Raw genomic sequence first — 57,282 nt, 5'->3', positions numbered from 1 at the left:
CAGGTCGCGCTGGGCCACCTGTTCCGCCGCCGCGGTGAAGTCGACCGCGCCATCCGCCTGCACCAGGGGCTGGTCAACCGCACCGACCTGAGTGACGCCCAGCGCGTCCAGGCCCTGCTGGCGCTGGGCGAGGACTACATGAAGTCCGGCCTGCTTGACCGCGCCGAAACCGTGTTCACCGAGCTGGCCCAGATCGACCAGCGTGCCCCGCAGGCGCTCAAGCACCTGATCGGCATCTACCAGGCCGAACGCGACTGGGAAAAGGCGATCGACAATGCCACCCGTTACGAGGAAGTCACCGGCGAGCCGATGGGCAAGCTGGTCGGGCAGTTCGAGTGCGAGCTGGCCGAGCGCTACCGCGGTGCAGGCAAGATCGACGAGGCGAGGGCAGCCATCGCCCGTGCCTACCAGGCCGACGCCATGTCGGTGCGCGCGGGCATCATTGAAGGCCGCCTGGAAACCGACTCCGGCAATGCCGAAGCCGCCGTGCGCGCCTTCGAGCGCGCCGCCCGCAACGACCCCGAGTATCTGCCCGAAGTGCTGCAGCCGTTGATGCAGAACTACCGGAAGGTCGGGGATCTGGGCGGCGCGCGCGCATTCCTGTCGGAAATGACCGAACACTACCGCGGCATTGCCCCGGTGCTGGCCCTGACCCAGCTGATGGAAGAGCAGGAGGGTGTCGCGCCGGCGCGCGCCTACCTGGGCCGCCAGCTGAAGGACCGTCCTTCGGTCCGTGGCGAGTCCGCCCTGATCGACCTGACCCTGGCCGAAGGGGCTGACTCGACCGCCACCCTGCACGACCTCAAGCACATCACCGACCAGTTGCTGGTGCGCAATCCCGCCTACCGCTGCACCCGCTGTGGTTTCGGCGCACGCACCCACCACTGGCAGTGCCCGAGCTGCAAGGAGTGGGGTACGGTCAAGCCGCTGCTGAACTACGCGGTGCTCTGAAACATGGCCCTGATCGGGGGACTGGGGTTGCTGGCGGTGCTGGCAACCTCGGCGGCGCTCACCTGGGGAGCGCGCCATTACGCGCTGCGGCGCAACCTGATGGACCAGCCCGGCGAGCGCCGCAGCCACGTCGTGGCGACCCCGCGCGGCGGCGGCATTGCCATTGTGCTGACCCTGCTGTTGTCGGCGCTGGTCGCCGCGCTGTGCTGGCCTGACGCCTGGGTCACCCTGGCCGTGTTCAGCGTGGGCCTGGTGCTGGTGGCCGGGATTGGCTGGTGGGACGACCATCGGCCATTACCCGCCGTTCGTCGGCTGCTCGTTCATGTCGTGGCGGCCGCGTTGGTGGCCGGCCTGGTCTGGCAGGCCACCCACAATCCGCTGCAGGCCCTGCTGGCACTGCTGTTCACGACGTCCCTGATCAACATCTGGAACTTCATGGATGGGATCAACGGGATTGCGACCACCCAGGCGGTGCTGGCCGGGATTGCCTTTGCCTGCGTGCTGCCGGGCCCGCTGGCCCTGGCCGGGGCGGTGCTGGCTGCGGCCTGCCTGGGTTTCCTGCCGTTCAACTTCCCCCGGGCGCGGATCTTCATGGGCGACGTGGGCAGCGGGGCGCTGGGCTATGCGATTGCGACACTGGTATGCCTGGGCAGCGTGGCGACCGATATCTCCTGGCTGCTGCTGCTGGTCCCGCTGACCGCCTTCCTTGTGGACGCAGGCTTCACACTCTTGTCCCGCATGCTTTCGGGACAACGCTGGACCGAGCCCCACACCCAGCATGTCTATCAACGCGCGATCAAAAGTGGCAAAAGCCACACTTTTGTGACCGGGATGTACTTTGTTTTTGGTCTGTTCAGTATTACAGTGTTTAATGCTTGCACGAATTTGCAGCCGAGGTGGGAGGCTGCCGTGGCCCTCGCGTGGTTGACCCTCGCGACCGGTCTTTGGCTACTCCTGCGCAAAGGAATGCGCCACTAACAGGATTCCTCGATTTTATGACGCCTTGGCAGGACCGCTTCACCAGTCTGCTTCCACGCGCCGCCATTGTGGTCCACGACCTGTTCATGGTCTGGGCCTGCTGGCAGCTGCTGCACGCCGGCCGCTACTCGATGCTGGCCGAGGCACCGTCGTTGCCGCTCTGGAACGTGGACACCTCCCTGGTGCTGGTCATCCAGGCCATCGTGTTCTGGCGCGTGGGTCTTTATCGCGGCCTATGGCGGTTCGCCAGCGTGGCCGACCTGCTGCACATCTTCAAAGCCAGCTTCATTGGCCTGCTCGCCATCGTGGTGGTGCTGGCCTACAAGCGTTTTGCCGGCGTCCCGATGTCGGTGCTGGTGATCTACCCGTTCGCGCTGTCGGCCCTACTGGGCGCGCCGCGCCTGCTGTACCGCGCGTGGAAGGACTACCAGTCGCTGCAGACCGACGCCAGCGCCCGCCGCGTGCTGATTCTCGGTGCCGGCCAGGCGGCCGAGGCGCTGGTCCGTGACCTGCGCCGCTCGGGCGATTTCGAGCCCGTGGGCCTGCTGGACGATGCGCCGCACCTGCAGGGGGCCAAGCTGCAGGGCCTGCCGATCCTCGGGACCCTCGACGATGCGCCCTCGATCGTCCGCGAAACCGCCGCCAAGCTGCTGGTGATCGCCATTCCCTCGCTGGATGCCGCGGGCATGCAGCGCGTGGTGGCCATCTGCGAAAGCACCGGCGTGCCGTTCCGCACCGTGCCCAAGATCAACGACGTGCTGCTGGGTCACTCGCTGCCCGGCGAGCTCAAGGAAGTCGCCATTGAAGATCTGCTGGGCCGCAAGCCGATCCTGCCGGACTGGTCGCTGATCCGCGGCTGGCTGGGCGGGCGCACGGTGCTGGTGACCGGTGCCGGCGGTTCGATCGGTTCGGAGCTGTGCCGCCAGTGCGCGCGCCACGGGGCAGGGCGGATCGTGCTGCTGGAAATGAGCGAGCTGCTGCTGTTGACCATTGAGGCGGAGCTCAAGCGCAGCTTCCCGGAGCTGGAGGTCGAGGCGGTGCTGGGCGACTGTGGCGACCCGGCGGTGATCCGCCATGCGCTGTCGCTGTCGCCGGTCGATGCAGTGTTCCATGCCGCCGCCTACAAGCAGGTGCCGGTGCTGGAGCGCCAGCTGCGCGAAGCGGTGCGCAACAACATCCTGTCCACCGAGACGGTGGCGCGGGCCTGCGTGGAGGCGCGCATTGAGCACTTTGTGTTCATTTCCACCGACAAGGCGGTCGATCCGGTCAATGCGCTCGGTGCCAGCAAGCGCTACGCGGAAATGATCTGCCAGAGCCTGGACCAGAAGACCTCCACGACCCGTTTCGTCACCGTGCGCTTCGGCAACGTGCTGGCGTCGGCCGGCAGCGTGGTGCCGCTGTTCCGCGAGCAGATCCTGAAGGGCGGCCCGGTCACCGTGACCGACCCGGAAGTCACCCGTTACTTCATGACCATTCCCGAGGCCTGCCAATTGATCCTGCAGGCCGCCGCGTCGGCATCGCACGGCGCGATCTACACCCTGGACATGGGCGAGCCGGTGCCGATCCGGGTGCTGGCCGAGCAGATGATCCGCCTGGCCGGCAAGCAGCCCTACAAAGACATCGCCATCATCTATACCGGGCTGCGCCCGGGTGAGAAGCTGCACGAAACCCTGTTCTATTCCGACGAAGACTACCGCCCCACCGCGCATCCGAAGATCCTGGAAGCGGGGGTACGTACCTTCGCGCGCGACCAGGTGCTGGGCAACGTGCCGCGCCTGCGCGAAGCCATTGCCAACTACGACACCGATGCGATCAACAGCATTCTGTTCGCGACGATGCCGGAGTTCTCGCCGCTGCAACAAGAAAATCACGTCGAGTCGGCTAATGTGGTGCCCTTTCCGGCACGAGAGGCCAACAGGCAGTGACCCAAAAGCGTATCCGCAAGGCGGTGTTCCCGGTCGCAGGACTGGGGACGCGCTTTCTTCCCGCGACCAAGACCGTTCCCAAGGAAATGCTGCCGATCATTGATCGGCCGTTGATCCAGTACGCCGTCGATGAAGCCATCGAAGCAGGGTGCGACACCCTGATCTTCATCACCAACCGCTACAAGCACGCGGTCGCCGACTACTTCGACAAAGCCTACGAGCTGGAGCAGAAGCTCGAGCGCGCCGGCAAGAAGGAGCAGCTTGAGCTGGTCCGGCACGTGCTGCCGAACGGCGTGCGCGCGGTGTTCGTGACCCAGGCCGAAGCGCTGGGGCTCGGGCATGCCGTGCTGTGTGCCAAGGCCGTGGTTGGCGACGAACCGTTCGCGGTGCTGCTGCCCGACGATTTGATCTGGAACCGTGGCGATGGCGCGCTGAAGCAGATGGCGGACCTCAACGAGGCCACCGGTGCCAGCGTCATTGCGGTGGAAGATGTACCGCACGAAAACACCGCCAGCTACGGCATTGTCGCCACTGAAGCCTTCGATGGCCGCAAGGGGCGCATCTCGCAGATCGTGGAAAAGCCCAAGCCGGAAGACGCCCCCAGCGACCTGGCCGTGGTCGGCCGCTACGTGCTCAGCCCGAAGATCTTCGAGTTGCTGGAAGCGACCGGCACCGGTGCCGGTGGTGAGATCCAGCTGACCGATGCGATCGCCACGCTGCTGCAGACTGAAGAAGTGGATGCCTATCGTTTCGAAGGCACCCGTTTTGACTGCGGCACCCATCTGGGCCTGGTAGAGGCGACCATTCGTTTCGCCTTAGAAAGCCATAAGCTCGGCAAGCCGGCGCGCGAGAAGCTGGCGCAGATGCTGGCGGAAGACGAAGGTTGAGGTAGTGCCGGCCGCTGGCCGGCAACCACGCACAAATGAAAACGGGCGGCCCGCAGGCCGCCCGTTCTTGTTGCAGGCATTGGTAGGTACCGACCGTTGGTGGTACCCACGTATCAATCACAGCGCTTCAAACACACCCGCAGCGCCCATACCCGTACCGATACACATCGTCACCATGCCGTACTTCTGCTGGCGGCGACGCAGGCCGTGCACCAGGGTGGCGGTACGGATCGCGCCGGTGGCACCCAGCGGGTGGCCCAGGGCGATGGCACCGCCCAGCGGGTTGATCTTCGACGGGTCCAGGCCGCAATCACGAATGACCGCCAGCGACTGCGCGGCAAACGCTTCGTTGAGCTCGATCCAGTCCAGCTGGTCCTGGGTCAGGCCGGCCTGCTTCAGTGCCTTCGGAATCGCGGCAATCGGGCCGATGCCCATCACTTCCGGGCGCACGCCGGCGACCGAGAAGCTGACGAAGCGGGCCAGCGGCTTCAGGCCGTAGTCCTTCACCGCCTGCTCCGACGCCAGCAGCACCGCAGCGGCACCGTCGCTCATCTGCGAGGAGTTGCCGGCGGTGACCGTGCCACCGAACTGACCGTTGCGGAACACCGGGCGCAGCTTGGCCAGACCTTCGGCGGACGAATCCAGGCGCGGGCCTTCGTCGGTGTCGACGATGCGGTCGCGGGTAATGATGCGGCGGCCGTCGGCCAGGTCCGGGGTGCGGGTACGCACGTCGTACGGGCTGATCTCGTCCTTGAACTCACCGGCCTGGATGGCGGCGATGGCCTTCTGGTGCGAGGCGAGGGCGAAGGCGTCCTGCTCCTCGCGCGACACCTTCCACTCTTCGGCCACCTTTTCAGCGGTGATGCCCATGCCGTAGGCGATGGCGACGTGGTCGTTGTCGAACACGCTCGGGGCCATGGCGATCTTGTTGCCCATCATCGGCACCATCGACATCGACTCGGTGCCGCCGGCCAGCATCAGGTCGGCGTTGCCCAGGCGGATCTGGTCGGCGGCCATGGCCACGGCCTGCAGGCCCGACGAACAGAAGCGGTTCACCGTCTGCGCGGCGATGGTATTGGGCAGGCCGGCCAGCAGCACGCCGATGCGGGCCACGTTCATGCCTTGCTCGGCTTCGGGCATGGCGCAGCCGATGATGGCGTCATCAATGCGGTTCACGTCCACGCCCGGAGCCTGGGCGACCACGCTCTTGAGCACGTGGGCGAGCATGTCGTCGGGACGGGTGTTGCGGAATACGCCCTTGGGTGCCTTGCCGACCGGGGTGCGGGTGGCGGCGACGATGTAGGCGTCCTGGATCTGCTTGGTCATTGCGGTGATCTCTCTATTAGTTACGCAGCGGCTTGCCGGTCTTGAGCATGTGCGCGATGCGGGCCTGGGTCTTTTCCTGCTGGGCCAGTTCGACGAAGTGCTTGCGCTCCAGGGTCAGCAGCCACTCTTCGTCGACCAGGGTGCCGCGATCCACCTCGCCACCACACAGCACGGTGGCGATGCGCACGGCGATTTCGTAGTCGTACGGACTGATGAAACGGCCTTCCAGCATGTTGACCAGCATCATCTTGAAGGTCGCGATGCCGACGTCGCCGGCGACCTGGATGCGACGTGCCGGCAGCGGCGGACGGTAGCCACCTTCGGCCAGCGCACGCACTTCGGCCTTGGCGATGTACAGCGCTTCATAGCTGTTGAACACCACCTTGTCGGTCGGGCGCATCAGGCCCAGTTCCTGGGCGTTGACCGCCGAGTTGGAGACCTTGGCCATGGCCACGGTTTCGAAGGTCTTCTTCAGTTCGGCGAACACGTCGCCGCCCGGGCCGGCGGCCTGCGAGGCGCGCACCGCCAGTTCCTTCAGGCCGCCACCGGCCGGCAGCAGGCCGACGCCGGCTTCGACCAGACCGATGTAGCTTTCCAGCGCGGCCACGCTCTTGGCGCTGTGCATCTGGAATTCGCAGCCACCGCCCAGGGCCAGGCCGCGCACGGCGGTTACCACCGGCACCAGCGAATACTTGATCGCCTGGCTGGTGCGCTGGAAGTTGTGCACCATCTCTTCGAACTGGTCGACCTTGCCGGCCTGCAGCAGGCCCAGCGCGCCGGCCAGGTCGGCACCGGCGGAGAAGGGTTCCTTCTGCTGCCAGATCACCAGGCCCTGGAAGCCCTGCTCGGCGCGCTTGATCGCTTCCTGCAGGCCGTTGAGCACGTGGTCGGACACGGTGTTCATCTTGGTCTTGAAGCTGACCACGGCAATGCCGTCGCCGTCGTGCCACATGCGCACGCCGTCATTTTCGAACACGGTTTCGCCCGGGCTGAAGGTTTCGCCCAGCACCGGATCGGGGAAGCGCTGGCGCTGGTACACCGGCAGCGACGAGCGCGGCAGCTTGGCGTTGCGCGACGGGCTGAAGCTGCCCTCGGCGGCATGCACGCCGTCGCGGCCGTCGAACACCCAGTCCGGCAGCGGGGCGTTGCTCATGCTCTTGCCGGCCACGATGTCGTCGGCGATCCACTGCGCCACCTGCTTCCAGCCGGCGGCCTGCCAGGTTTCGAACGGGCCCAGCGACCAGCCGTAACCCCAGCGGATGGCCAGGTCGACGTCACGCGCGGTTTCAGCGATGTCGGCCAGGTGATAGGCGCTGTAGTGGAACAGGTCGCGGAAGGTCGCCCACAGGAACTGCGCCTGCGGGTGCTGGCTTTCGCGCAGCTTGGCGAACTTCTCGGCCGGGTTCTTGATCTTCAGGATCTCGACCACTTCCGGTGCGGCGGTGCGGTCAGCGGCGCGGTAGTCCTGCTTTTCCAGGTCCAGCACGACGATGTCCTTGCCGACCTTGCGGAAGATGCCGGCACCGGTCTTCTGGCCCAGCGCGCCCTTCGAAATCAGCGCGTCCAGCCACTTCGGTGATTTGAAGTACTCATGCCACGGGTCGTTGGGCAGGGTGTCGCCCATGGTCTTGATGACGTGCGCCATGGTGTCCAGGCCGACCACGTCGGAGGTGCGATAGGTGGCCGACTTCGGGCGCCCCACCAGCGGGCCGGTCAGGCCGTCCACTTCGTCAAAGCCCAGGCCGAACTGCTGGGTGTGGTGGATGGTGGAGAGGATCGAGAACACGCCGATGCGGTTGCCGATGAAGTTCGGGGTGTCCTTGGCGTACACCACGCCCTTGCCCAGGGTGGTGACCAGGAAGCTTTCCAGGCCTTCCAGCACGGCGGCGTCGGTGGTGCTGGCCGGAATCAGCTCGGCCAGGTGCATGTAGCGCGGCGGGTTGAAGAAGTGCACGCCGCAGAAGCGGTGGCGCAGCTGCTCGGGCAGCACGTCGGCCAGCTTGTTGATGCCCAGGCCCGAGGTGTTGGAGGCCAGCACCGCGTGGTCGGCGACGAACGGGGCGATCTTCTTGTACAGGTCCTGCTTCCAGTCCATGCGCTCGGCGATGGCCTCGATGATCAGGTCGCAGTCCTTCAGCTGCTCCAGCCCAGTCTCGTAGTTGGCCGGGGTGATCGCCTCGGCGTAGGACTTGCTGGCCAGCGGGGCCGGGCTCAGCTTGCCCAGATTGGCAATCGCCTTCAGCACGATGCCGTCGGCCGGACCTTCCTTGGCGGGCAGGTCGAACAGCACGGTGTCGACGCCGGCGTTGGTCAGGTGGGCGGCGATCTGGGCACCCATGACGCCGGCACCCAGCACGGCGGCGCGGCGGACTAGCAGGGAATTGGACATGTCGATAAGCCTTTGGTGGTCGGTTCAGCCGGGCAAGCCCGGCTCTACGGGGGAACGGGCGCGGGCCCGGCGTTACGGGGTGGGAGCGGGGGAGGCGGCTGCGCTGGCGCGGAAGCCGGCCTCGGCGAAATGGATCAGTTCGTGGGCAGCATGGGCACGATGCGCCGCTTCGGTGACACCTGCGGGTCGCTTGATCAGCCCGAAGTCGGCCATGGCATAGGTCAGCGACCCGGCCAGGAAATCCAGCCGCCAGTACAGCTCTTCCTTGCTCAGCTCCGGCACGCAGGCGGCGATGGCCTTGCCGAAGTCGCGCAGCACGTGGCCGTAGTGGTCGGACAGGAACTTGCGCAGGTTGTCATTCTTTTCCGCATAGGCGCGGGCGATGACCCGCACGAAGGCACCGCCGCTCTGGCGATCCTGGGCCATGGCCAGCGCCGGCTCCACGAAGGCGGCCAGCACCGGGCGCAGCTGGCCGGGGTGATCGCGGTGGGCAGCGTCCAGCTGGGCCAGGCGGGCGGTGGTCATCTCGTCCATGCGGCGACGGAACACCTCGTTGACCAGGTTTTCCTTGGAGCCGAAGTGGTAGTTCACCGCCGCGATGTTGACGTCGGCCTGGCTGGTCACCTGGCGCAGCGAGGTGCCGGCAAAGCCGTGCTGGGCGAACAGCTCCTCGGCGGCCCCGAGAATGCGGTCCTTGGTGGAGAAGTGGGCGGGCTTGGCCATGGGTCGGGCAGGGTTCAATCAAACGATTGTTTGATATTAGACCCGGGCGGGCGCGCTGGCATGCTGCGGCGCAGCAGGATCTCGCTGGCGTTCAGGGTCTGTCCCGCTGTTCAGGTTTCCAGCGGTTGCCACGCATGGCGTGGCACCACGGCGTAGCGCCAGGCCAGAGGACGTTGTAGAATTGCGCTACGTATATAGGCTAAGCCCGCGTTTTGACGCGGGTTTTTTTCATGTTACTCTCGGGTCGATCAGTGGCCCGCCCAACGGAGAACCTCCCATGGCGCTGGAGCGCACCCTTTCCATCATCAAGCCCGACGCGGTTGCCAAGAACGTCATCGGCGAAATCTACGCCCGCTTTGAAAAGGCTGGCCTGAAGGTCGTGGCTGCCAAGTACAAGCAGCTGTCGCGCCGCGAAGCCGAAGGCTTCTACGCCGTGCACAAGGAGCGTCCGTTCTTCAACGCGCTGGTCGAGTTCATGATCTCCGGCCCGGTGATGATCCAGGCGCTGGAAGGCGAGAACGCCGTGCTGGCCCACCGCGACCTGCTGGGTGCCACCAATCCGAAGGACGCTGCGCCGGGCACCATCCGCGCCGACTTCGCCGATTCCATCGATGCCAATGCTGCCCACGGCTCGGACTCGGTCGAGAATGCCGCGATTGAAATCGCGTACTTCTTCGCCGCGACCGAAGTGGTCTCGCGCTGAGAGTAATGCCGTGAACGAGGTCGTACAGTCCCCCGCCATCCAGCCGCTGCCGAAAACCGCACCGACTGCTGGCAAACAGAACCTGCTCGACCTCGATCGCGAGGGCCTGGAGCGCTTCTTCGCCGAAACCCTCGGCGAAGCGCGCTACCGTGCCCACCAGGTCATGAAGTGGATCCATCATCACTACGTGACCGACTTCGACCAGATGACCGATCTGGGCAAGGCGTTGCGTGCCAAGCTGCACGCACACGCCGAAGTGGTCGTTCCCAACATCTTGTTCGAGAAGCCCTCCAATGACGGCACCCACAAATGGCTGCTCGCCATGGGCACCGACGGCAAGAATGCGATCGAAGCGGTCTACATCCCGGATAAAACCCGCGGCACGCTGTGCGTGTCCTCGCAGGTGGGCTGCGCGCTGAACTGCACGTTCTGCTCGACCGCCACCCAGGGCTTCAACCGCAACCTGTCCACCGCCGAAATCATCGGCCAGGTGTGGGTGGCGGCACGCCATCTGGGCAATATTCCGCACAAGCAGCGCCGCCTGACCAACGTGGTCATGATGGGCATGGGCGAGCCGCTGATGAATTTCGACAACGTCGTGCGCGCCATGAGCGTGATGCGCGACGATCTGGGCTACGGCCTGGCCAACAAGCGCGTGACCCTCTCGACCTCCGGCCTGGTGCCGCAGATCGACCGCCTCTCCGCCGAAAGCGATGTCTCGCTGGCGGTGTCGCTGCATGCGCCCAATGATGAGCTGCGCGAAACGCTGGTGCCGCTCAACAAGAAGTACCCGATCGCCGAGCTGATGGCTTCGTGTGCCCGTTACCTGCGCGCCAACAAGCGCCGCGAATCGGTCACCTTCGAATACACCCTGATGCGCGGCATCAATGACACCCCCGAGCACGCCCGCCAGCTGGCGCGGCTGATGCGCCAGTTCGACAACGCCGTGCAGACGTCGAATGCGGGCAAGGTCAACCTGATTCCGTTCAATCCATTCCCGGGCACCCGCTACGAGCGCTCGGACGACACCCAGATCCGCGCCTTCCAGAAGATCCTGCTGGACTCGAAGGTGCTGACCATGGTGCGGCGCACCCGTGGCGACGACATCGACGCCGCCTGTGGCCAGCTCAAGGGCCAGGTGATGGACCGCACGCGCCGACAGGCCGAATTCAACAAGACCCTGCAGGGCGGGAAAAACCGGAATGCCGCTGCCTGACCTTCGATTGCCAGCCGTTGTCTTCGTCGCGCTGGCACTCGCCGGCTGTGGCAAGCAGGGAATGACCATTCCTGATGACATCCGGGGCGTGGCTCCGGAATACACCGCCCGTGATGACGCCGACACGCGTCGCCGGGTGGCCTATGACAACAACGTCACCCTGGCCGCCGAAGCGGTGCGCCTGGGTGACCTGCCGCTGGCAGAGAAGCGTGGCCGGGCCGCGCTGAAGCTGGATGGCAGCCGTCCCGAGGTCTATCTGCTGCTTGCCCAGGTGGCCGGTGCGCAGGGGCGCGACGCCGACGTGGGCGAACTGCTGCGCAAGGCGGTCGAGGTCGCGCCGCAGCGGGGCGATGCGCTCAACAATTATGGTGCGTGGCTGTGTGGGCGAGGTCGCCCCGCCGAAGCGCTGCCCTATTTCGACAAGGCCCTGGCGTCACCCGGCTATCCCACCCCGTCGGCGGCCCTGGCCAATGCCGGGAGCTGTGCATTGAGCGCCGGGCAACCCGAACGCGCGGTACGTGACCTGCGCAAGGCGCTGGCGCTGGCCCCGGACAATGCCTTTGCCCTGGAGACGATGGCCCGCAACGAGTACACCCAGGGGCGCTTTTTCGAGGCCCGGGCCTTCGTGCAACGTCGTCTGTCGGCTGCACCGGCCACACGTTCCGTGTTACAACTTGCCTCTGATATCGAGGCGCAGCTGGGCGACGCAGTGGCATCGGGTCGCTATCTGCAGCGAATTCGCGACGAATTTCCGCACGACGCGGCTCCTAATTCCCGGGGTTGAAGCATTGTGATTGACGACCAGACTGTGAACGCTTTTGACGCTGCGGCCGGATGCGGAGCACGACTCCGTCAGGCGCGCGAAGCGGCCGGACTGTCCCTCGAAGCGGTGGGGAAAGACCTGCGCATGCCGGTCCAGGTGGTGAAGTCGCTCGAAGCCGAGCAGTGGGATCGCCTGGGGGCTCCGGTCTTCGTGCGCGGCCAGCTGCGCAGTTACGCGCGCCTGCTCAAGATCGATCTCGGCGACGCACTGGAACAGGCCCACATTGGTCCGGTCGTGCCACCGCAGCTGGTCAGCCACACCCACACCCCGCGCGCGCGCCGCATTGCCGAAAGTCTGGGTCGCCGCGCCCTCTACGTCGGGATCACCGCCGTGCTGGCAGTGCCGGTGTGGTTCGCCACCCGTGGCCACTTCGACACCGGCAGCAGCACCCCCAATACCGCGTCGCTGGATGTCATTCCGGCGGCGGTTCCCGTGACCGGTGGTGACCAGCCGGCCACACCGGCAGCCGCTGCTCCGGCCGCGGCGGCCCCGGCGTCGCAGCCGTCTGCGCCGTACCTGGCCTCGCTGACTCCGGTGCCGCGTCCGGCCGCCAGTGCCGCCACGCCTGCCGCCACCGGCGGCACCCTCAGCCTGCAGTTCAAGGGCGACAGCTGGGTGGACATTTCCGGTCCGGACGGTGCCACGGTGGAAAAGGCGCTGATCAAATCCGGCGAGTCGCGCAGCTTCAGTCCCGGCCAGGTGGCACGCATGGTGCTGGGCAACGCGTCGGCGGTCGAGGTTCAGCAGGGCGGCGCTATCGTCGACCTTTCGCCGTACCAGCGAGCCAACGTGGCACGCTTTACGGTATCCTCTGACGGCTCCGTGGCTCCAGTTTCACACTGAGCTGCGATTTCCAATTCAATTCAAATGGTCCCTCCTGACGGGCAGGGGCGAGAGTACGCATGGCGATCGACGACCTGCTCGACGAGCACGAACAAAGTGAACGCGTCCGCGGCTGGCTGCGGAAGAATGGTGTGAGCATCATTGCCGGTGTGGCCATTGCCATTGGCGGCATTGCCGGCTGGCAGTGGTGGCAGAAGCAGCAGGGCAACGAACTGGCCAACGCCAATGTGCAGTACCAGGTGGTGCTCAAGCAGCTGCAGGACAAGAAGCTGGACGAAGCAGCCAAAGGCGTGAAGGCGCTGGAAGGCGGCAAGTCCTCGCTGTATGCGGACCTGGCGGCAATGCAGCTGGCCAAGGCCCAGGTCGATTCCGGCAAGAATGACGAGGCGCTGGCCACCCTGCGCGGCATCCAGGCCGAGCCGGAATTCAAGACCGCCATCGACCAGCGCATTGCCCGCCTGCTCATCGCCGGCGGCAAGTCTGACGAGGCGATCAAGCAGCTGGGTTCGGCCAGCGACAGTGCCAGCCTGGAAATCCATGGCGACGCCCTGATGGCGGCCGGCAAGCGCGACGAAGCGCGCGGTCAGTATGAGAAGGCGCTCAAGACGCTGGACGTGGCGGCGCCGCAGCGGCGACTGCTGGAAATCAAGGTGATGGATGCCGGTGGCACGGTCACCGATCCTGCGGAGTCGGCGTAATGAAGCAGATGGTCATGATCAAGCGCGTTGCCACCCTGGTGTTGATGGGTGTGGCGCTGTCCGGTTGCAGCACTGTCAAGGGCTGGTTCGCGGGCAAGGACGCAGAAGCCAAGAAGGCACAGGAACCGGCTGAGCTGGTCAAGTTCGAGCCGACCCTCAAGGTCGACAAGATCTGGAGCACCGGCGTCGGCAAGGGCGAAAAGCGCATCGGCGTGCGCCAGGGCCCGGTGGTGGCCGATGGCCGCGTCTACGCCGCCGCCATCTATGGTGGCGTGCAGGCGCTGGACCTGCAGACCGGCAAGACCGTCTGGACCTACGAACCGGCCAAGGTCAAGAAGCAGCCCAAGCTGCGTCTGTCCGGTGGTCCGGGCGTGGGCGAAGGCCTGGTGGTGATCGGTACGCTCAATGGCGAGGTCATTGCGCTGGATGCCAACGACGGCACTGAAAAGTGGCGCGCCAAGGTCCCGGGTGAAGTGATCTCGGCCCCGGCCATTGCCCAGGGCATCGTGTTCGTGCGCAGCAACGACGGTCGCGTCACCGGCTTCGATGCCTCCAACGGCACCCAGAAGTGGTTCAACCCGCGTGAGCTGCCCGCCCTGACCGTGCGCGGCAACGCGCCGGTGGTGGCCGGCCCGGGCGTGCTGTTCATCGGCAACGATGACGGCAGCGTGGCCGCGCTGGGCATGCAGGACGGCCGCACCGTGTGGGACCAGATGGTCGCCAACGGCGAAGGCCGCACCGAACTGGAGCGCATGTCCGACGTGGACGGTGCGCCGGTGCTGGAAGGCAATACGCTTTATGTGAGCAGCTTCAAGAACCAGACCATGGCCATTGAAGGCCCGACCGGTCGCCCGCTGTGGGCGCGCGACCACGGCGGTGCCGGCGGCGTGGCCCTGACCTCGGGCAACGTGATCGTCACCGACGCCAAGGGCGGCGTGTTCAGCCTGGACAAGACCAGCGGCACCGCGATGTGGTCGCAGACCGGGCTGGCCCGGCGCACCCTGACCGGTCCGGTCATCCAGGGCGATTACGTTGTGGTCGCTGACTACAAGGGCTACGTACACTGGCTGCGCACCGACGACGGTCAGTTCGCCGCCCGGGCCAAGTCCGGCGGTGACCCGGTTCGGGGCGCGCTGGTGGTGGCCGATGGGATTCTGCTGGTGCAGAACGTTGATGGAAAGCTGACCGCCTTCCGGTTGGCAAACTAAGGAGTTACCGCGATGCTGCCTTTGGTCGCCCTGGTTGGACGGCCGAATGTCGGCAAGTCCACCATTTTCAATGCGCTGACCCGTACCCGTGACGCCCTGGTCCATGACCAGCCCGGCGTCACCCGGGACCGCAACTATGGTGTGTGTCGCCTGGACGAGGACAATCATTTCCTCGTGGTCGACACCGGCGGTATCGCCGAGGACGAAGAAGGCCTGGCCGGTGCGACTGCACGCCAGGCCCGCGCGGCCGCCGGTGAAGCCGACCTCATTCTGTTCGTGGTCGACGCCCGTGAGGGCACCTCGGCGCTCGATGACGAGATCCTGAGCTGGCTGCGCAAGTTGTCGCGCCCCACGTTGCTGTTGATCAACAAGATCGATGGCACCGATGAAGACGCGGTGCGCTCGGAGTTCTCGCGTTATGGCTTCAGCGAGATGCTCACGGTTTCGGCCGCGCATCGCCAGGGCCTGGACGATCTGCTCGACGAAGTCGTGCAGCGCCTGCCGGAAGAGGGCAGCGGCGAAGAGCTGGACAACGATCCCGCGCGCATCCGCATTGCCTTCGTCGGCCGCCCGAACGTGGGCAAGTCGACCCTGGTCAACCGCATCCTTGGCGAAGAACGCATGATCGCCTCGGAAGTGCCGGGCACCACGCGCGATTCCATCGCCGTGGACCTGGAGCGCGACGGTCGCCAGTACCGCCTGATCGACACCGCCGGTCTGCGCCGCAAATCGCGCGTGGATGAAGTGGTCGAGAAGTTCAGCGTGGTCAAGACCCTGCAGGCCATCGAGCAGTGCCAGGTGGCCGTGCTGATGCTGGACGCCAGCGAAGGCGTCACCGACCAGGACGCCAGCGTGCTGGGCGCGGTGCTCGATGCCGGCCGTGCGCTGGTGGTGGCGATCAACAAGTGGGATGGCCTGACCGATTACCAGCGCGAGCAGGCGGAAACGCTGGTCTCGCGCAAGCTCGGCTTCGTGCCGTGGGCGGAGAACGTGCGCATTTCGGCCAAACATGGCTCCGGCCTGCGCGAGCTGTTCCGCGCCATCCACCAGGCACACGCCTCGGCCACGCACGAGTTCAGCACCAGCGAGGTCAACAAGGCGCTGGAAATGGCGTACGAGTCGAACCCGCCGCCGGCCATTCGCGGCCACGTGTCCAAGCTGCGTTACGTGCACCCGGGCGGCTCCAACCCGCCGACCTTCATCGTGCACGGCACCCGCCTGAAGGACCTGCCTGAGTCGTACAAGCGCTACCTGGAAAACTTCTTCCGCAAGCGCTTCAAGCTGATCGGCACCCCGGTGCAGTTCATCTTCCGCGAGGGTACCAACCCGTACGAAGGCAAGAAGAACGTACTGACCGAACGCCAGATCGCGCGCAAGCGCCGCCTGATGAAGCACGTCAAGGGCAAATAATCCCGGGCGTGCGACCGGCGGTGGGAACCACGCGTAGGGACACGCCATGCGTGTCCGCGTACTGTCTGATCCAGACGTAGAGCCACGCCCTGCGTGGCTGAACGTGGCACGGGGTTCCCAAGGACACGCATGGCGTGTCCCTACGGATTTCCCCCATGTGTCCCGACGGCCGATAATGCCGCAATGACCGCCCCCGAAATCCCGCCCGACCAGGCCCGCGCCCGTCACACCCAAGGCGCGCTCCTGATCGACATCCGCGAAACCCACGAACGCGCCACCGGCATGGCCGAGGGCGCTGTCGGTATCGCCAAGAGCGATCTCGAAACCAACCCAGCAGCCCACCTGCCAGTCAACGACCGCGAAATTCTGCTCATCTGCCAGAGCGGCCGACGCTCACTGGCCGCCGCCGAGCACCTGCTCGCCCTGGGTTACCCCAACGTCACCTCCGTCGCCGGCGGCACCACCGCCTGGCGCACCGCCGGCCTGCCCATGGTGCAGCCGCTGCAGTCCGACGCCGAACGTGACTTCAACGAACGCTACTCCCGCCACCTGCTGCTGCCGCAGGTCGGCGCGGAAGGCCAGCGCCGCCTGCAGCAGGCGCGCGTGCTGGTGCTCGGGGCTGGCGGCCTCGGCTCGCCCGCCGCCTTCTATCTGGCCGCTGCCGGGGTAGGGCACCTGCGTCTGGTCGACGACGATGTCGTTGACCGCAGCAACCTGCAGCGGCAGATTCTGCACACCGAGGCCAGCGTCGGCCAGCCCAAGGTCGGTTCCGCGCGCGAGCGTCTGCTGGCCCTGAATCCGCACCTTGACGTGGAAGTGGTGCAGGCGCGGGCGACCTCGCAGAACATCGACGCGTTGCTGGAAGCCGTGGACGTGGTGCTGGATGGCTCCGACAACTTCCCGTTGCGCTACCTGCTCAACGACGCCTGCATCAAGCACGCACTGCCGCTGGTGTATGGCGCGGTGGAGCGCTTTACCGGCCAGGTCAGCGTATTCGACGCCGGTCGCCAGCGCGGGCACGCACCCTGTTATCGCTGCCTGTTCCCCGAGCCGCCGCCGGCGGAGTTCGCGCCGAACTGTGCCGAGGCCGGAGTGCTGGGTGTACTGCCGGGCATGGTCGGCCTGCTGCAGGCGACCGAGGTGCTGAAGCTGTTGCTGGGAATCGGTGAGCCGCTGGTGGGCCGGTTGTTGAGCTTTGATGCGCTGGGCATGCGCTTCCGGGAAGTGCGGCTGCGTCCGGACCCGGGATGTCCGTTGTGTGCGCCGGACGCCGTGTTTCCCGGGTATATCGATTACGCCGCGTTCTGTGCAGGCTGAGGTGGTGTAGGGACACGCCATGCGTGTCCATGGGAATCCGGGCCACGTTCGGACACGCATGGCGTGTCCCTACGCAACAACCAGCCTTCAAGAATTACTATCGTTCCATTTCTGGCACAAACAACCCCTCGATAGTTGCTATGTCCCTGCGTCAATCTGTCCTATCGTGACGGCTGATCGGGGATTCAAGGAATACACCGCATGGCGGTCGAAGCAGGTGCCAGCAGTGAACTGGTGAAAGTTGTCGCGCTGCTGGGTGCGGCCGTGGTGATGGTGCCAGTGTTCCGGCGCCTGGGGCTGGGCTCGGTGCTGGGTTATTTCGCCGCCGGCCTGGCCATCGGCCCCTTCGGCTTCGGCTGGTTCTCCGACCCGCAGGCCATCCTGCATACCGCCGAACTGGGCGTGGTGATGTTCCTGTTCGTGATCGGCCTGGAAATGCGGCCCTCGCACCTGTGGAGCCTGCGCAAGGAGATCTTCGGCCTGGGCACGCTGCAGATCGTGGTCTGCGGCGCGGTGCTCACCGGTGTATGCATGCTGTTCGGCTTCCCGCTGCCGGTGGCCTTCATCGGTGCCGCCGGTTTCGTGCTTACGTCCACTGCCGTGGTGATGCAGCTGCTGGCCGAGCGCGGTGACATCGCGTTGCCCTCGGGGCAGAAGATCGTCTCCATCCTGCTGTTTGAAGATCTGCTGATCGTGCCGCTGCTGGCCGTGGTCGCACTGATGGCACCGGTGCACGCCGAGCCCGGCGAAGGCTCGCGCTGGATCAGCATCGCCATCGGCGCAGGCTCCATCGTCGGCCTGGTGCTGGTCGGCAAGTTCCTGCTCAATCCGCTGTTCCGCATTCTGGCCGCCGCCAAGGCACGCGAGGTGATGACCGCCGCCGCGCTGCTGGTCGTGTTGGGTGCGGCGCTGCTGATGCAGCTCGGCGGTCTTTCCATGGCAATGGGCGCCTTCCTGGCCGGCGTGCTGCTCAGCGAATCCACGTTCCGCCACCAGATTGAAGCGGACATCGAGCCGTTCCGCGGCATTCTGCTCGGTCTGTTCTTCCTCAGCGTCGGCATGGCGCAGGACCTCACTGTGGTCGCCAACAACTGGCCGCTGATCGTCTCCGGCGTGCTCGCGCTGATGCTGGCCAAGGCCGTGTGCATCTACGTGGTCGCGCGCCTGCTCGGCAGCGACCACCGCCAGGCGCTGGATCGCGGCGTGGTGATGGCGCAGGGCGGCGAGTTCGCCTTCGTGCTGTTCTCTGCCGCAGCCGCCGCCGGCGTGATCGGGGTGGAGGTCAATGCCAACTTCACCGCGATCGTGGTGCTGTCGATGGCACTCACGCCGCTGTTCGTGCTGCTGCACGACAAGCTGATGCCCGCACGCGAAGTGTCGCTGGATGGCGTGGACACCGCCGAAGGCATGTCGGGCAGCGTGCTGATGATCGGCTTCGGCCGTTTCGGCCAGGTCGCCAGCCAGTCGCTGCTGGCCCGCGACGTGGACGTGACCATCATCGACAACGACGTCGACATGATCCACAACGCCGAGCGTTTCGGCTTCAAGATCTACTACGGTGACGGTACCCGCCTGGACGTGCTGCATGCCTCCGGCGCCGCCAGTGCGCGTGCGATCGCCGTGTGCGTGAACAACGCAGAGGATGCCGACCGCATCGTTGAACTGGTGTCGCACGAATTCCCGCAGGCCAAGCTGCTGGTGCGCTCCTTCGACCGCGAACATTCACTGCGCCTGATCCATGCAGGCGTGGATTACCAGATCCGTGAAACCTTCGAGAGCGCATTGATGTTTGGCCAGGCCGCGCTTATGGAACTGGGCGCGGATGAGGACGACGCACGCGACATCGCCGAGCAGATCCGCGAGCGCGACGCCGAGCGTTTCGAGCTGGAAATGGCCGGTGGCGACCTTCGCGCCGGCGCGCACATGGTGTTCGGCAGCGCGCTGCCCGGCGTGCCCACGCCGACCCCGTTCACCGCACCCAAGCGCAAGGCGCGGACGTTGAACGCCGACGAGGTCCCCGAAGAGGAGGAATGACCGGTGTTCCGCACCGCCCTAATCGGGGACAATACGCTCCCCGCCGCTTCACGCCCCCGCATTCGATGAACGAGTCCGTCGCCCCCCATTCCGCCCGCATCCTGGACGGCCGCCGCATCGCCGAAGACCTGCTGGACAGCCTGAAGGTCCGCGTGGACGCCCGTCTGGCCGCCGGTGGCAGCCGCCCGGGGCTGGCCGTGGTGCTGGTGGGCGGCGATCCGGCCTCGACCGTGTACGTGCGCAACAAGCGCCGCGCGGCGGAAAAGGTGGGCATCGAAGCGTTCGACTACGACCTGCCCGCCGGCACCACCGAAGCCCAGCTGCTGACCTTGATCGACCAGCTCAATGCCGACCCCAAGATCCACGGCATCCTGGTCCAGCTGCCGCTGCCGGGCATTCCCGACGCCAGCCGCCTGATCCATCGCATCGACCCGCGCAAGGACGTGGACGGCTTCCACCCGGAGAACGTGGGCCATCTGGCCCTGCGTGAATTCGGCCTGCGCCCGTGCACCCCGCGTGGCATCACCACGCTGCTGGGCCACACCGACCAGCCGGTGCGTGGCCGCAACGCCACCATTGTGGGCGTCAGCAACCACGTGGGCCGCCCGATGGGCCTGGAACTGCTGATCGCCGGCTGCACCGTGACCAGCTGCCACAAGTTCACCCCCAAGGACGTGCTGGAGCAGGCCGTGCGCAACGCCGACATCCTGGTGGTGGCCGTGGGCCGCCCGGGCATCGTGCCGGGTGAATGGGTCAAGCCGGGCGCGGTCGTGATTGATGTCGGCATCAACCGCCTGGACGACGGCCGCCTGGTCGGCGACGTCGGCTTCGAGGCCGCCGCCGAGCGCGCCAGCTGGATCACCCCGGTGCCGGGCGGGGTAGGGCCGATGACCGTGGCCACCCTGATGCAGAACACCATCGAGGCTGCCGAAGCGGCCGCCTGAACCGTGTGGGCGGACGCGACACAGCGTCGCATCCGCCCCCTGCCCATCGGGCGCAAATCAGGGTAAAATGTCGCGCTTCCCCACATCTCGGGTATGCCGATGCTGCGCATCCAGGCTGAAGCACTCACTTACGACGACGTCTCGCTCGTCCCCGCTCATTCCACGATCCTGCCCAAGGACGTCAGCCTGGAAACGCGCCTGACGCGCGACCTGAAGCTGAAACTGCCGATTCTTTCGGCTGCCATGGACACCGTCACCGAAGCGCGCCTGGCCATCGCCATGGCCCAGCTTGGCGGCATGGGCATCATCCATAAGAACCTCACGCTTGAACAGCAGGCCGCCGAAGTGGCCAAGGTCAAGAAGTTCGAGGCCGGTGTCATCCGCGACCCGATCACGGTCGGCCCGGAAACCACCATCCGTGATGTGCTGGCGCTGACCCGCGCACACAACATCTCCGGCGTGCCGGTGGTGGGCAGCGACGGCCTGCTGGCCGGCATCGTCACTCACCGCGACATGCGCTTTGAAACCGAGCTGGACGATCCGGTCCGCCACATCATGACCAAGAAGGACCGCCTGGTCACGGTCAAGGAAGGCGCGGCCTCGGACGAAGTGCTGCAGCTGCTGCACCGCAACCGCATCGAAAAGGTGCTGGTGGTCAACGATGCCTTCGAACTGCGTGGCCTGATCACGGTCAAGGACATCCAGAAGAACACCGACTATCCGAATGCCGCCAAGGACATCGCGACCCGCCTGCTGGTCGGCGCGGCCGTCGGCGTGGGCGGTGACACCGATCGCCGCGTCGAAGCGCTGGTGGCTGCCGGCGTTGACGTGATCGTGGTCGATACCGCGCACGGCCATTCGCAGGGTGTGCTCGACCGCGTCAGCTGGGTCAAGAAGAACTTCCCGCAGGTGCAGGTCATCGGCGGCAACATCTGCACCGGCGAAGCCGCGCTGGCACTGCTGGACAGCGGCGCTGACGCAGTGAAGGTCGGCATTGGCCCCGGTTCGATCTGCACCACCCGCGTCGTCGCCGGCGTCGGCGTGCCGCAGGTCACCGCCATCGACCTCGTTGCTGAAGCCCTGCAGGACCGCATTCCGCTCATCGCCGACGGTGGCATCCGCTACTCCGGCGACATCGGCAAGGCGCTCGCCGCCGGTGCCTCCACCATCATGGTCGGCGGCCTGCTGGCCGGCACCGAGGAATCGCCGGGCGAAACCGAACTGTTCCAGGGCCGTTCGTACAAGAGCTACCGTGGCATGGGTTCGCTGGCCGCGATGGAAAAGGGTTCGAAGGACCGTTACTTCCAGGATTCGTCCAGCGCCGACAAGCTGGTGCCGGAAGGCATCGAAGGTCGCGTGCCGTACCGTGGTCCGGTCGGCGGCATCATCCACCAGCTGATGGGCGGCCTGCGCGCCACCATGGGTTATGTGGGGTGTGCCACCGTCGACGAAATGCGCACCCAGCCCAAGTTCGTCAAGATCAGCGGGGCAGGGCAGCGTGAGAGCCACGTCCACGACGTGCAGATCACCAAAGAACCGCCGAACTACCGCGCCTGATGCGCCGGTGAGCAAAGAGGAACGAGGAAGCCACTTCCCGTTCCTCTTTCTCTATCCGCCATCGGTTGCACACATCGCTTTTCGTATTCACCACTGCATTGCCGGGCGTCATGACCAACATTCACAACGACAAGATCCTCATTCTCGATTTCGGCGCGCAGTACACCCAGCTGATCGCCCGCCGCATCCGCGAGATCGGCGTGTACTGCGAAATCTGGGCGTGGGACCACGACCCGGCCGAGATCGCCGCGTTCGGTGCCAAGGGCATCATTCTTTCCGGTGGCCCGGAATCGACCACCCTGCCGGGCGCGCCCGCCGCGCCGCAGGAAGTGTTCGACAGCGGCCTGCCGATCTTCGGCATCTGCTACGGCATGCAGACCCTGGCTGCGCAGCTGGGCGGTGCAACCGAAGCCGCTGACCAGCGCGAATTCGGTCATGCCGAAGTCAACGTCATCAACCCCGATGCGCTGTTCTCCGGCCTCAGCGATCACGGCGGTGAGCCGCGTCTGAATGTGTGGATGAGCCACGGCGACCACGTCTCCCAGGCACCCCCGGGCTTCACCATCACCGCCACCACCGACCGCATTCCCGTTGCCGCCATGGCCAACGAAGAGAAGCGCTGGTACGGCGTGCAGTTCCACCCGGAAGTGACCCACACCCTGCAGGGCCAGACCCTGCTGCGTCGTTTCGTGGTCGACGTGTGCGGCTGCCAGACCCTGTGGACCGCCGCCAACATCATCGAAGACCAGATCGCCCGCGTGCGCGAACAGGTCGGCGATGACGAAGTGATCCTCGGCCTGTCCGGTGGCGTCGATTCGTCGGTTGTTGCCGCGCTGCTGCACAAGGCGATTGGTGACAAGCTCACCTGCGTGTTCGTCGACACCGGCCTGCTGCGCTGGCAGGAAGGCGACCAGGTGATGGCGATGTTCGCCGAGCACATGGGCGTCAAGGTGATCCGCGTCAACGCGGCTGATCGTTACTTCGCCAAGCTGGAAGGCGTCAGCGATCCGGAAGCCAAGCGCAAGATCATCGGCAACCTGTTCGTGGACATCTTCGACGAAGAGTCGAACAAGCTCAGCAACGCGAAGTGGCTGGCGCAGGGCACCATCTACCCGGACGTGATCGAGTCGGCCGGCAGCAAGACCGGCAAGGCCCATGTCATCAAGAGCCACCACAACGTGGGCGGGCTGCCGGAACACATGAAGCTGGGCCTGGTGGAGCCGCTGCGCGAGCTGTTCAAGGACGAAGTGCGTCGCCTCGGCGTCGAGCTCGGCCTGCCGCGCAGCATGGTCTACCGCCACCCGTTCCCGGGCCCGGGCCTGGGCGTGCGTATCCTTGGCGAAGTGAAGCGTGAGTACGCCGAACTGCTGGCCAAGGCCGATGCCATCTTCATCGACGAACTGCGCAAGGCCGATCTGTACGACAAGACCAGCCAGGCCTTCGCCGTGTTCCTGCCGGTGAAGTCAGTCGGCGTGGTCGGCGACGCCCGTGCGTACGAGTGGGTGATCGCGCTGCGTGCAGTGGAAACCATCGACTTCATGACCGCGCACTGGGCCCACCTGCCGTACGACTTCCTCGGCACCGTGAGCAACCGCATCATCAACGAACTGCGCGGTGTCTCCCGCGTGGTGTACGACATCTCCGGCAAGCCGCCAGCGACGATCGAGTGGGAATAAACCTGCTGTTGAATGACAAGGGCACCGAAAGGTGCCCTTGTTGTTTCGGAGGGGTAGGGTCGGTCGACAGACGACCGCCGTGAACCTCTCAACGTTCTGTAACGCATGACCTGAAACGAAACGGTACCGACGGTCAGCGTCCAACCCAATGACCGGCAACGTCGAACGACAGCTTCTTATGATGACGAATGGAAAGAAGCTGCACCTCACCATGCATACAGGCATACAGCATCACGTAGTCCGCCATCAGGTACTCGCGAACTGAGCCGTGTTCCAATACCGGGGTCGCGCGCCCTCTCAATCGAGACGCTGCCTGTACTGCCTCTACCGAGCGGGCAGGGACATCCAGCAAGGGGCGTCCCATGGCAGGGAAAAGGCGAAGATTCGGTATGACAGTAGTGGTGAGTTCTTCAAGCAATGCGTCGAACCCAGCCAACGCTTCATTCGCGTCAAGAAAGTCCTCGATGCCACGAAGATTTCGCTTGAAGTTGGCCGTGATCCTGACGATGCATCCGTCTTTCGCAACGTTCAACGCCGGTCACCTCTTGGATTCAGCGCGCCGCCGCTTGATGGCCTCAAGGGCGGGGAGGGCATCTTCCACATTGCCTGCCGCCACATCGTCCAGACCTCTGCTTGCGTCTTCGAGCAGCAGGAGATGGATGCGTTCCCGCTCCAATTGGTGGTAATAGTCGAGGCGCTGCGCATCGATGATGGCCACGTAGCTTTCTCCATTCTTGGTCACAATTTTTTCTGCGCCGGCCTTCACTTGTTCAGCCAGCTCCGAGAGATTCGCCCGGGCCTGGGATAACGAGACGACGTCACGTGCTGAGATGGCCATACCGCTCACCGACTGGAATGTGTGCGGAATTGTGTACGCAATAAACGCAGTGCGTCGAGTGCGAGTGTCGGGGTTGACCTTAAATCTACCTACTAGTAGAGTGGCAACTATGCAGCCCGAACTCTCCCCCAAAGCCACAGAAATCGTCAGCCACGCCCGGGCCCTGCTCGAGTCCGGCGGCTACAACGGCTTCAGCTACGCCGACATCGCCGAGCGGGTCGCCATCAGCAAGGCCAGCATTCACCACCACTTCCCCAGCAAGGCCGAACTGGTGCGCACGGTCGTGGTGCTCTACCGCGCTGAGGCCCGGAATGGCCTGGCCCTGTTGGATCGGCAGTTGGGCGATCCCCTCCGTGAACTGCAGGCGTATGTGGACTACTGGTCGGCCTGTATCGCGGGAGGCACGTCATCGTTCTGCATCTGCGCGATGCTGGCTGCGGAACTTCCGCTGATTCCACCGGAAATCGCCACCGAGGTACGCGGGCATTTCGAGGACCTGACCGGGTGGCTGGCACTGACCCTGGAGAAGGGCGCTACGCAGGGCCAACTTCGGTTGCAGGGCAGTGCGGAGGACGAGGCCAAGGCGTTCATGGCCGCCGTCCATGGTGCCATGCTCGCGGCACGTGGCTTTGGCGACGCCGACACCTTTGCAGCGCTGGCAAAGCTCCAGATCGCGCGTTTGACTCCGGCAAATTAAAGCCACGACGGGCCTGCCATTGGCGGGCCTTTTCTTCGAATGATCACCCTACCTACTAGTAGGTATAGATCAACCCAGCTGGAGATTCCAATGAGCCATGCACTTTCCACGCTCGGCACACTACACACCGCGCTCAGCCTGATCCCCCTGGTGGCCGGCGCGTACGGATTCGTCCGCCACCGCGCGATCGATCCAGCGACCAGGTCGGGCAGGATCTACCTCGTCGGCCTCGTACTGTCTGTGCTGTCATCCTTCACCGTTTCGAGTACCGGAGGACTCAATCCTGGTCACGCGTTCGGTGTGGTGGTGCTGCTGATCGCTTTCGGCGGCGTACTCGCCACGCGGATGCGCTGGCTGGGCAGACTCGCGCCTTACCTGTCCACGTTTGCGTTGTCTTTCAGCTTCCTGTTGTCACTGGTGCCGGGCACCAATGAAACTCTGACCCGCCTGCCGGTATCGCATCCCATTGCAGCTGCACCGATGGCACCGGTAGTGCTGCAAACATTGCTCGGATGCTTCGCGGTGTTCGTCCTGGGCTACGCCGCGCAATGCTGGCGCATCCATTCTCGAAATGGAGCGCGATGAATGAAGTGCGGTAGGGACGGTCGACAGACGACCGCAATGAACCCCTCAACGTTCTTTAACGCATGACCTGAACCGAAACGGCAACGCCGGCCAGCGGCCGGCGCTACCGGTACCTCACATCGACATCGCCGCAGATTTGCTGGCCGACCGGTGCTGCTCCTCACTCTGCTGCCGCTGCTGATCCAGCGACTGCTGCTGGTTCTGCGTCTGCAACTGCTCCACACCGCGCTGCAACTCCGGTTGCGGCTGCGACACATCGGTCATTGCCCTGAACCCAGGTGTGTTGCCGACCACAAACAATCGATTCCCATCCATCGCTACCGCGCTGATCTTGTCGGCCTGATCAATCCCGCGCTGCTTGCTGGCGGTCACCGCACTGACCACAGCCTCGTCGGCCACCGAAGCAGGTGTGCCGGTCCGAATCCGCTCAAACATCGCCTTGTCCGAAGAGGCCATGCGCTGCAACGCCAGCTCCTGCTCCACGGTCCGTGCAGCAGCCGGCGGATTGAGGTAGTGCGGTGAACGATCATTGGCCAGCTCGCGCGAGCTCTCCTCGATCGGACGCGAAGACAACGCCCGAATATCGATCTCAAAACGCCGCTCACCGCTCTGACCGGGCCGTGGGCGCTCCACCAAGGCGATCTCACCCTGCGGGGACTTCTCGACGAACGTGCGGTCCGGGTCCAGGCGCTCACGATTGGCAATAACGGCTGTCGATGCCGCCAACCGCTGGCTGTGCTCGCCGGTTGGCAAACCCTGTTGCGAGTCAAACAGTGAAACGCGGTCCATCATCTGCATGTACGTGCGGTTGCCCGGATGTCCCGGCTGGCGCATATCGTTGACCGGCATCGCGGCAGCAGTGGCGAGCGGTGTAACTGCATCAGGCCTGTTCTGGGCTACCGACGACACCTGTGCCGGTGCATCCGCCGTACGCGCATAGTGCGTCTGGACCTGTAGATAGGTGGCGTCAAGTTCGTCACGGATATTGCCATTGGCTTTCGAGTCCCAGAGCACGCCGTCGTGGGTCCATTCGCCATCCTTGCCGCGCTGGTAGGTGCGGCCATCGGAGGCCAATACCTCATCGGTGTGGTTGCGCGCCCAGGTCACCGCGTCCGGCACCTTGCCGTGCTGCTGCCAGCCCAGCTGTGCGTGGGTGTCCTCGAAGGTCTTCGCCATGGCAGCCGGGCTGCGAGAGGCGTTGTAGGCAATTATGCCAGCGGCATACTCGTCCAGATGCTTGGCTTTCTGCGGGTCTGCAAACTCGACCTGCACGTTCTTCATGCCGTGCTCCAGCTCGGAAACCACCACCTCGCGACGCCACACGCCGCTCTCAGGATTCCGCTCCCATGAGGCGGGGTAGATGCTGGGTGTATCGCGGGAGTCGCCTGGAATGCTGTAAGGCGGAATGGGACGATCAGGTTCACCCAGTCGCAGACCGATGGCTTCGCTGGATGCTTTGTAGTTCAGTTCCTGTGCCAAGGCCGGATCAGCCGTGAACTCCTGGGTGGGGCCGTAGATGGGCCGGTCCACCAGGGTGCCAACGCTGCCAATCACCTCGCGCTCGGTGCGGGTCCAGCCCGCGCCCGGGTTCTCTGGGTCGAACGTCCATAGCTTTCCCGTGGCGTCGCGCTGGTTGTTGATCTGGTAATTTTCGATCCACTCGACCGCAGCGCTGGCCCCCATTGCGCCCGCGCCAGCACCGATGAGGCCGGTGACGATGGCCCCGGGACCGGATTCGATACCGACCAGAGTGCCGACCTTGGCCCCGACAACGGCACCGGCGAAACCGCCGACACTGCGTGCACCAAAGTCGACGATGGCGGCCTGCGCGCCGACCGGATTGTCGCGCCCATAGAGGTCGGCGATCTTGCGGCCTTCGGTGACGGCTTCTACAGCGGTGACGGCGGTGCCGCCGATGGCCGCGCCACGGATCATGTTGGGACGGACGCGGACTTCGTGATCCACTTGGATCGCGGTGGTGGTTTCGCGGGAAACGGCTTCGGCGACTTTGAGTTCTGATCTCTGAATCAAAAGTGCTTCAGCGGCGTTCGGAGAAACCTTTGTATTGTGTTGAACTGTGTCTGGGAGATCTTGATGCCAGTTGCGCATCGCCTTCCAGCCATCGCGAAGCGTGTGCGTCAGGGCTGGGTCCCGAAGGCGGGCATCCCGCTCTGCGTCGAGCGCAGTTCCGGGCAATCTTGAATCTTGACGATTGTTGTAGAGCTCTTCGCCTTGCCGATTGAAGAGTCGGATCTGTACGCCTGTCTCCAAGTGTACTTTGTCCAGGTTTCCCGGGAGAGCCTCGTAGACATGCTGGCGGACGGAGTCGGGGACGTAACGGCCGAAACCTAGCTTGTCGAGCTGACCCGCGAAACGGTTGTCGACGCCCAGCTCGCTCTCCAGTCGGTGCGCTACCAGCCCGCGAACCTCAACGTCGTATCCCTTTGCCTTCAGATCATTAATTAGGTTTACTGCACCGTCGCCACTTCCCAGCGTGGTATCTACGACAAGATTGCGCCTTCCTTCAATGGCTGCGCTTCGAAGCTCCTTGTTCCATTGGCTTGCGTCCTCGTGAGTGTCGCCTGCCCAGAGGTAGGGGTTTGATTCGCGAAAGCGTTGTACGTTTGGGTGATAGCTACGTAGCTCGTCAGGGTCCAATGTGACAGAGTTTCCGGCAAACTCAACCTCAGCAGAGCTGGTCAGGCCACCTTTTCCAGCCCCAGGCTGTCCCGCAAGAATAATGGCGCGAGGACGTTCATTTGGGCTGGATTCCAAGAGGCCGCTTCTGGGGATGATGCTGTCAGCGAGGATTCTCTGATGTTCTTGAGGGCTAAGTCGCGTATCGGGGGAGGTCATGAGAAATCCTTCCCGAAGTAGTTGGCCAACGCTTCATCGGTGATCCAATGTCTCTTCTGTCTAGCCATCGAGACTGCCAACTCTTTCTGTCTAGCGAGATCGATGGCTGAGTCATCCTTGCTTGCTTCGGCCATCGATAGATCAGTGCGAGCATCTGAAATGAACTCCTCGAGCTGGCCTTCCAGCATTGAGACAGCATCGTCGAACGGCATCAGCCTGATTTTTCTGGAGCGCTCGGCCGAGTACAGAAGTACGTCTTGAAGGCGCTCGATCAGGTCTGGATAGAGCGCAAGCATTTCACGCAGCTTGATGGGGACTGGGGGCAAAGAAGGTCGAGACATGCGAAGAATCCATTTCGTGCAAATGTGGAATTGAGAGGCCTAGTTCGCTGGCAGCGGGGCTTGGCTGGCAGCGTGCCCAGACTGACGCCATTTTGCCGCTAGTCTGGGAGGGGGGAAACGTGCGAGATCAAGCATAGGTTATGTGAAACCGGTAAGGAAATATGCACGGAATTGTTCATCGGTGATCCAGAGTTGATTGACCCCAGCCATGGATACGGCTGATTTCTTCCGCTTGGCAGCATCAATCATCCCTTTGTCTTCACCGGCCTCTGCCAAAGTCAGTTCGTCGCGCGCTTCGTAGAGGAAGGTGCTGAGCCGTCCGTCGAGCGCCGATATGGCGTCGTCAAAAGGCATAAGCGGGATTCGGCGAGACCTTTCGGCGGAGCTGTTCAGTACTTGCTGAAGCCTCTCAATCAGATATGGGTAATCCGCCAGCATCTCCTTCAGCTTCTTTGGTACTGGGGGAGGCGGGTAGCCGTGCATCGTCAGGATCCTTCTCGCGTGCGCCTGAGTCGAACGTTAGCCGGTTTTGGTTTCAGCCGCGAGGAACCCGGTTCCAGTCCGGAACGATGGGGCGGTAGAGTCGGTCGCGAGACGACTGCCGTGAATAGCTCAACGCCCGGTAACGCGTGGGATTGAGCGCTGCGGTAGCGCCGGCCGTTGGCCGGCTCAAGCGGTTCTGAGGCCGGCCTATGGCCGGCTTTGCGGTGTCGTTTTAGGGTCATGCCCCACCGCACGCGGCGTTGTCCATGGCGGGCGTCTGTCGAGCGACCCTACCGGTTGGTCGGTATGCTCGGGTCATCGAACGACCCGGGGTTTCGACGCGCATGGCGCGTCGCTACGGGTGGTTGGGGCAGAGGGACCAGGCGGCGGCGCATCGCGTCAATCCGAACTCGCGGATGGCTTCGGCAGAGATGGGGTCCAGGTGCAGTTCCACGTACATCTCCATCAGGTCGCGCCACACGTAGGCCACAGTGTGTCCTTCGGCCAGTACGGCGTCCTGAAATTCTTCCAGCAGATCCAGTTGGGTCATCGTTCCAATCCTCGCCCGGGCGCAATGCGTGCACCCGGGATTACATAGGGTCAGGTGATTCTCGGGCGGGGCGTATCGACACGCCTCGCCCATCAGCGCGAGATGTCGGTCTCGCCGTCCGCGAAGCAGATTTCGGTCTGCAATCCTCGGGCCGAGATCGTGGTCAACCGCTCGAGCGCGCCGTCCACCGTGATCAACACGGACGTCGCTGACGCCTCGACGGTCAGTCGTGCGACGCTGCTTCTGAGTAACGGCGGGGGCGTGTCGTGCTCTACTGAAAGTGACGCGCTCTCATCGCAATGCGGGCAATGCGGAGAAGGGAAGTGCTGCAGGTTGGGCACAGCGGCCCAGAGCTTCGGCATGGAAAAGCCTCCATCGGGAAAATCCCCTCGCCGGGAAGGCGAGGGGGTCGGGAGGTTCGAAGCCACGGTGGCAGTGGTGGGCGTATTTCCCCCGTTTGAGGGTGTTGTATTAGCCACCCTCCCGACCTGGGACGTACAACAGTATTTCCACCTTTGAGCTTCGACACTCGCGGCGAACAATGCGCAGATTCGCGGCGAAAGAAAAGCCCCCTGTTTTCAGACAATTCCTACGTTGCGTTGACAATGCTAAGCGAACGTCGCAAACGGCGCGGAATTTTTGTGATTGCGGTTCCATAAATGGGCGAAATGCTGAGGAAGCGACACTGTGAGGTCGAAAATGGACGTACGGAGATTTCAGCGTTTTGCAATTTGTTGCAGTGCTTGTTCTTCTCTCAGTGTCCGAAAACGTCACAGTGACCGATGCAGCCGCATTGCGCGACCTCAGCGGAGCTCCAGGCGCGCGTGGTGTCCGCTATATGCAAGACATGCGAGAGATGCGTGTGACGCGGGAGATGCGAGAGCTGCGCGAGATGCACGAGATGAGCGAGGTTCGCGGTAGGGTCGGTCGATAGACGACCGCAGTGACGCTCACAGCGCCCGGTGACGAATGATCAGTGGCGAAAAGGCGATCCGCAACCAGTTGCATAGGATGCAATTTGATACCGCGATCACATGTTCACTCTTGCGGCATGGACCAGAATCCACGCAGTCCAGTTCAATCTATTTCTGATGGGAGCAAGATCATGGAACACCAGTTCACCCTCATCTATCTGGTCGCCGAAGGTGAGGATCCTGCTCTGTTGGTTGAAGAGCTTGGCAAGGCCGGTCTTGACGATGCGCTTATAGGAACCGGGCGGCCGGGGCGGTTGGCGCTGGCGTTCTGTCGGGAGGCAGCCACGGCGTCATTGGCCGTGCGTAGTGCATTGGAGGAGTTGGATGCGGCATTGCCTGGGGCGAGGTTGCTTCAGGTGTTGCCTGTTATCGAGTGATGTTTCGTTGAAGTGCGGTTTCGTTTTTTGTCATGCGTTACCGGTTGGTGCTGCGTTCACGGCGGTCGTCTTTCGACCGACCCTACCGGTCCCACATGTCACGATCGTGCGAGCGATCATAGCGATCATAGCGATCAGAGTGATCCGAGCGATCCGAGCGATCCGAGCGATCCGAGCGATCCGAGTCATCCCGGGAGATCAGGCCGCAGAAGACTTCAGGGCATCCCGGGCACAGTGAATCCCGCGCATGACATTGGGCCGACGCGGCCCGCCCACCCCAACTTGACGCATCGTCAACCGCCCATCCCGCCAAGTTGACAGGCTACGGATTCAAGCCCGCCCCCCCAATCCCCACACTTTCCCCACCGCCGCAGCACATCGCTGCCGGCCTTGAATCCACCAGGGGAACCACATGATCAGCATTCCCGTTTCAGCCGCCTCCCACACCCGTTTCGTCCGCGTCTCGCGCTGGCTCTGCATCGTCGGTTACCTCATCGCCGCCGCCGTCTTTGTCACCTCGGCGATCAGCGGCCACAACCAGGCCCAGGCCATCCTCAAGGACGCGGTGATGGTGCAGGCCCCGGTGAAGCTGGGCAACATCGAGGAAAGCCGCCGCAAGGGCCGCACTACGTTGAAGTACCACTTCAGCTACACCTTCGAAGCCAACGGCGTGCCGTACAAGGGCGAGTTCATGACCGCTGAAGACAGCGCGGGTCAGTATCTGGAAGAAGATGCCCAGGTGCAGATCGCCTACGCCCGCAGCAACCCGGCCAATTTCGAACGTGCCGACCGCCTGCAGGGCATGCAGGGGCTGGGGGCGGTACTGGGCCGCCTGTGCGTGGCGCTGGGCATGCTGGCCATCCTGGCCTTCGTCGTCCACCTGCTGCTCACCCGCAAGCTGATCGTGCCCCGGGAGCCGGCCCTGCCGGCCGCCTGATCCAGGCAGCACGAGGCCCGCGCGATGATGGTTGACACGGTTTCCGGCCACGGTAGGGTGGGCACACCTTCACCCTTCTGGTCTGTCTGCATGCCCGTTCCGGAGTTTTCGGACCTGTTGTCCCGCCACATGCGGCGGATCCGGGCCAGTGCAGGCGGCGTCGCCAGCGAAATCGGCATCAGCCGCGAGGCGGTCAACAACTGGCGCGCGGGTACCTCGCGCCCCAGCCGCCGCCACCGCGACCGGGTGTTGGCCTGCGCCAATTACCTGCGCCTGACCGAAGCAGAATCGAATGCACTGCTGCAGTCGGCGGGATTCGAGCCGGAGTTCCCGGCGGAAGGGGCGGACGAACTGGCGCAGTCGCCGCCACCGCTGACGGTGCCAACTGCGGTCACCGCCTTGTTCGATCGCCTGCAGCAATTGCGCCCGTACCCGGTGGCGCTGCTGCTCACCCAGGCACACTGGGGTCAGCCGCCCGAGCGCGCCGCAATGCTGGCCGAGGCGGCGCGTCGCTACGGGCCCGACCGCGTGCTGCACCTGCAGCCGCCATTCCGGGCAGGCGAGGGCGACGAGGACTACTTCGCATTGCTGGCCGCGCAGTGCGGGCTGGACGGGGTGAGCTCTGATGCCGGCTTTGAAGTTGCACTGGCGCGCCGGCTGCAGCAGCCGGGTCCGCTGTTCTGTCTGGTCAGCCGATTTGAACAGGGCGCGGCCGGTCCGCGCGATGTGCTGGCCGGCATTCTGCGCAGCCTGAGCGAAATGCACAGCGGCAAGCTGCACCTGCTGATCTGTGGCGGTGCGGCGCTGGCCGATCTGAAGTACCAGGGCGGCGATCTGTCGCTGCTCAATATCGCCGCCACCGAAGGGTGGCCCGAACTCAGCGTGGATGACCTGCAACGGCACGCCACCGGCTTGCCCTTGCACGTTCTGCAGCGTGCCCTGCATGTGTCCGGTGGGCACCCGCTGCTCGCGCAGGCGGCATTGAATCTGCTGGCGGGGCCGGGCGGTGAGGCGCTGGACGATGCCGCCCTCAATCAAACCCTGTCGACACACCCGCGCCTGTGGGAGGCGCTGCTGCCGATCCTGCGCGAGCCTGCCGCCCGCGCGGCGGTGAGCAACTGGCTGTCGCGCGAACGCATTGCACCCGCCCGCCCGTATCTGATGGACCCGCTGCTGCGCCAGTTCTACTGGGAAAACCTGCTCGCTGCACGCAGCCATGCAGACGGCGCTTGGCTGGAGTGGCGCTGCGAAGCGATCCGCTTGGCCGTGCAGCAGGTCAACGAAGGGCTGGAGGCCCAACCGGCATGATCGCGCTTGAAGGATGGAGCACCTGGCGCTGGGTGAAGCTGGCGCTGGTGGTGTCGTTCATCGGCTTTTTCGGCACGTTGTTTATCGCCCCGTGGATCAACCCGTGGGTGCTGTGGAAGGTCAAGCACGACGGCGAAAGCATGATGCTGATGCAGTCCGCGCGCATCGATACCACCTTGCTGCGCGAAGAAGCGCACGGCCGTTGGCTGATGGACGGGCAGTGGCCACACGAGGTCCACGTGCCGGGCGTACACGACCCGGCCGAAGCCACACTGTCGGCCGAGCTGCCAGCTCCGTTCGTGCTGCGCCTGCGTTTCACCAACCGCTTCCCGGAGAACAGTGGTTTGCGCGGCACGGTGCTGGAGCACACGCTGGATCCGCGCACCGAGCGCTGGACCTGCCAGCCCGGCGACCCCTCGCCACCGTCGCGCTGGCTGGCGATGGACTGCCGCAGCAACAAGCCGTGGACGGCGGGCCAGTGGCTGACCTTGATACTGGTGCTCAGCGTACTGGCGTTGATGGGCCTGCTGGTGGTGTGGTGGAAGCTGCGCCCGGAAGTCGCCGACGTCGCGCGTGAGCCACGCACGCTGCTGGACCATCCACTGCAGCGCCTGCCCACCTTCGACCGCCAGCTCGGCTGGCTGCGCCTGCGTGACCGCGTTCTGCAGCAGGCCGGCATCGCCAGCACCCGCTGGCGCGATGCACTGCGTTTCGTGCAGGCCACGCCCAGCACGCGCGCGATACAGCTGGCGGCACGGATTGGTGCAGTGGACGCCGCCGCGCGCGATTGGCCATTGAACGGCACCGTGCGCGAATGGACGCTGCCGCCCACGCTGCCGATCGCGCTGGAGAAGCTGTGGCTGTACTTGCCCGACGCTGCATTGAGCGGCGAGGCCATCGTGCAGCAGCTGCGCAACCTGCCCAACGGGCAGGACGTGGTGCTGGTGGTCAGCCTCTCCACCGCGACCGAAGCGGCGCTGATGCAGCACGCCGATGATCCGGCCAACCTGTGTGTCTGCCTCGACCAGGTGACCCAGACGCGCTGGCTGCTGCAGCCGCGCGCGCAGGACACACTCGTGAGTCTGCTGGCGCAGCAGCTGAAGGTCACCCGCATTTCCCCGTACCAGACCCACGGTGGCATCACTCGGCCCAACGCCTTCTTCGGTCGCGAATCGCTGTTGGCGCGCGTGCTCAACCGTGAGCCTGGCAACTATCTGCTGGTCGGCGGGCGGCAGCTGGGCAAGACCAGCTTGATGAAGGCGATTGAGCGCCGCTTCGACGGGCACCCGCGCGTACACTGCCAGTACGTGGCATTGCGCGACCATCGACTGACGCCGCGCTTGGCACTGGAGCTTGGGCTGGCTGAAGACACCGGCATCGACACGCTGGTCGCGGCCCTGTCCGAGCGCGCGCAGGGCCGCAGCGTGCTGCTGCTGATCGACGAAACCGATCTGTTCCTGCGTGCCGAGGCGGGCAACGGTTACCCGCAGCTGGCTGCATTGCGCGCGCTCAGCGAGGAAGGTCGCTGCCATTTCATGCTGGCCGGATTCTGGGACCTGTATGAAGCGGTGACCTTGGACTTCGCCTCGCCGCTGCGCAACTTCGGTGAGGTGATCCACATTGGCGGGCTGGAGGAAGCGGCCTGCCAGGCACTGGCCACCGAACCGATGGGCCGGCTGGGTGTGCACTTCGCCAACCCGGACCTGCCGCAGCGGCTGGTGGCCGCCTGTGGTCGCCGTGCCAACCTGGTCGCGATTGTGTGCCAGTACCTGCTCGGCCAGCTTGCGCGCGGCCAGCGGGTGATCGAGCCGGCGCAGCTGCATGCCGCGCTCAGTGCCGAACCGGTGTTCGACGCACTGGCCGGCTGGGCCCGGTTGAGTCCGGACCCGGTGGCGTGCCGGATTGACCGCATCGTGGTGTACCGCATTGCGAGTGCGCAGCTGGGGCCGGGTGGGGCGCAGGGGGTTACCTTGCTGCAGCTGCTGGCCGGCTTTGACGCCGCCGGGGTGAAGGTGGATCCGGAACAGCTGCGTCATGCGCTGGCGCGCTTGCAGTTGGCCTACGTGATCCGGCGTGAGAACGAGGGCGTGCATTACGTGTTTGCGGTGCCGTTGTTTGCGACGCAGTTCCAGCGGGAGGAAGTGGAGGCGCTGTTGCAGCGTGAGTTGCAGGCGTGGGCAACGGCTTGAATGCGTTGAAATGATCACGCTCTGCGTCGCTTCGGTGCAATGATCCCCCGTAGAGCCACGCCCTGCGTGGCTGGGGCGCGTCCAGCACCGCGAAGCCACGCAGGGCGTGGCTCTACGCCACCATCTAGACGTCCGGGACGGCCAAGGCCCCAAGCCAAGTTAGATGTCCGCGACGGCCGAAGGCCCGCACCATCCGGCAGTTCGTGACGGATTGCCTACCTGCCATCGAGTGATTCTGAGATAGTCGCTGCAAGCACGTCTCAATTGGAAACACATGCGGCACCCCCAGGAGTTATCCGTCGCGCAGATCACCGCCGTCCTGACCCAGGCGTACGACGTGCATGCCGAACAGGTCGTGCAGCGTCCGGCAGGTGCCGACGCCGGTGCCACCGTGTACCAGATCGTCGCCCAGGACGGCGCACGTTGGTGGTTGAAGTGCCGCCGCTATGCAGTGGGCGATGCCGTCTGGAACGTGCTGCAGTACCTGCGTAGCGAGTTGCAGCTGGCCGAAGTCGCCGCCCCGCATATCACCCGCAACGGTGCACCCGCCGTACTCGCCGACGGCCTGCAATGGACCCTGTTCCCCTACATCGAAGGCCAATCCGGCTTTGAAGCTGCGCTCTCACGGGAGCAGTGGCACCGGCTCGGGCAGGTGCTGCGCAGCGTGCACGAGGCCGACGTGCCCGCCGCACTGCTGGCTCCATTGGCCCAGCCGCAGCTGGAAGAGGAGCCGGCGGTGGAGCGCGTGGGGGCGTGGCTGCTCAGCGGTGACACCCACTGGACAATCTCCGACCCGCTGGCGGAGCGGTTCCGCCAAAGCTGGCGTCTGTACCGCCCGTTGATTGCCGATGTCTGGCAGCGCTGCGTCAAGCTGCGCGCGCGGCTGGCCGGGCAACCGACCAGCAAAGTGCTCTGCCACGGTGACGTACACGCCGGTAACGTGCTGCTGCGGCCTGATGGGGGGCTGTGCCTGATCGACTGGGACGGCATGCTGCGCGCCCCGCGCGAGTGCGACCTGATGTTCATCGGTGCCGGCGTCGGCGGCCGCTGGGGCCGCGACGACCCGCCGGGCTTCTCGGAAGGCTACGGCCCTGTCACGCTCGACCCCGTCCGGCTGGCCTGCTACCGTCACTGGCGCATCCTGCACGACATCCAGGAGTTCCACGACCTGCTGCTGGAACCGGGTGCGGCGGCACGTCCGCCCAGCCAGCGCTTGCAGGCACTGCGCTACATGCAGGACCAGTTCGCGCCCAACAATGTGGTGGATGCGGCCGCGCGGAGCTGGGATGTGGTGAGAGGGGAAGTCGGGTAGAAAACAACGACTCGCCGATTTCACGTGATCTTCACCGTGAAGTTGTGACTTGATCCCCAGAACCGTCATTGGACCAGATTGCAGCGTTGCGGCGATGCAATACTGCTGTCGCATTGACGCGGCCAATGCATTGGAAGAAAGGGAAGCCGCCTACTTACAGGAAGAACGCAATGAAGCGAACAAGTATCGCGCGGCCCAGAGTGGCCGCTCTCGGTGTGGCCCTCAGTTTGAGTCTTCTGCAGGCAGCCAACAGCGCACATGCATTCTCAGTCAGTGTGCATGCCGAAATCACCAAATCAGAACTGGCGCAGATTCAAGGTCATGCCGGCGCAGGTATGGTGTTCCAGTGGGACGATCTCGCACTGCAACACATTGCCAATGAGAACCGTAAAGTCGACGACATCATCGATGGCTCCGCCGCACTGTTCAGCCCGGAGCGTCACTTCACCAATGAAGATGTATCGGCTGCCAGCGAACGAATCATCGAGCTGCGCAAACGTATCATTCAGACCGCGCGAACGACCGGTTCACTGCCAAGTGGTGCACGTCCTGGTTCCCGCATCATACGTGAAGATTTGGGCAAGGCGCTGCACACGATCCAAGACTATTACTCCCACGGAACCTGGGTAGAGTTGGGGAACACCGACATTGACCGTCGGCTCGGAGTATCGGTAATTCCGCGTGTTCCCGCATCGGTAGCCCCTTGTCCCGGCAATCCAAATGCCATTGCAGCCGGCGCAGGCGGGGCGCTAAGCACGTCTTACTTTGTCGGACTCGGTACGCGGGAAACGTTCGGCTGCGACATGGATCAGCTACCCGCCAACAAGTGTTTTCACGGCAACTATCGCCCCACCTGCATGGGCATCAACAAGGATCTAAGTGCGCACGACGCTGCTTCAGAGGGCGTTGCGCAGAATCCGCTGCATGGGATGGCACGCAGCCTGGCGGAGAAGGCAACGCGTGAGTTTGTCCAAGGCATCGTTGATGAGTTGGGTAATGACTATGATGCGTTGCGTCAGTTCTTCAATGTGCGCTCGTCCTTTGTGGCAGTTATCGACCATACGACCAGTATGTCGGCCAGCATCGCTGGAGCCAAGAATCTGGTCGGGCAGATGGTCCAGGCTGCTTCGCAGAACCCTGAGCTTGCACCAGAGAACTATGTGCTGGTCAGCTATGGGGATCCCGACGTGGACCCCGCCATCATCACAGTGGACCCGCAGCAGTTCCTTGCCCACATCAACGGTATTTCGCTACACGGTGGCGGAACTGACTGCCCTGAACTTACCAATTCAGGCATCCTGACGGCGGCAAATGCCGCGTCCTTCGGTGCCGATGTGTGGGTCTTCACCGACGCCACGTCCAAGGACCGTGACAAGCTCAACGCACTTACGGCGCTGGCCAAATCCAAGGGTCTAAAGATCAACTTTGCGTTGACGGGAAGCTGCTCGCCTACGGATCCAGGTTACATCCGGTTGGCGAGCGAAACGGGCGGCCAGGTGATGCGCGTCCAACCTGCGCAGATTTCGCAGCTTGCTGACGCCATCATCCCCGCAATGGGCTACGGGCGAGGCGAGGTGCTTAACGTCAGCAGGGTGTTGGCCAGTGGTAGCGTGGATCGCCACAGTCTTCCAGTCGAAAGCGGCATGCAGGAGCTGACCGTTGCGCTTTCCGTACCTCCGAATGACGTGCCTGCAAATCACAGCGTTGTCTTGACCGACCCGCAGGGAAACCCGGTGAGTTCCGGCAGCGGTGTCGTGATCAGGAGTTTCAACGGAAACTACACCGCACGCATCACCGCCCCGGCCACAGGCGTCTGGACGGTATCCGTCTCCGGCAATGGGCCTTATGCGCTGACTGCGGGGGGCATGGGCACTGTTCAGTTCCCGTTGTTCGACTTCGTCGAAGTCAATGCTGACATCCACGGAGGCGTGTTCCCGCGCGGCGGATTCCCTGTGGCTGGGGAAGACGCGCTAGCTTCGGCGTCTGTCTTTGGGGCGGCCTCGAACGTGACATTCGAGGCGATTGATCTGGCAGGCAATGTTCTGTTCCCCATACAGATGGCAAAGCAGATGCCGATGGAGGACCCCGATAGTTACGTCGGATATGTGCCAGTGCCTGACAACGCGTTTCGTGTGCGTGCGAGCGGTGTCGACAGCCAGGGTAAGGCATTCGCCCGGGTACATGCTGCAGTGTGGTCAGCAAGTACTCTGAGCGTTCGTCGAACGGAGCAGACCCCGGTTGAAGGTGCTGCAGGACATGCCGTAGTGGTCCCGTATCAAGTGCAGAATGCTGGGCCGGCTGGACAATTCCAGTTGACCGTTGTCGCTGACAGTGGTTTCGGGACTGGCGTACAGCCTGCAACGGTCGATATCGGCGCAGGGCAGCGGGCGGAGGTTTTAGTGACCTATGCCATTCCGGATGAGTCCGGCTTGCTGGAAACGTCGGAGGCCGTCGTAACCGCCACACGGGTAGGCAACGAACGCGACTACAACAGTGTTGTCACTCAAATCGCTTCCAATGGCACCGCAATTCGGAGCATCGCTCCAGGCGAAACCGTGACAGGACTCAGTGGAGCTGCCGGCGATGTGATCGCGTTCCGCGTGCCGCTTCCGGTCGGCAAGACAAGCCTGAGCGTGCTGAGCTACGGCGGAAGTGGCAACGTGTCGCTGTATGGAGCCGATGGAAGGCCTGCTTCACGCGAATCCCATGACGTGTATTCGACGCGTCCGGGAAACTCTGAGACCATCCGCTTTGCCGCCTTGGTTGGCAATGCGGTGTACTTCATTCTCAGCGCCGAATCCGCATTCTCAGGCGTGTCGGTGCGGGTACAGTAGCTTCACTTCCCCGGCTGCTTTTCGCGGCCGGGGAATCCCAACGGAGGGATCGTTCTGATGAAGGTGCTGTGGATGGTGCTGTTGGCTCTGTCGCTGCTGTGCGGTGTGGCCTCGGCCTGGTTGCTGCTTACTAGTGGTGCCGGTGCGCGGATGCTCGCCGCAGCCCAGCTCTTTGTTGCAGGGGCGTTGGCCTCCTTGGGATGCGCAGGTGTAGCGGCGGTCCTGGAAGACCATCGCAATCAGCGGCTCGGCTTGGTCCTGGTTGCTGCTTATGCACTGGCCCTGGGGGCCTTCCTGTTGTCGATGGGCAACGTGAGGTAGTGACGCGCCATGCGCGTCATCGCACCGCAATCAATGCGACGACACGAACCCGACCGCACCCGGCGTCGCAGGCACAGCAAATGCCTCGCGCATGCGCCGCGCCTCTCGCGCCGGCGTCAACCCGAACAGCCGCTTGAACTCCCGGTTGAACTGCGACGTGCTTTCATAGCCAACAGCGTGGCAAGCGGCGGCGGCGGTCATTCCTTCGCGCACCATCAGCAGACGCGCCTGATGCAGGCGCGTGGACTTCAGGTACTGCATGGGCGAAGCGCACGTTACAGCTTTGAAATGGCTGTAGAAGGAAGGTGCACTCATGCCGGCCTCATCTGCAAGCTTGGCTACAGTCAAAGGCTGCGCATATGTCATGTGCAGGTACTGCAGCGCCTTGCCGATGCGGCCGAAGTGGCCCTGCTGGGCAAGCGCGGCGCGCAACGTATGGCCTTGCGGCCCGGTGAGCATGCGGTAGTACAGTTCGCGTAGCAGGCTCGGCCCCAGCACTGCGGCATCCATCGGGGACGCCAGCGCCTGCAGGAGTCGCTGCACGGCGTGGTGCAACGGCGCATCGATCGGACTGGACATCATGCTTTGCGGTACGGCATTCGCCGGTGGCCCGCCGTGGCGGTCAATCTCCAGCATCAATTCGGCCGCCAGTGGAAACTGCAGATGCAGGTAAACGGCCAGCAAAGGCTCGTCCGCGCTTGCATCGGTTTCCATGGTGAACGGAACCGGCACCGAAACCGCCAGGTACTGATCGGCGTCGTACACATAGGTCTGCTGACCGAAGTACCCGCGCTTGCGGCCTTGGCAGACGATGACGATGCCCGGGTCGTACAGCACCGGGGCCCTTGCCAGCGGTCGGTCTGAGCGCAGCAGGCGCACGCTGTCCAATGCTGTCTGGGTGTAGCCCTCGTGCGGAGCCAGCGCCTGCACCAGCGGAGCCAGGGGCAGCAGGTCTCCAGTCATGGGGGAGGGCGCTTTCGAGGATGGGCGGATCATAGGAATAGGCAATAGATTGAGGCTGTATGGCCTTATGGCGCGGATTTGGCATTTCTATTATGCACTCCTCCCCGAATCCCCCGAGGCCAACATGTCACCTTCGAAACTCATTCTTATTACCGGCGTCAGCAGCGGCTTCGGTCGTGCACTGGCAGTGGAAGCGCTTGCCGCCGGGCATCGCGTCGTTGGCACCGTGCGTACCGCGCAAGCTGTGCAGTACTTCGAAGCGCTGGGCCCGGGGCGCGCCTTTGCACGGATGCTGGATGTCACCAACACCGCTGCGATTGCACCGCTGGTGGATGCGATTGAAAAGGATATCGGTCCCGTTTCCGTGTTGGTGAACAATGCCGGCTACGGTCATGAGGGCGTGCTGGAGGAATCCCCACTGGAAGAAATGCGGCAGCAGTTCGAGGTCAATGTGTTCGGCGCGGTAGCGATGATGCAGGGAGTCCTGCCGCACATGCGTGCGCGTCGCGAGGGGCATATCCTCAACATCACCTCGATGGGCGGGTTCATCACCATGCCGGGCATTGCGTACTACTGCGGCAGCAAATTTGCCTTGGAGGGCATCAGCGAGGCGCTGGGCAAGGAAGTGGCCGCGCTGGGTATCCGCGTGACTGCAGTGGCACCTGGCTCATTCCGCACCGACTGGGCGGGGCGTTCGATGGTGCGGTCTCCGCGCGCGATTGCCGACTATGACGCGTTGTTCGATCCGATCCGCCAGCGGCGTCAGGAGGTCAGTGGGAAGCAGTTGGGCGATCCGCGCAAGGCCGCGCGCGCGATGCTTGCGGTCATCGATAGTTCAGTGCCTCCCGCGCACCTGCTGTTGGGGAGTGACGCGCTGAAGTTGGTGCGCGCGAAGCTTCGGGCATTGGGAGAAGAGCTGGATAGGTGGGAAACCTACACCGTATCGACGGACGGGTGACGGGTGAGATCACTGCATCTTGGTGGACGCGCTGTCGCAGATCCGCATGTCTCAATAAGATGGCACCTTGGGGAAGGAACCAGCCAACAACGCAATCTAGATCCAGTAGTGCGAGCTGGATGTGGCTGTTGCTGTGAAAGCCTGAGCTGGGTGAGAGCTCTATACCTTGCCGAAATGCACCGCGTACAACTTGGAATTCTTTCGGTCGATTGGCGTGGATCACGTTTTATGACAGCGCGGTCCAACCCGCGGAGAAGAACATCCGTATCTCCTTCAAACGCGGGTTTGTTGACGGGCATCTTTGCACCGGTTGTGCGTGCGGCGAGTTCCAGCTGCCTGAGGGCGACCGTGTACTCCGCGCGGCCCCTGCGGGTTGTCATGTCAAGGCAAGAGTGCGCCGCGAAGACGCAGCCTACTACCGCTGGTGTCACAATCGGGCGCGCGGTGAACCTGTATTCCGGATTCTCAGCGGCGGTCCGCGCGAAGGCCAATGCGCGTTCCGGGTCACCCTCGAACAAATAAAAGCCAGGACCCAGCCAGTCATACGGGTTTGCACTGATCTTCGGTTGCTGCCTCCCCGTAATGAGGGCATCACGCGTTGTGATGTCGCACCCATGATAAGCAACGACCAAAGGGCCGTTACTCACCTATAGGCACCGCTCAGGCGTCCCGTTGGCGTCAGAATGCCCGCCTTCTTTGCCGCCTCCACCGCGTGCTTCTTGGACATGCTGTAGAACTTCTGAATCTGGCTCTCAAAGTCATCCAGCATCAGGACGTTCGCGCCCATTGCTGCAGACGGTGCGGCGCGAACAGTCGTTCGGCTGGTCTTGGCTACCGGCTTCTTCGTCGCCTTCTTGGAGGTTGGCTTCTTGATGCTCATGTTGAAATGTTACACCCGGATGTTCCGTAACGATTGCAGCACCACCTTCAGATCCTGTCGCAGTGTTTCAAGTGTTTGATCCTGAAGACGTTGTTTGGCTTCGATCATCAAATTCGTGTAATTCCGCTCAGACCTAGAGTGACGCGAACGACATTACAGTTTGCCGGGGTGGTTGCTGGCGAGGAGGCGTCCAGCTACTCACTTCTGATCGCCCCATACCCACGGCCCGGTTGCTGGCTTAGTGACGGCCACTCTGGAGCGTTGCCTGACTCGGCCTCGGCGCATCAACAGGTCAATAGGGTTGGGCGAATCCGGCGGCAACAGGGCGTCGAGCGCGTGAAGCTGTTGGAGTACCCGCATGCATCGGATCAAATTGGTGAATTGGCCTGGCAAACCCCGTTCAAGACGTTGGACGGTCCGCTTGGATACCCCGGCAGCGGTGGCGAGCTGTTCCTGTGACATGTTCTGGGACAGACGAAGGCTGGAGACGCGTCGGCCAAGCTCCACTTGTATGGCCTCATCTGTTTCAAGCTGCGTAATGCGCATTGGACGACAATCCTGACGCTATGGTTCGCGTAGGAAGTCTAGGGCGTCGGATTTGGCGGTTTACATGCAAAGAGTTGCGAGTTCTGGCACATGTCGTCCAGAGAGCCTGGGTACCAAGCACCGCGAAGCCACGCAGGGCGTGGCTCTACGGGGTTCTTCAGCACCGTGTGTTCCCGCCGTTATTCCGGATGGGCGGCCTGGGTGGCGGCGTTGGAGGCCGCGCGGCGGGCCAGCACCGCCTCGCGGTGGGCGATATAGGCGTTGGCACCGAGGATGATGCTGGCCCCGATCACGGTGTAGCGGTCAATCGTTTCGTTGAACAGCAACCAGCCCAGCAGCGTCACCAGCGGCAACTGCATGAAGCTGATCGGGGTCAGCGCGGAGACTTCGCCCAGGCGCAGCGCCCGGGTCCACAGCAACTGGCCCACGGTGCCCAGCACGCCGGTGGCTGCCAGCCATACCCAGGCGATGCCGGTCGGCCACACCCAGGTGAACAGCGCCGGCACCAGCGACAGCGGCACCCAGAACACATACGTGTACAGCACCACCGTGTCGGCACCGTCCACGCGGGTGAGCTGCTTGATCTGGATCGCCACCAGTGAGCTCAACAAGGCGGCCAGTACGGCGACCAGCACGCCGGGCGTAAACGAATCCGCACCCGGGCGCACGATGATCAGCACGCCGATGAAACCGCACACCACCGCGGCCCAGCGCCGCACGCGCACCACTTCGCCCAGCAGCAACACCGCGGCGATGGTCACGAACAGCGGCGTGGCATACGAAAGCGAGATCGCCTGCGAAATCGGCAGATGGCCAATCGCCCAGAACGCACACAGCATCGAGGCCAGCCCGATCAGGCTGCGCAGCAGATAACGCGGCAGCTGCTGGGTACGGAACACCTTCGGCCCCGAACGCAGCAGCATCGGCAGCAAGGCCACCAGCCCGAACGCGTTGCGGAAGAACGCCACTTCCTGGGTGGGCACGTGCGCGGTGGCATAGCGGATGGCGATGGCCATCAGGCCAAACGCCATCGTGCTGCCCAGCATCAGCAGCGCCGCCCGCATGGGAGTGGGGGCGGGCAGGGCTGGTGGGGCGGGGCTCACCACTGTGCGCCGATCAGGCGCGGCTCGGGTTCAATGGGCACGCCGAACTTTTCCAGCACCGAAGCGGAAATGCGCCGGGCCAGATCCAGCAGCTGGCCGCCGGTGGCGTTGCCGTGGTTCACCAGCACCAGCGCATGGCTCGGAGCCACGCCGGCGTCGCCGTCACGGTAGCCCTTCCAGCCGCAGGCCTCGATCATCCACGCCGCCGATACCTTGCGGTGGGTGTCCTGCGCGGCCGGGTACACCGGAACATCCGGGTACTGCTGCAGCAGCACGTTCACCTGGTCCAGCGGCAGCACCGGGTTCTTGAAGAAGCTGCCGGCGTTGCCCAGCACGTCCGGGTCGGGCAGCTTGCGGCGGCGGATCGCAATCACCGCGTTTGCAACATCGGCGGCCACCGGCAGTTCCACACCCATCGCCTGCATTTCCTCGGCAATGCCGGCATAACCCACGCGCAGGTCGTGCAGCAGCGGCAGGCGCAGTTCAATGGCGGTGATCAGGTAGCGGTCCGGCTCGTGCTTGAACAGGCTGTCGCGGTAGCCGAACTGGCACGCATCGGCCTCCAGTCGCACCCACGCCTGCTCGGCACGGTCCCACGCTTCCACCGCATTGATGAACTCATCCACCTGCACGCCGTACGCGCCAATGTTCTGGATCGGCGCGGCACCGGCGGTACCGGGAATGAGGGCCAGATTCTCCAGCCCGGAAAGGCCGTTCTGCAGCGACCACATCACCAGCCCGTGCCAGTTCACCCCGGCCCCGGCGCGCACCACGGTGTGGTCGGCGCGGTGCTCCAGCGCAGTGATTTCGCGGTTGGCGAACACCAGCACGGTGCCCGGCACATCGTCGGCAATCAGCACATTGCTGCCGGCACCCAGCACCAGCAGCGGCTTGCCGGCTACCTCGGGCAGGGCCAGTACTTCCGGCAGCAGGGTGACGTCGTGCAGTTCCAGCAGGCGCTCGGCGCTGGCATCAACGTGGAAGGTGTTCAGCGCCTTCAGCGAGGCGTTCTCGGTCAGCGTCCAGGCGGTCATGGCAGGCATTGCGTCACTCATAGGGGAGCCACCGCGCCACGGCTGGGGGCTTCGCGTCGTCGGCGGATGGCTTCCACGCACTCATGCACCAGCGCCGGGCCACGGAAGATCAGGCCGCTGTAGCACTGCACCAGCGCCGCACCGGCGGCCATCTTCGCCACCGCATCAGCACCGGACAGAATGCCGCCGACGCCGATCAGCGGCACCGATTCGGGCAGGCGCGCGCGCAGGCGGCGCAGCACCAGCGTGCTCTGGCTGATCAGCGGTGCACCGGAAAGACCGCCGGCTTCCGACGCCAGCGGGCTGCCGGCGATCAGGCTGCGGTCCACCGTGGTGTTGGTGGCAATCACGCCGTCCACGTTCAATTCGCCCAGCACGCGGGCGGCGGCGTCGATGTCGCGGTCGCTCAGGTCCGGGGCTACCTTCACCAGCATCGGCACGCGGCGGCCGTGCTGCGCGGCCAGCGTTTCCTGGCTGTCGCGCAGCTGCGAGATCAGCTGGCGCAGCGCGGTTTCTTCCTGCAGCTCACGCAGACCGGCGGTATTCGGCGACGAGATGTTCACCGTGATGTAGTCGGCCAGCGGATACACCTTCTGCAGGCAGTGGTGGTAATCGTCGAATGCATTTTCGTTCGGCGTGTCTTTGTTCTTGCCGATGTTGATGCCCAGCAGCCCGGTGCGGCGGCGGCTGCGTTCCACGTTGCGCACCAGCGCGTCCACGCCCGCATTGTTGAAGCCCATGCGGTTGATGATGGCCTGCTGTTCCGGCAGCCGGAACAGCCGCGGCTTCGGGTTGCCTTCCTGCGGGCGTGGGGTGATCGTGCCGATCTCCACGAAGCCAAACCCGAGCGCGAACAGTGCGTCGATGTGGTCGCCGTTCTTGTCCAGCCCGGCGGCCAGGCCAACCGGGTTGGGGAAGCGCAGCCCGAACACATTCGTAGGCAGTGGCGCGGAGCGGGCGGCCAGCAGCGGCGTGGTGCCGGTGCGGTAGGCCATGTCCAGCGCGCTCAGGGTCAGGCCGTGGGCGCGTTCGGCATCAAGCGAGAAGAGCAGGGGACGGGCAAGCGAATACATAGGGTCCAGTCAGTCCAGCGTGCCGATGAAGGCACGGGTTTGATACTCGAAGGCAATGCGACCGTCGACCGCGTGTGCGTCGAACAGCTGTTGCAGGGCCACCAGCATCGGCGCATGACGCGGATGCTCCGGCGGCGGTGCGTACGAGGAAGAAAGCAGCCGGCCACGCAGGCCGTCGGCATCCATGTGCTGCACGTTGGGGGAAGCTGGCCATGGCACGGAAACCGCTGCCGAACCAGGCTTTCATGGTGGCGTCGTCCTGGTAGCGTTCGGCCACTTCGGTGTAATCGGTGCCGAACTCCAGCAGCAGCTGTTCGTAGCCGATCAGGAACGGCGACGAATCCAGCAGGCGTGAATTCCAGAACACCAGCGCCTGCCCACCCGGATGCAGGATGCGCCGCCATTCCGCGCGCACCGCCTCCATGTCGAACCAGTGGAAGGCCTGCGCCGCGCTGACCAGCCCCACGCTGTCGTCGGCCAGGGTGGTGGCTTCGGCGGTGCCGTCCACCAGCTTCAGGCGCAGATGGTACGGGCTGAGCCAGGCGTCGGCGGCGTTGCGCATGGCCGCATTCGGTTCCACCGCGATCACCGGGTGGCCGGCGGCCAGGAACAGGCGGGTGGAGATGCCGGTGCCGGCCCCGATGTCGGCCACGAGGGTTTCGGTGGGCACACCCATGTCGTGGTGCAGCCAGTCCAGCAGTGCCGGCGGATAGCCCGGGCGGTAGCGGACATAGTCCGCCACGCGGTTGCTGAAACGCTCGGTCGCGTCGGAAGGGCTCATGCGCACCTCATGAATAGTTGGGGACCATCCACAACAGTCCGCCGATGAACAGCACGAACAGCAGAATGCCCAGCAGGCACAACCCCACCATCAGGTAGCCCATGATCAGGCCGGCCAGGGCCATGCCGTCGCCTTCCTGGGTGCCCCCGCTGCGGCGGATTTCCCCGCGCGCCATGTGCCCGGTAATGATCGCCACAATGCTGCCCAGCGCGGGCAGGGCGCTCCAGCCCAGAATGCCGGCGATCAGGCTGATCAGGGCCATGGTGTTGGTCTGACGTACGGGCAGGTTCATCCGGGTCCTCCATGGCAGGACCTACATGATAGAGCCTGACCGGGGTTTAGCCCATCAAAACCGCCGGAAATCCGACGCAGGTCTCAGCCCATCAGCACCTGGCCGCCGTCCACCACCAGCGTCTGGCCGGTGACCCAGCGCGCCAGTGGCGAGCACAGGAACAGGGCGGCATCGGCAATCTCCTCCGGTGCGCCGAAGCGGCCGAACGGAATCTTCGCCAGCGTGCCGTGGTACAGGGCGGGGTCTTCCGTGCGTCGGCGGTCCCACAGGCCGTCGGCAAACTCGATCGAGCCCGGGGCAATGGCATTGACCCGGATGCGGTCCGGTGCCAGGCCCAGCGCCTGCGAGGTGGTGTAGTGCATCAGTGCCGCCTTGGCAGCGGCGTAAGGTGCGGCACCCGGACGCGGCTGCATCCCGGCAATGGAGCCCAGGTTGAGAATGCAGGCATCCGTGGCCTGCCGCAGCCAGGGCAAGGCGAGGCGTGAGGTACGCACCGCGGCCATCAGGTCCACGTTGAGGCTGGCCTCCCAGCCGGCCTCATCGTCGGCCATGCCGTAGCCGGTGGCGTTGTTCACCAGAACATCAATGCCGCCGAGAGCTTCGGCAGCGGCGTCCAGCCAGCGCTGGATGTCCTCGGCCCGGCCGAGGTCGGCCGACACGGTGTGGATATCCACACCGGCCTGCGCGGCATCCCCCCGCAGCGCGGCCAACCCGGCCTCGCCACGAGCGCACACCGAAACGCGGGCCCCCGCGCGCGCAAAGGCCAGTGCCATGCACCGGCCAATGCCCTTGCTGCCCCCGGCCACCAGAACGCGGCGGCCGGTGAAATCCAATTCGCGGGGACCCGTATCCATCACAGATCGAACTTGATGCCCTGTGCCAGCGGCAGCGAATCCGAATAATTGATGGTGTTGGTCTGGCGGCGCATGTAGACCTTCCACGCATCCGAACCCGACTCACGACCACCGCCGGTGTCCTTCTCGCCACCGAACGCGCCGCCGATTTCCGCACCCGAGGTGCCGATGTTGACGTTGGCAATGCCGCAGTCCGAACCCGCCGCCGACAGGAAGCGCTCGGCCGCCTTCAGGTTCTGGGTGAAGATCGACGACGACAGGCCCTGCGGCACGCCGTTCTGCATGTCGATGGCTTCGTCCAGCGTGCTGTACTTCATCACGTACAGAATGGGCGCGAAGGTTTCGTGCTGCACCACTTCGTCGCTGTTCTTCAGGCCGGTGACAATCGCCGGCAGCACGAAGTTGCCCGGGCGATCAATGCGCGTGCCGCCGGTTTCCACCGTGCCGCCGCTGGCCTTGGCCTTTTCAATCGAGGCCAGGAACTGCTGCACCGCGCTGTCGCTGTTGAGCGGGCCCATCAGGTTGGCGGCATCGGTCGGGTCGCCGATCTTGCCTTCCACCTGCTTGTACGCCTTCTTCAACGTGGCCAGCACGTTGTCGTAGATCGATTCGTGCACGATCAGACGGCGCGTGGTGGTGCAGCGCTGGCCGGCGGTACCCACCGCGCCAAACACGATGCCCGGCACGGCCAGCTTCAGGTCGGCGGTTTCGTCCAGGATGATGGCGTTGTTGCCGCCCAGTTCCAGCAGGCAGCGGCCCAGGCGACGCGCGACCTTTTCGTTCACCGTGCGGCCCACCTGGGTGGAGCCGGTGAAGCTGATCAGCGGAATGCGGCGGTCTTCCACCAGCTTTTCCGACAGCGCCGTGCCGGCGTCGTTGATCAGGAAGAAGATGTCGGGGAAGCCGGCATCGCGCAGCGCTTCGTTGCAGATGCGCATCGAGGCAATCGCAGTCAGCGGGGTCTTGTTGGACGGCTTCCAGATGCAGATGTCACCGCAGATGGCGGCCAGGAACGAGTTCCACGCCCACACCGCGACCGGGAAGTTGAACGCACTGATGATGCCGACCAGGCCCAGCGGCTGGTACTGCTCATACATGCGGTGGCCCGGGCGCTCGGAATGCATGGTGTAGCCATACAGCATGCGGCTCTGGCCCACGGCGAAGTCGGCGATGTCGATCATCTCCTGCACTTCACCGTCGCCTTCCGGCTTGCTCTTGCCCATTTCCAGCGCGACCAGCGAGCCCAGTGCGTCCTTGTTGGCGCGCAGCGCTTCGCCACACAGGCGCACGGCTTCGCCACGGCGCGGAGCCGGGGTGGTGCGCCACACCTTGAAGGCTTCCTGGGCGAGGGCGACCACGGTTTCGTAGTCAGCCTCGGTGGTGGCATGCACCTGGGCGATGGCTTCACCCGTGGTCGGGTTCACCGGCGTGATCACCCCGGCGCTGGCCGTGGACCATTCGCCATTGCCAAGGTAGGTGCCAGCATTGATTGCATCCAGGCCAAGGGCCTTGAGCAGGGCAGAGGACATGCAAACTCCTGTTGCGTATCGAAAAGGGTGCAGACCCACCATTCTATCAGTCTGCTTTGCAGCTCCATGACGCAGCGCGCCAATAGACATTCGCGGTGCACCGTAGAGCCGGGCTTGCCCGGCTGCTCTACGCGACCAACCCATCACCCCTGCAATCCCCAAAAACCGCCCCCATATCCAACCCGCTACAATCCCTTTCTGAACATCCCCCAGGAACCTGAATGAACGTCACCGTCGCCGAAGGCGTAACCGTAGGAAACCGTCTCCCGTTCGTCCTCTTCGGCGGCCTGAACGTCCTGGAAGACCTCGATTCCACCCTGCACGCGGCCGAACACTTCACCACGGTCACCCGCAAGCTCGGCATTCCCTACGTCTTCAAAGCCTCGTTCGACAAGGCCAACCGTTCCTCGATCAAGTCCTTCCGTGGCGTCGGCCTGGAAGAAGGCCTGCGCATCTTCGAAGAAGTGAAGCGCCAGTTCGGCATCCCGGTCATCACCGACGTCCATGAAGTGGCCCAGGCCGCCCCCGTGGCCGAAGTGGTCGACGTGCTGCAGATTCCGGCCTTCCTCGCCCGCCAGACCGATCTGGTGGTCGCCATTGCCGAAACGGGCAGGGCGGTGAACATCAAGAAGCCGCAGTTCCTCAGCCCCACCCAGATCAAGCACATCGTCAGCAAGATCCGCGAAGCCGGGAACGAGAACATCATCCTGTGCGAGCGCGGTTCCCAGTTCGGTTACGACAACCTCGTCGTGGACATGCTCGGCTTCCGCGAGATGATCGAATCCACCGGCGGCCTGCCGGCCATCTTCGACGTCACCCACAGCCTGCAGCGCCGCGACGCCGGCAGCGAAGCCAGCGGCGGCCGCCGCCGTCAGGTGGCCGAACTGGCCCGTTCCGGCATGGCGCTGGGCCTGGCCGGCCTGTTCCTGGAAGCCCACCGCGACCCGGACCATGCTCGTTGCGACGGCCCCAGCGCACTGCCGCTGGCCGCGCTGGAGTCGTTCCTGACCCAGATCAAGGCCGTGGACGAGCTGGTCAAGGGCTTCCCGGAGCTGGATATCTGCTGATTCCGGCGGGCTTGCGGGGTGGCCAGCCTTGGTCACCTCGCTGAATGCAGGTATCCTTATATGCGGGGCCGGTGCAATGCCGGCCCGTCACGCATCGGCGGTATGCTTCCGCCCGCATGGCCCCGTAGCTCAGCTGGATAGAGCGTCCCCCTCCTAAGGGGAAGGTCGCCCGTTCGAATCGGGCCGGGGTCACCAAACTACGGCGAAATCACGCCGCATCGTCATTTGCTTGGTTGGCGCTGAGGCGGAGTTCAACGTCAAATGCAAAATCTAGCGGCATATTGATCGGTTCTTCATTCACGTGGACGCGATTCCAGCGATCAACGTCCAATGTCAGCTGCACGGCATCGCCAACCATTTGCTCCCTTCTTTGAACAAATGACTTGTGGGCAACTTTGCGAGGGGCTTCATCAATGTCGGTCCACAATGTTGTCTGGGTTCCCTCGTGCCACTCGGTAACGGCTACGTTTGCTCGATACGGACGCCCCGTAACTTCATCCCTACGAGTTTCATCACGAGCGACGCCCGAGAACTGCTCCGCGAGCCGGTCAAGGGCGCTCTTAGGAGCGGGAAGTGGCCAGCCCATCGCTGCAGCAAACTTTGCCACCTCATGCATGTTGATTGAGGTGACCCCTGTTTTCTCACGGTACAAGCGGATGATGCTCTGCATCTGTTGCTTCTTCGTAGCCATACTAGTCCTCGCTAATCAATTGGGGCCACACTTCCCCAGCCGTCAACCAGTGCGCTTGGCAGAACCGCGTCTCTCACTTTGACCAAGTGCTCTCTAAAAAGGTTGTAGCGACCGATTCTCCGCTGAAGCGGTCCGGCCACCAACCCTGGATGTACACCTAGAAGATTTGCGAATCCAATGATGTCGCGAGTCGCAAAAAAAGGTGCCTTGCGTGCCACAAACGCTTCAAGTTTTACACTGGGAACCAAGAACTCAGACGCTGCTTGATTTGCCAGTCGCTCCTCCTCAGCAACTCCGGTCCCCAGTCCGCCGGGTTCCCCATCGAGTTCTGAATCGATGATTGCCCCCGCCGTGCCGTGACCGAGCAGAACATGCTCGATCTCGTGTCGAAGGACGAACCAAAAGTTGTCGATTCGATCAAATCGGAGCGTCATCCCAATAACCGGTGCAGTGGGTGACAGCCAAAAACAGACGCCGTCAATTTTTGCAGAGGGTAGGGTCTCTACTATCACGAATCGGATGCCGTGTTCCGTCATCAGGCGAGGTACATGGCGTACGCTTTCGGGGGATGCTCGAAGAAGTTTCAACTTCTCGACGAGATCCGCTCCACGGGCGGGTGAATACTGCGGGGCGATCATGTCCTGTGCCATGCGCCTTACGCGATACACCCATGCAAGCTGAGCTGGAGTCGCCAAATCGGAAACTTGCGTGCGTTTCGCGGCGTGGGGGACAGGGTCGATCTCTTCGCCTTCTTTGACTTCAAAGAATAGATCAAGCTCTCGCTCAATTCCGATCTTGTCTCTTGCGGAATCAACGTCCAACCAACCACGTTTGATCATTGCAGATATCGGCAACTCCGCCAAAAACAGCCCGCGCTTGTTGTTTGGCTGATGGGGAACCTGCTTCAGGCGCTCCTTATGCAGTTCGTGCCGTGCCTGGAGGACGAGAAATTCCTCTGCTGGTACGGAGAACACCGATTCCAGCAAGATTGCAATCTTTGCCGTAACAGGCTTTTTATTACTGATGAGGCGACTGCACTCGCTCTCCTCTAAACTGCAAGCAAGTGCGAACGCCCTGTTTGTCCAGGCCCTTTCTGCGATCAGGGACTGAATGAAGGCCCCTGGCGACGTGATCACCGTACTCATGGCGCCATGCTTTCAAAGTTTGAGTGTTTTGTCAAACTCCCAAACCGAATTCCCTAAATGTTAAGTTTGAGTGAAATTGGGGGTCGAAGTTGTAGCGGCCGCCGCGAGCCGCTGAGACCTCAGTCAGTTTCACGCCTCACTCTGACAGTGGCATTCCATCGTGCATTGTGACAGGCCAGCAACGTTGAGCCCTCCGAAGTGCCTCCGTTAGCCTTACGTACCAGTAGGGTTCTCGCAAGCCGTTGCTGCTGCACACCCTCCACGTAGTTAAGTGTTATAAATAGCGCCGTGTGACAAGGTGGCTCGAGTGAAGATGGAAAGGGACCGCGCCTCATCTGTACTAGCCAACTCTGGGCCTTGCTCGAGCCCGGAACTGGCTGCGCTGCTCGTTGAGCAGTTGAACGTCAGCTCGGTGTTGGCTCGAAAGCTAATCTCTAGGTCCAAGACAATCAAGAAGCTGGCCCACCTGCCGCTTCCAAAACGGGCAAGGTTTGTTTACCTACAGAAACACTATGGCTCTCCGCTCTTTTGGGAAAGACTCATAGAGTGCCTCTTGGAGCATTCCGCCTCATACGGATCCGGTTTGGCTGCTCTGGTGGGAAGGTCAGGAATGATGCCAGTTAGGCATTTTCTCATCGCTTGCGGCTCGCCCGTTGCCCAGAAGAGGCGAATCCCTGGGCGGGTTGTTCTCGAAAGGCTACGCGCGGCTGAGCTGGTTCGAATATTTGAGGTCTCGGGAATAGGCGAGTGCGTAGAGCTAATTCATCAAGCGCAGCCATCCGCGCATGAGATTGCAGGAATGAAGGCTCGGCTAAAGTCTGAGCAGCTGCTCCTCAACGCGGTAAAGGATTGGGCCAGAAAATTGGGTTTCGCAAGTTATGAAAAAATCCAGTTAAGAGACGAGCAATCGGTCGATGATCCTAGGGTCGGACCGTTTCTTTGGGACATGACAGGTCCTTCATACTTGGGTCCTTTGGCATATTGGGGGGAGAGTGGAGGCAAGCCAAAGCCAGGGTTCGTGGTCTGTGACGTACTTGCCGGTAGCAGGGTCTCAGTAGCGACGTTAAAGCCTTTTATCAATAAATGCACCACCGTTAGAGCGATGCCAAACATAGGGCGTTGCCTACAGATGTTCATCGCGGATGATTTTGACGGCGATGCACTCAGGTTGGCGAGAGAGCGTGGCATTGTCGCAGCTACGGTTGAGGCATTGTTTGGCGCTGAGGTTGCTAGAAGTCTGCGGAACCTGGCAGAAATTTTGAAAGAAGTTGTGCCGACAGAAGGGAATGTCTCAAAACTCGATGAGATTTTTAGGAGGCTGAATCATATCGAGGGCGCGGCCAACAACTTGCGCGGTGCTCTCTTCGAGTACCTGGTCGCTGAAGTTCAGCGAATGATTGCGCCGCATGACTACATCCAGATAAATGAGATATTCAAGTTGGAGGGGCGCGCCGCAGAGGTTGATGTTGTTGTTTTTCACCGCAGGAGAATTGCGAGGTTCATTGAGTGCAAGGGTTACAGGCCTAGTGGCCTTGTGCCTGATGATCTTGTTGAGCATTGGCTGCTAAACAGGGTTCCGCTGATCGATGCGGTTGTGAGTCAGGACATGCGCTACAACGATTGCAGCAGGGAGTATGAATTCTGGACGTCAGGAAAACTGAGTGCCGAGGCGAGGGCAATGGTGAAGCGTCGTAGCGATAAGCTTAGCCGATATTCCATACGAGCTTACGATTGCGAAGACTTGCCCAGGTTAATGAACGACACTGGAAGTGCTTCCCTGAGAGCGTCATTTCGGGAGCATTTCCAGAATCATCCATTGAGCCAAGTTGATAGGATGGCGCTGAACCATGGGAGGCAGCTTCCCAGGGTCGCGGCACCTAGACTCTCCACGCGCGATGCGCCTGAAGAACTTTAATATTGCTGATGGGTGGATCTGTGGCTGACTGGCAATCTGCAGTGGATGGCTCGGTCTCCACTTGCCGCCTTGTTCGAGAGAGAGTCCCTGCGACCAGTGTGGATTGCTTTGTCCCGCACTGGTTGATTTTGCATTCGGACGAGGTGCGATCGCAGTTGCGGTCAATTACGTCATCCGTAGTTCAGCGTCGAATTGCCGTCTGATGCAACTGATCTTTGGCAGGGATGTGACAATATTGACGCTATTTGGCGATTTCTCGTTCAAAATTGGCTCGATTGCGTCTCATGATTGGCGTTTCTCGCCGCCTCCGAAATATCATTCTTGGACGCCTGCTTCACTTCGCGTGAGTGATCTCGCAAGGTGTGTCCAAGGAGCCTGACAGCTCCGCATAACAACAAGCTTGAACGTCGTACGTCGGGAGGGTGGCGGAATAGAACACCTCCGAGGAAATACGTCGCGCCGTTGTTATGCACGGTTGTCAGCCTCCCGACCCCCTCGTCATTTCGACGAGGGGGAACACTCTTGACGAGGTTGCATATGACAGTTTCAAGCTCTGATAACAACGGCGGTAGCGGCAGCGACAACAAGCCCAAGGGCCGGCTCTACTTCACCAAGCCCGACACCCTCCGGGTGAGGGCAATCCAGGATCCGACCGGGAAGCGCAACCTGGCCAGCAACCGCATCTCCTGCCTGTGGCTGCGCGGCATGTGGATGTCCCGGGTTGGTTGGGAGGTGGGCAGCCGGCTGGCGATTGAATGGAAGGAGGACTGCATCATCCTCCGCAACATGAAGGTCTGACATTAACGGCTTAGCCACCCCGGTTGGCGGTGTGCGCATGGCGCGCAGTGTGTATGCCGTCAATCGGGGAACAGCCTAAGGTCGCGAGTCTCTGGAGTCGGTGCGCCATCTGCATTTTCGACGCGATTCCAGGCAAGTGGGTTGATTGCGCCAGCGTATTGGTGGGCGTGGGGCAGGTTGAGAAATCAGAACTTGGTGGCGTCTTGGCCTTTTGGTTCAAGCGGTTGCGTGAGGTTCTGTGGTGGGCTGATTTGGGTCCCATGGTCATTTGCAATGTGCTGCAGATCGACCCCGATACGTATGAAGCGACAATCGCGCTCCCGGGGTTTGATGGGGTGAAGCCCCAAACTGGAGAAGATGACGTGGCACAAGCCGCCCCCCAGACAACGTATAGCGATCTTCGCCATCGGGCCATCCATCTCCTGGGTGCCGCTAGCGCAAGTGAGTTCGAGCTGCACAGGCTGGCAGCTGACGCTGACAAGCTGATGGCGGTGGATCCCATGGGCGCACTTGAGATCAAAGCGGTTCTTGCGGCGGTTCGGGGCGATCACGAGGTTTCAGCTGAGCTCTTTGACCGACTTCTACAGATGGCGGCTTGCGAGATGCGCTTCCTGCGGTGTGCAGTTCAAGTAGCGGCGATCTCGGGCCAGGTCTTCCGGACGAGGCTTCTGTATGACACGTTCCTGGCTGGCCAAGACCTTCCCGTCGCCTGGAAACAGGAAATGGGGCGGTTGCTCAGCTTCAATGGATGGTTCCGCGAGGCTGGCCGGTTGCAGAGGGAGCTGCAAGATGGCGGGGAGGACCCGTGCACAAGTGACGTTTCGCTTCTCGAGTTTCCGGCTAAGCCGACTGACCGCGATGGTCAAAGTGCGCATCCCATCTTCGCGATCAAGACGAGCATTGCTGAGATCCTTGATGAGACAAGGGTAGGTGACGAAGAGGTCGTCACTATTGTTGCCAAGGCGATCTCTCTGCTGAGGGCATGGGGCTATCCGCCACAGGGGGTTCATACGGAGACTTCAGTTCATAGCGAAGGTCCCCCGAGCGTCCTTGTGTCGTTCATGGTCATCGGAGACGTTGAGTCCGTCTCGGACGCGGAGTGGAGGCTCTATGGTGAGTTGGCTGGCGATGAACCCAAAGCTCTAATGGATGGGGTGATAGCCGTGGCTGTATTGGCGTGTAAAGGAGAAGCTCGTGGCGATTGATGCTGGAGACCTGAGTAGGTTCTCTCAGGGGTTGCTTGGTCCAGATGCAACCGAGGTCGAGTTGAGGGCTGCTTCCAGCCGCGCTTACTACGCTGCGTATCACGGCTTGCTTTGGCTCGCGGACCTTCTGCCTCCGTCGGAGCAATGCGACGAGCGGTCCAGGCATGTCGGGCATCGCGAACTCGGTCGCAGGATAAGTGAATGGAAGACGGAGTCTTTGAATCCTCGACTGGGTGGT

51 protein-coding genes, 1 tRNA gene and 1 pseudogene (1 of these 53 cut by a window edge) are annotated in these 57,282 nt (G+C 63.5%); 31 read left to right on the top strand and 22 right to left on the bottom strand.

The window, feature by feature from the left end; translation table 11 throughout:
• The 4 genes in view from lapB to galU are tightly spaced (at most 17 nt apart) and all read left to right on the top strand, a layout consistent with a single transcriptional unit that may run on beyond the window.
• Positions 1-951, top strand: the 3' portion of a protein-coding gene (gene lapB, locus RT551_RS03680) for a lipopolysaccharide assembly protein LapB (RefSeq protein WP_313455759.1). Its footprint begins 228 nt before the window's first position; the window shows 951 of its 1,179 coding nt (coding positions 229-1,179); its start codon lies beyond the left edge, outside the window; its stop codon occupies positions 949-951.
• A 3-nt stretch (positions 952-954) separates the two neighbouring features.
• A complete protein-coding gene (locus RT551_RS03675) occupies positions 955-1,929 on the top strand; it encodes a glycosyltransferase family 4 protein (protein ID WP_313455758.1) in 975 nt (324 codons plus the stop codon).
• 17 nt (positions 1,930-1,946) lie between these two features.
• The gene (locus RT551_RS03670; RefSeq protein WP_313455757.1) at positions 1,947-3,854 is read left to right on the top strand and encodes a nucleoside-diphosphate sugar epimerase/dehydratase; all 1,908 of its coding nucleotides are present in this window, start codon (positions 1,947-1,949) and stop codon (positions 3,852-3,854) included.
• Entirely contained in the window at positions 3,851-4,741 is an 891-nt protein-coding gene (gene galU, locus RT551_RS03665) for a UTP--glucose-1-phosphate uridylyltransferase GalU (RefSeq protein ID WP_313455755.1), read from the top strand. The genes RT551_RS03670 and galU overlap by 4 nt, the downstream gene beginning before the upstream one ends.
• A gap of 117 nt (positions 4,742-4,858) precedes the next feature.
• On the opposite strand, the gene RT551_RS03660 is transcribed toward galU, so the two are convergent.
• The 3 genes from RT551_RS03660 to RT551_RS03650 all read right to left on the bottom strand — a co-directional run bounded on the left by RT551_RS03660 (position 4,859) and on the right by RT551_RS03650 (position 9,179).
• On the bottom strand, positions 4,859-6,067 hold the full coding sequence (locus tag RT551_RS03660) for an acetyl-CoA C-acyltransferase (RefSeq protein WP_282297742.1): 1,209 nt from the start codon (positions 6,065-6,067) through the stop codon (positions 4,859-4,861).
• 16 nt (positions 6,068-6,083) lie between these two features.
• Entirely contained in the window at positions 6,084-8,456 is a 2,373-nt protein-coding gene (locus RT551_RS03655) for a 3-hydroxyacyl-CoA dehydrogenase/enoyl-CoA hydratase family protein (protein ID WP_313455753.1), read from the bottom strand.
• A 72-nt stretch (positions 8,457-8,528) separates the two neighbouring features.
• A complete protein-coding gene (locus RT551_RS03650) occupies positions 8,529-9,179 on the bottom strand; it encodes a TetR family transcriptional regulator (RefSeq protein WP_313455752.1) in 651 nt (216 codons plus the stop codon).
• Positions 9,180-9,456: 277 nt separating this feature from the next.
• On the opposite strand from RT551_RS03650, the gene ndk reads away from it, so the two are divergent.
• The 12 genes from ndk (at position 9,457) to guaA (ending at position 23,608) form a co-directional block, all read left to right on the top strand.
• Complete coding sequence (gene ndk, locus RT551_RS03645; protein ID WP_311190980.1) at positions 9,457-9,882, top strand: nucleoside-diphosphate kinase; 426 nt, start codon at positions 9,457-9,459, stop codon at positions 9,880-9,882.
• Between the two features lie 10 nt (positions 9,883-9,892).
• Positions 9,893-11,098: a 23S rRNA (adenine(2503)-C(2))-methyltransferase RlmN gene (gene rlmN, locus RT551_RS03640; protein WP_313455750.1), complete on the top strand. Its 1,206-nt coding sequence runs from the start codon at positions 9,893-9,895 to the stop codon at positions 11,096-11,098.
• Positions 11,085-11,882: a tetratricopeptide repeat protein gene (locus RT551_RS03635; protein WP_313455748.1), complete on the top strand. Its 798-nt coding sequence runs from the start codon at positions 11,085-11,087 to the stop codon at positions 11,880-11,882. Before rlmN ends, RT551_RS03635 begins: the two co-directional genes overlap by 14 nt.
• Before the next feature lie 6 nt (positions 11,883-11,888).
• On the top strand, positions 11,889-12,764 hold the full coding sequence (locus RT551_RS03630; protein ID WP_313455746.1) for a RodZ domain-containing protein: 876 nt from the start codon (positions 11,889-11,891) through the stop codon (positions 12,762-12,764).
• Between the two features lie 59 nt (positions 12,765-12,823).
• Positions 12,824-13,462 (top strand): tetratricopeptide repeat protein, encoded by a 639-nt coding sequence (locus RT551_RS03625; protein WP_313455745.1) that lies wholly within the window; start codon positions 12,824-12,826, stop codon positions 13,460-13,462.
• The gene (gene bamB, locus RT551_RS03620) at positions 13,462-14,670 is read left to right on the top strand and encodes an outer membrane protein assembly factor BamB (protein WP_313455743.1); all 1,209 of its coding nucleotides are present in this window, start codon (positions 13,462-13,464) and stop codon (positions 14,668-14,670) included. The genes RT551_RS03625 and bamB overlap by 1 nt, the downstream gene beginning before the upstream one ends.
• A 12-nt stretch (positions 14,671-14,682) precedes the next feature.
• Entirely contained in the window at positions 14,683-16,080 is a 1,398-nt protein-coding gene (der, locus tag RT551_RS03615; RefSeq protein ID WP_311190986.1) for a ribosome biogenesis GTPase Der, read from the top strand.
• A gap of 183 nt (positions 16,081-16,263) precedes the next feature.
• Positions 16,264-17,397, top strand: a complete 1,134-nt coding sequence (gene moeB / locus RT551_RS03610) for a molybdopterin-synthase adenylyltransferase MoeB (protein ID WP_313455741.1) — start codon at positions 16,264-16,266, stop codon at positions 17,395-17,397.
• Positions 17,398-17,598: 201 nt separating this feature from the next.
• Positions 17,599-19,431, top strand: coding sequence for a monovalent cation:proton antiporter-2 (CPA2) family protein (locus RT551_RS03605; protein ID WP_313455740.1), 1,833 nt, complete (start codon positions 17,599-17,601; stop codon positions 19,429-19,431).
• A 65-nt stretch (positions 19,432-19,496) separates the two neighbouring features.
• Complete coding sequence (gene folD / locus RT551_RS03600; RefSeq protein ID WP_313455738.1) at positions 19,497-20,375, top strand: bifunctional methylenetetrahydrofolate dehydrogenase/methenyltetrahydrofolate cyclohydrolase FolD; 879 nt, start codon at positions 19,497-19,499, stop codon at positions 20,373-20,375.
• 99 nt (positions 20,376-20,474) lie between these two features.
• Positions 20,475-21,932 carry an IMP dehydrogenase gene (gene guaB, locus RT551_RS03595; protein WP_313455736.1) on the top strand — a complete coding sequence of 486 codons (1,458 nt, stop codon included), beginning with the start codon at positions 20,475-20,477 and terminating at the stop codon, positions 21,930-21,932.
• 110 nt (positions 21,933-22,042) lie between these two features.
• Positions 22,043-23,608 (top strand): glutamine-hydrolyzing GMP synthase, encoded by a 1,566-nt coding sequence (gene guaA, locus RT551_RS03590; protein WP_125359867.1) that lies wholly within the window; start codon positions 22,043-22,045, stop codon positions 23,606-23,608.
• Between the two features lie 133 nt (positions 23,609-23,741).
• Here guaA and RT551_RS03585 read toward each other — a convergent pair whose 3' ends face one another.
• On the bottom strand, positions 23,742-24,140 hold the full coding sequence (locus RT551_RS03585; RefSeq protein WP_313455734.1) for a type II toxin-antitoxin system RelE/ParE family toxin: 399 nt from the start codon (positions 24,138-24,140) through the stop codon (positions 23,742-23,744).
• Positions 24,141-24,146: 6 nt separating this feature from the next.
• Positions 24,147-24,446 carry a type II toxin-antitoxin system Phd/YefM family antitoxin gene (locus RT551_RS03580; RefSeq protein ID WP_125359865.1) on the bottom strand — a complete coding sequence of 100 codons (300 nt, stop codon included), beginning with the start codon at positions 24,444-24,446 and terminating at the stop codon, positions 24,147-24,149.
• A gap of 109 nt (positions 24,447-24,555) precedes the next feature.
• Here RT551_RS03580 and RT551_RS03575 point away from each other — a divergent pair, with 109 nt between their 5' ends.
• Both RT551_RS03575 and RT551_RS03570 read left to right on the top strand, forming a co-directional pair.
• Positions 24,556-25,143 carry a TetR/AcrR family transcriptional regulator gene (locus RT551_RS03575; RefSeq protein ID WP_313455733.1) on the top strand — a complete coding sequence of 196 codons (588 nt, stop codon included), beginning with the start codon at positions 24,556-24,558 and terminating at the stop codon, positions 25,141-25,143.
• Between the two features lie 90 nt (positions 25,144-25,233).
• Complete coding sequence (locus RT551_RS03570) at positions 25,234-25,728, top strand: hypothetical protein (RefSeq protein WP_313455731.1); 495 nt, start codon at positions 25,234-25,236, stop codon at positions 25,726-25,728.
• 114 nt (positions 25,729-25,842) lie between these two features.
• Here RT551_RS03570 and RT551_RS03565 read toward each other — a convergent pair whose 3' ends face one another.
• The 5 genes from RT551_RS03565 to RT551_RS03545 form a co-directional block, all read right to left on the bottom strand.
• The gene (locus RT551_RS03565; RefSeq protein WP_313455729.1) at positions 25,843-28,584 is read right to left on the bottom strand and encodes a zeta toxin family protein; all 2,742 of its coding nucleotides are present in this window, start codon (positions 28,582-28,584) and stop codon (positions 25,843-25,845) included.
• Entirely contained in the window at positions 28,581-28,925 is a 345-nt protein-coding gene (locus RT551_RS03560) for a hypothetical protein (protein WP_313455728.1), read from the bottom strand. Before RT551_RS03560 ends, RT551_RS03565 begins: the two co-directional genes overlap by 4 nt.
• 138 nt (positions 28,926-29,063) lie before the next feature.
• Complete coding sequence (locus RT551_RS03555; protein ID WP_313455727.1) at positions 29,064-29,408, bottom strand: hypothetical protein; 345 nt, start codon at positions 29,406-29,408, stop codon at positions 29,064-29,066.
• Positions 29,409-29,763: 355 nt separating this feature from the next.
• Entirely contained in the window at positions 29,764-29,958 is a 195-nt protein-coding gene (locus RT551_RS03550; RefSeq protein WP_313455726.1) for a hypothetical protein, read from the bottom strand.
• Positions 29,959-30,050: 92 nt separating this feature from the next.
• A complete protein-coding gene (locus RT551_RS03545) occupies positions 30,051-30,320 on the bottom strand; it encodes a hypothetical protein (RefSeq protein ID WP_313455724.1) in 270 nt (89 codons plus the stop codon).
• Between the two features lie 743 nt (positions 30,321-31,063).
• Between RT551_RS03545 and RT551_RS03540 the strand changes: the two genes are divergently transcribed.
• The 7 genes from RT551_RS03540 (at position 31,064) to RT551_RS03510 (ending at position 40,210) form a co-directional block, all read left to right on the top strand.
• Complete coding sequence (locus RT551_RS03540; RefSeq protein ID WP_313455723.1) at positions 31,064-31,309, top strand: transcriptional regulator; 246 nt, start codon at positions 31,064-31,066, stop codon at positions 31,307-31,309.
• A 412-nt stretch (positions 31,310-31,721) separates the two neighbouring features.
• Complete coding sequence (locus RT551_RS03535; protein ID WP_313455722.1) at positions 31,722-32,246, top strand: DUF3592 domain-containing protein; 525 nt, start codon at positions 31,722-31,724, stop codon at positions 32,244-32,246.
• 90 nt (positions 32,247-32,336) lie between these two features.
• The gene (locus RT551_RS03530; RefSeq protein ID WP_313455721.1) at positions 32,337-33,554 is read left to right on the top strand and encodes a hypothetical protein; all 1,218 of its coding nucleotides are present in this window, start codon (positions 32,337-32,339) and stop codon (positions 33,552-33,554) included.
• Positions 33,551-35,743, top strand: a complete 2,193-nt coding sequence (locus RT551_RS03525; protein WP_313455720.1) for a hypothetical protein — start codon at positions 33,551-33,553, stop codon at positions 35,741-35,743. Before RT551_RS03530 ends, RT551_RS03525 begins: the two co-directional genes overlap by 4 nt.
• A 274-nt stretch (positions 35,744-36,017) precedes the next feature.
• Entirely contained in the window at positions 36,018-37,055 is a 1,038-nt protein-coding gene (locus RT551_RS03520; protein ID WP_313455719.1) for an aminoglycoside phosphotransferase family protein, read from the top strand.
• 170 nt (positions 37,056-37,225) lie between these two features.
• The gene (locus RT551_RS03515) at positions 37,226-39,889 is read left to right on the top strand and encodes a PPC domain-containing protein (protein WP_313455718.1); all 2,664 of its coding nucleotides are present in this window, start codon (positions 37,226-37,228) and stop codon (positions 39,887-39,889) included.
• Positions 39,890-39,946: 57 nt separating this feature from the next.
• A complete protein-coding gene (locus RT551_RS03510; protein ID WP_313455717.1) occupies positions 39,947-40,210 on the top strand; it encodes a hypothetical protein in 264 nt (87 codons plus the stop codon).
• A gap of 30 nt (positions 40,211-40,240) precedes the next feature.
• On the opposite strand, the gene RT551_RS03505 is transcribed toward RT551_RS03510, so the two are convergent.
• Positions 40,241-41,089, bottom strand: coding sequence for an AraC family transcriptional regulator (locus tag RT551_RS03505; protein ID WP_313455716.1), 849 nt, complete (start codon positions 41,087-41,089; stop codon positions 40,241-40,243).
• An 82-nt stretch (positions 41,090-41,171) separates the two neighbouring features.
• Here RT551_RS03505 and RT551_RS03500 point away from each other — a divergent pair, with 82 nt between their 5' ends.
• Entirely contained in the window at positions 41,172-42,131 is a 960-nt protein-coding gene (locus RT551_RS03500) for an oxidoreductase (protein WP_313455715.1), read from the top strand.
• A 643-nt stretch (positions 42,132-42,774) separates the two neighbouring features.
• Here RT551_RS03500 and RT551_RS03495 read toward each other — a convergent pair.
• The 9 genes and pseudogenes from RT551_RS03495 to RT551_RS03455 form a co-directional block, all read right to left on the bottom strand.
• Complete coding sequence (locus tag RT551_RS03495) at positions 42,775-43,011, bottom strand: hypothetical protein (RefSeq protein ID WP_313455713.1); 237 nt, start codon at positions 43,009-43,011, stop codon at positions 42,775-42,777.
• Positions 43,012-43,209: 198 nt separating this feature from the next.
• Positions 43,210-43,557 carry a helix-turn-helix domain-containing protein gene (locus RT551_RS03490; RefSeq protein WP_313455711.1) on the bottom strand — a complete coding sequence of 116 codons (348 nt, stop codon included), beginning with the start codon at positions 43,555-43,557 and terminating at the stop codon, positions 43,210-43,212.
• A gap of 179 nt (positions 43,558-43,736) precedes the next feature.
• A complete protein-coding gene (locus RT551_RS03485) occupies positions 43,737-44,621 on the bottom strand; it encodes a DMT family transporter (RefSeq protein ID WP_282296580.1) in 885 nt (294 codons plus the stop codon).
• A 35-nt stretch (positions 44,622-44,656) separates the two neighbouring features.
• A complete protein-coding gene (gene murB / locus RT551_RS03480; RefSeq protein WP_313455709.1) occupies positions 44,657-45,715 on the bottom strand; it encodes a UDP-N-acetylmuramate dehydrogenase in 1,059 nt (352 codons plus the stop codon).
• Positions 45,712-46,767 (bottom strand): quinone-dependent dihydroorotate dehydrogenase, encoded by a 1,056-nt coding sequence (locus RT551_RS03475; RefSeq protein ID WP_313455707.1) that lies wholly within the window; start codon positions 46,765-46,767, stop codon positions 45,712-45,714. The genes murB and RT551_RS03475 overlap by 4 nt, the downstream gene beginning before the upstream one ends.
• Before the next feature lie 9 nt (positions 46,768-46,776).
• Positions 46,777-47,548: pseudogene (locus tag RT551_RS03470) on the bottom strand (class I SAM-dependent methyltransferase).
• A 7-nt stretch (positions 47,549-47,555) separates the two neighbouring features.
• The gene (locus RT551_RS03465; RefSeq protein WP_313455705.1) at positions 47,556-47,840 is read right to left on the bottom strand and encodes a DUF4190 domain-containing protein; all 285 of its coding nucleotides are present in this window, start codon (positions 47,838-47,840) and stop codon (positions 47,556-47,558) included.
• 83 nt (positions 47,841-47,923) lie between these two features.
• Positions 47,924-48,694, bottom strand: a complete 771-nt coding sequence (locus RT551_RS03460; RefSeq protein ID WP_313455703.1) for an SDR family oxidoreductase — start codon at positions 48,692-48,694, stop codon at positions 47,924-47,926.
• Positions 48,694-50,223, bottom strand: a complete 1,530-nt coding sequence (locus RT551_RS03455) for an aldehyde dehydrogenase family protein (protein ID WP_313455701.1) — start codon at positions 50,221-50,223, stop codon at positions 48,694-48,696. Before RT551_RS03455 ends, RT551_RS03460 begins: the two co-directional genes overlap by 1 nt.
• A 221-nt stretch (positions 50,224-50,444) precedes the next feature.
• On the opposite strand from RT551_RS03455, the gene kdsA reads away from it, so the two are divergent.
• Both kdsA and RT551_RS03445 read left to right on the top strand, forming a co-directional pair.
• The gene (gene kdsA / locus RT551_RS03450) at positions 50,445-51,290 is read left to right on the top strand and encodes a 3-deoxy-8-phosphooctulonate synthase (protein WP_313455700.1); all 846 of its coding nucleotides are present in this window, start codon (positions 50,445-50,447) and stop codon (positions 51,288-51,290) included.
• Between the two features lie 118 nt (positions 51,291-51,408).
• Positions 51,409-51,485 (top strand) — tRNA-Arg (locus RT551_RS03445).
• A 13-nt stretch (positions 51,486-51,498) separates the two neighbouring features.
• Here the strand turns inward: RT551_RS03445 and RT551_RS03440 are convergent.
• Entirely contained in the window at positions 51,499-51,981 is a 483-nt protein-coding gene (locus RT551_RS03440) for a hypothetical protein (RefSeq protein WP_313455699.1), read from the bottom strand.
• Between the two features lie 11 nt (positions 51,982-51,992).
• Positions 51,993-53,126 (bottom strand): addiction module antidote protein, HigA family, encoded by a 1,134-nt coding sequence (locus RT551_RS03435; RefSeq protein WP_313455697.1) that lies wholly within the window; start codon positions 53,124-53,126, stop codon positions 51,993-51,995.
• A 307-nt stretch (positions 53,127-53,433) separates the two neighbouring features.
• Between RT551_RS03435 and RT551_RS03430 the strand changes: the two genes are divergently transcribed.
• The 3 genes from RT551_RS03430 to RT551_RS03420 all read left to right on the top strand — a co-directional run bounded on the left by RT551_RS03430 (position 53,434) and on the right by RT551_RS03420 (position 57,044).
• Positions 53,434-55,041 carry a hypothetical protein gene (locus RT551_RS03430; protein WP_313455696.1) on the top strand — a complete coding sequence of 536 codons (1,608 nt, stop codon included), beginning with the start codon at positions 53,434-53,436 and terminating at the stop codon, positions 55,039-55,041.
• A gap of 537 nt (positions 55,042-55,578) precedes the next feature.
• Positions 55,579-55,839: a hypothetical protein gene (locus RT551_RS03425; RefSeq protein ID WP_313455694.1), complete on the top strand. Its 261-nt coding sequence runs from the start codon at positions 55,579-55,581 to the stop codon at positions 55,837-55,839.
• A 275-nt stretch (positions 55,840-56,114) separates the two neighbouring features.
• A complete protein-coding gene (locus RT551_RS03420) occupies positions 56,115-57,044 on the top strand; it encodes a hypothetical protein (protein WP_313455692.1) in 930 nt (309 codons plus the stop codon).
• Positions 57,045-57,282 lie beyond the last annotated feature (238 nt).

The organism is Stenotrophomonas sp. (assembly GCF_032103445.1).
In the GTDB taxonomy this organism is placed as follows: Bacteria; Pseudomonadota; Gammaproteobacteria; order Xanthomonadales; family Xanthomonadaceae; genus Stenotrophomonas.
The sequence above is the reverse complement of the archived record's forward strand: the minus strand, read 5'-3'. Positions and strand labels throughout refer to the sequence as shown.

Excerpts from the sequence above, each read along its gene's own strand:
- RT551_RS03675 (WP_313455758.1), top strand. The coding sequence starts at position 955 with ATGGCCCTGATCGGGGGACTGGGGTTGCTGGCGGTGCTGGCAACCTCG.
- RT551_RS03670 (WP_313455757.1), top strand. The coding sequence starts at position 1,947 with ATGACGCCTTGGCAGGACCGCTTCACCAGTCTGCTTCCACGCGCCGCC.
- RT551_RS03660 (WP_282297742.1), bottom strand. The coding sequence starts at position 6,067 with ATGACCAAGCAGATCCAGGACGCCTACATCGTCGCCGCCACCCGCACC.
- RT551_RS03655 (WP_313455753.1), bottom strand. The coding sequence starts at position 8,456 with ATGTCCAATTCCCTGCTAGTCCGCCGCGCCGCCGTGCTGGGTGCCGGC.
- RT551_RS03650 (WP_313455752.1), bottom strand. The coding sequence starts at position 9,179 with ATGGCCAAGCCCGCCCACTTCTCCACCAAGGACCGCATTCTCGGGGCC.
- ndk (WP_311190980.1), top strand. The coding sequence starts at position 9,457 with ATGGCGCTGGAGCGCACCCTTTCCATCATCAAGCCCGACGCGGTTGCC.
- RT551_RS03635 (WP_313455748.1), top strand. The coding sequence starts at position 11,085 with ATGCCGCTGCCTGACCTTCGATTGCCAGCCGTTGTCTTCGTCGCGCTG.
- RT551_RS03625 (WP_313455745.1), top strand. The coding sequence starts at position 12,824 with ATGGCGATCGACGACCTGCTCGACGAGCACGAACAAAGTGAACGCGTC.
- bamB (WP_313455743.1), top strand. The coding sequence starts at position 13,462 with ATGAAGCAGATGGTCATGATCAAGCGCGTTGCCACCCTGGTGTTGATG.
- der (WP_311190986.1), top strand. The coding sequence starts at position 14,683 with ATGCTGCCTTTGGTCGCCCTGGTTGGACGGCCGAATGTCGGCAAGTCC.
- moeB (WP_313455741.1), top strand. The coding sequence starts at position 16,264 with ATGACCGCCCCCGAAATCCCGCCCGACCAGGCCCGCGCCCGTCACACC.
- RT551_RS03605 (WP_313455740.1), top strand. The coding sequence starts at position 17,599 with ATGGCGGTCGAAGCAGGTGCCAGCAGTGAACTGGTGAAAGTTGTCGCG.
- folD (WP_313455738.1), top strand. The coding sequence starts at position 19,497 with ATGAACGAGTCCGTCGCCCCCCATTCCGCCCGCATCCTGGACGGCCGC.
- guaB (WP_313455736.1), top strand. The coding sequence starts at position 20,475 with ATGCTGCGCATCCAGGCTGAAGCACTCACTTACGACGACGTCTCGCTC.
- guaA (WP_125359867.1), top strand. The coding sequence starts at position 22,043 with ATGACCAACATTCACAACGACAAGATCCTCATTCTCGATTTCGGCGCG.
- RT551_RS03580 (WP_125359865.1), bottom strand. The coding sequence starts at position 24,446 with ATGGCCATCTCAGCACGTGACGTCGTCTCGTTATCCCAGGCCCGGGCG.
- RT551_RS03575 (WP_313455733.1), top strand. The coding sequence starts at position 24,556 with ATGCAGCCCGAACTCTCCCCCAAAGCCACAGAAATCGTCAGCCACGCC.
- RT551_RS03570 (WP_313455731.1), top strand. The coding sequence starts at position 25,234 with ATGAGCCATGCACTTTCCACGCTCGGCACACTACACACCGCGCTCAGC.
- RT551_RS03565 (WP_313455729.1), bottom strand. The coding sequence starts at position 28,584 with ATGACCTCCCCCGATACGCGACTTAGCCCTCAAGAACATCAGAGAATC.
- RT551_RS03560 (WP_313455728.1), bottom strand. The coding sequence starts at position 28,925 with ATGTCTCGACCTTCTTTGCCCCCAGTCCCCATCAAGCTGCGTGAAATG.
- RT551_RS03555 (WP_313455727.1), bottom strand. The coding sequence starts at position 29,408 with ATGCACGGCTACCCGCCTCCCCCAGTACCAAAGAAGCTGAAGGAGATG.
- RT551_RS03550 (WP_313455726.1), bottom strand. The coding sequence starts at position 29,958 with ATGACCCAACTGGATCTGCTGGAAGAATTTCAGGACGCCGTACTGGCC.
- RT551_RS03545 (WP_313455724.1), bottom strand. The coding sequence starts at position 30,320 with ATGCCGAAGCTCTGGGCCGCTGTGCCCAACCTGCAGCACTTCCCTTCT.
- RT551_RS03540 (WP_313455723.1), top strand. The coding sequence starts at position 31,064 with ATGGAACACCAGTTCACCCTCATCTATCTGGTCGCCGAAGGTGAGGAT.
- RT551_RS03535 (WP_313455722.1), top strand. The coding sequence starts at position 31,722 with ATGATCAGCATTCCCGTTTCAGCCGCCTCCCACACCCGTTTCGTCCGC.
- RT551_RS03530 (WP_313455721.1), top strand. The coding sequence starts at position 32,337 with ATGCCCGTTCCGGAGTTTTCGGACCTGTTGTCCCGCCACATGCGGCGG.
- RT551_RS03525 (WP_313455720.1), top strand. The coding sequence starts at position 33,551 with ATGATCGCGCTTGAAGGATGGAGCACCTGGCGCTGGGTGAAGCTGGCG.
- RT551_RS03520 (WP_313455719.1), top strand. The coding sequence starts at position 36,018 with ATGCGGCACCCCCAGGAGTTATCCGTCGCGCAGATCACCGCCGTCCTG.
- RT551_RS03515 (WP_313455718.1), top strand. The coding sequence starts at position 37,226 with ATGAAGCGAACAAGTATCGCGCGGCCCAGAGTGGCCGCTCTCGGTGTG.
- RT551_RS03510 (WP_313455717.1), top strand. The coding sequence starts at position 39,947 with ATGAAGGTGCTGTGGATGGTGCTGTTGGCTCTGTCGCTGCTGTGCGGT.
- RT551_RS03500 (WP_313455715.1), top strand. The coding sequence starts at position 41,172 with ATGGGGGAGGGCGCTTTCGAGGATGGGCGGATCATAGGAATAGGCAAT.
- RT551_RS03495 (WP_313455713.1), bottom strand. The coding sequence starts at position 43,011 with ATGAGCATCAAGAAGCCAACCTCCAAGAAGGCGACGAAGAAGCCGGTA.
- RT551_RS03490 (WP_313455711.1), bottom strand. The coding sequence starts at position 43,557 with ATGCGCATTACGCAGCTTGAAACAGATGAGGCCATACAAGTGGAGCTT.
- RT551_RS03485 (WP_282296580.1), bottom strand. The coding sequence starts at position 44,621 with ATGCGGGCGGCGCTGCTGATGCTGGGCAGCACGATGGCGTTTGGCCTG.
- murB (WP_313455709.1), bottom strand. The coding sequence starts at position 45,715 with ATGAGTGACGCAATGCCTGCCATGACCGCCTGGACGCTGACCGAGAAC.
- RT551_RS03475 (WP_313455707.1), bottom strand. The coding sequence starts at position 46,767 with ATGTATTCGCTTGCCCGTCCCCTGCTCTTCTCGCTTGATGCCGAACGC.
- RT551_RS03465 (WP_313455705.1), bottom strand. The coding sequence starts at position 47,840 with ATGAACCTGCCCGTACGTCAGACCAACACCATGGCCCTGATCAGCCTG.
- RT551_RS03460 (WP_313455703.1), bottom strand. The coding sequence starts at position 48,694 with ATGGATACGGGTCCCCGCGAATTGGATTTCACCGGCCGCCGCGTTCTG.
- RT551_RS03455 (WP_313455701.1), bottom strand. The coding sequence starts at position 50,223 with ATGTCCTCTGCCCTGCTCAAGGCCCTTGGCCTGGATGCAATCAATGCT.
- kdsA (WP_313455700.1), top strand. The coding sequence starts at position 50,445 with ATGAACGTCACCGTCGCCGAAGGCGTAACCGTAGGAAACCGTCTCCCG.
- RT551_RS03440 (WP_313455699.1), bottom strand. The coding sequence starts at position 51,981 with ATGGCTACGAAGAAGCAACAGATGCAGAGCATCATCCGCTTGTACCGT.
- RT551_RS03435 (WP_313455697.1), bottom strand. The coding sequence starts at position 53,126 with ATGAGTACGGTGATCACGTCGCCAGGGGCCTTCATTCAGTCCCTGATC.
- RT551_RS03425 (WP_313455694.1), top strand. The coding sequence starts at position 55,579 with ATGACAGTTTCAAGCTCTGATAACAACGGCGGTAGCGGCAGCGACAAC.